This window comes from Avibacterium sp. 20-126, from assembly GCF_044358625.1.
Taxonomy (GTDB): domain Bacteria; phylum Pseudomonadota; class Gammaproteobacteria; order Enterobacterales; family Pasteurellaceae; genus Avibacterium.
Genome location: NZ_CP091457.1, coordinates 784,728 through 842,398 on the forward strand (window position 1 = coordinate 784,728; position 57,671 = coordinate 842,398).

48 protein-coding genes and 2 pseudogenes (2 of these 50 cut by a window edge) are annotated in these 57,671 nt (G+C 40.0%); 31 read left to right on the plus strand and 19 right to left on the minus strand.

Annotated features, from left to right (window positions below):
• On the plus strand, positions 1-304 hold the 3' portion of the coding sequence (locus L4F91_RS03700) for a TIGR01620 family protein (RefSeq protein ID WP_250350556.1). 752 nt of this gene lie to the left of the window's left edge; 304 of the gene's 1,056 nt are visible here — the last part of the coding sequence; its start codon lies beyond the left edge, outside the window; the stop codon is at positions 302-304.
• Between the two features lie 217 nt (positions 305-521).
• Here the strand turns inward: L4F91_RS03700 and L4F91_RS03705 are convergent, their stop codons facing one another.
• From L4F91_RS03705 to L4F91_RS03730, 6 genes are all read right to left on the minus strand, one after another.
• Positions 522-1,832: a nucleobase:cation symporter-2 family protein gene (locus L4F91_RS03705; RefSeq protein WP_250350555.1), complete on the minus strand. Its 1,311-nt coding sequence runs from the start codon at positions 1,830-1,832 to the stop codon at positions 522-524.
• A 173-nt stretch (positions 1,833-2,005) separates the two neighbouring features.
• The gene (locus tag L4F91_RS03710; protein WP_250350554.1) at positions 2,006-3,412 is read right to left on the minus strand and encodes a basic amino acid/polyamine antiporter; all 1,407 of its coding nucleotides are present in this window, start codon (positions 3,410-3,412) and stop codon (positions 2,006-2,008) included.
• Between the two features lie 11 nt (positions 3,413-3,423).
• Complete coding sequence (locus L4F91_RS03715; RefSeq protein ID WP_250350553.1) at positions 3,424-4,317, minus strand: homocysteine S-methyltransferase family protein; 894 nt, start codon at positions 4,315-4,317, stop codon at positions 3,424-3,426.
• Positions 4,318-4,581: 264 nt separating this feature from the next.
• On the minus strand, positions 4,582-5,673 hold the full coding sequence (ychF, locus tag L4F91_RS03720) for a redox-regulated ATPase YchF (protein WP_250350552.1): 1,092 nt from the start codon (positions 5,671-5,673) through the stop codon (positions 4,582-4,584).
• A gap of 16 nt (positions 5,674-5,689) precedes the next feature.
• Positions 5,690-6,280 (minus strand): aminoacyl-tRNA hydrolase, encoded by a 591-nt coding sequence (pth, locus tag L4F91_RS03725; protein WP_250350551.1) that lies wholly within the window; start codon positions 6,278-6,280, stop codon positions 5,690-5,692.
• A gap of 48 nt (positions 6,281-6,328) precedes the next feature.
• Entirely contained in the window at positions 6,329-6,745 is a 417-nt protein-coding gene (locus tag L4F91_RS03730) for an EamA family transporter (protein ID WP_250350550.1), read from the minus strand.
• A 94-nt stretch (positions 6,746-6,839) separates the two neighbouring features.
• Between L4F91_RS03730 and L4F91_RS03735 the strand changes: the two genes are divergently transcribed.
• From L4F91_RS03735 to xseA, 4 genes and pseudogenes are all read left to right on the plus strand, one after another.
• Positions 6,840-7,271 carry a type II toxin-antitoxin system RatA family toxin gene (locus tag L4F91_RS03735; protein ID WP_395897349.1) on the plus strand — a complete coding sequence of 144 codons (432 nt, stop codon included), beginning with the start codon at positions 6,840-6,842 and terminating at the stop codon, positions 7,269-7,271.
• Positions 7,271-7,660: an RnfH family protein gene (locus L4F91_RS03740; protein ID WP_395897351.1), complete on the plus strand. Its 390-nt coding sequence runs from the start codon at positions 7,271-7,273 to the stop codon at positions 7,658-7,660. The genes L4F91_RS03735 and L4F91_RS03740 overlap by 1 nt, the downstream gene beginning before the upstream one ends.
• Positions 7,653-8,849, plus strand: a complete 1,197-nt coding sequence (locus L4F91_RS03745; protein WP_395897353.1) for a JmjC domain-containing protein — start codon at positions 7,653-7,655, stop codon at positions 8,847-8,849. Before L4F91_RS03740 ends, L4F91_RS03745 begins: the two co-directional genes overlap by 8 nt.
• Positions 8,850-8,851: 2 nt before the next feature.
• Positions 8,852-10,345 (plus strand): annotated as a pseudogene (gene xseA, locus L4F91_RS03750) (exodeoxyribonuclease VII large subunit); the annotation flags it as partial.
• 859 nt (positions 10,346-11,204) lie between these two features.
• On the opposite strand, the gene fdhE reads toward xseA, so the two are convergent.
• The 4 genes from fdhE to fdnG all read right to left on the minus strand — a co-directional run bounded on the left by fdhE (position 11,205) and on the right by fdnG (position 16,861).
• Entirely contained in the window at positions 11,205-12,113 is a 909-nt protein-coding gene (fdhE, locus tag L4F91_RS03755) for a formate dehydrogenase accessory protein FdhE (RefSeq protein ID WP_395897355.1), read from the minus strand.
• Between the two features lie 87 nt (positions 12,114-12,200).
• Complete coding sequence (locus L4F91_RS03760; protein WP_250350544.1) at positions 12,201-12,887, minus strand: formate dehydrogenase subunit gamma; 687 nt, start codon at positions 12,885-12,887, stop codon at positions 12,201-12,203.
• Positions 12,880-13,803 carry a formate dehydrogenase subunit beta gene (gene fdxH, locus L4F91_RS03765; protein WP_250350543.1) on the minus strand — a complete coding sequence of 308 codons (924 nt, stop codon included), beginning with the start codon at positions 13,801-13,803 and terminating at the stop codon, positions 12,880-12,882. Before fdxH ends, L4F91_RS03760 begins: the two co-directional genes overlap by 8 nt.
• Before the next feature lies 1 nt (position 13,804).
• Positions 13,805-16,861, minus strand: a complete 3,057-nt coding sequence (gene fdnG / locus L4F91_RS03770; protein ID WP_250350542.1) for a formate dehydrogenase-N subunit alpha — start codon at positions 16,859-16,861, stop codon at positions 13,805-13,807.
• Positions 16,862-17,130: 269 nt separating this feature from the next.
• Here fdnG and fdhD point away from each other — a divergent pair, with 269 nt between their 5' ends.
• The 4 genes from fdhD to L4F91_RS03790 all read left to right on the plus strand — a co-directional run bounded on the left by fdhD (position 17,131) and on the right by L4F91_RS03790 (position 21,106).
• Positions 17,131-17,958: a formate dehydrogenase accessory sulfurtransferase FdhD gene (gene fdhD, locus L4F91_RS03775; RefSeq protein ID WP_395897357.1), complete on the plus strand. Its 828-nt coding sequence runs from the start codon at positions 17,131-17,133 to the stop codon at positions 17,956-17,958.
• A gap of 82 nt (positions 17,959-18,040) precedes the next feature.
• On the plus strand, positions 18,041-18,256 hold the full coding sequence (locus L4F91_RS03780) for a cation transporter (protein WP_265762091.1): 216 nt from the start codon (positions 18,041-18,043) through the stop codon (positions 18,254-18,256).
• 113 nt (positions 18,257-18,369) lie between these two features.
• A complete protein-coding gene (locus tag L4F91_RS03785; protein WP_395897807.1) occupies positions 18,370-20,535 on the plus strand; it encodes a copper-translocating P-type ATPase in 2,166 nt (721 codons plus the stop codon).
• 115 nt (positions 20,536-20,650) lie between these two features.
• Positions 20,651-21,106, plus strand: coding sequence for a DUF441 domain-containing protein (locus tag L4F91_RS03790; RefSeq protein WP_265762540.1), 456 nt, complete (start codon positions 20,651-20,653; stop codon positions 21,104-21,106).
• Between the two features lie 115 nt (positions 21,107-21,221).
• On the opposite strand, the gene smpB is transcribed toward L4F91_RS03790, so the two are convergent.
• A complete protein-coding gene (gene smpB, locus L4F91_RS03795; RefSeq protein WP_250350539.1) occupies positions 21,222-21,704 on the minus strand; it encodes an SsrA-binding protein SmpB in 483 nt (160 codons plus the stop codon).
• 129 nt (positions 21,705-21,833) lie between these two features.
• Here smpB and ubiD point away from each other — a divergent pair, with 129 nt between their 5' ends.
• A complete protein-coding gene (gene ubiD, locus L4F91_RS03800) occupies positions 21,834-23,303 on the plus strand; it encodes a 4-hydroxy-3-polyprenylbenzoate decarboxylase (RefSeq protein ID WP_395897360.1) in 1,470 nt (489 codons plus the stop codon).
• Positions 23,304-23,396: 93 nt separating this feature from the next.
• Here ubiD and mepM read toward each other — a convergent pair whose 3' ends face one another.
• The gene (gene mepM, locus L4F91_RS03805; RefSeq protein WP_395897362.1) at positions 23,397-24,899 is read right to left on the minus strand and encodes a murein DD-endopeptidase MepM; all 1,503 of its coding nucleotides are present in this window, start codon (positions 24,897-24,899) and stop codon (positions 23,397-23,399) included.
• A 187-nt stretch (positions 24,900-25,086) separates the two neighbouring features.
• Here mepM and znuC point away from each other — a divergent pair, with 187 nt between their 5' ends.
• From znuC to hrpA, 8 genes are all read left to right on the plus strand, one after another.
• Positions 25,087-25,884: a zinc ABC transporter ATP-binding protein ZnuC gene (gene znuC / locus L4F91_RS03810; RefSeq protein ID WP_250364551.1), complete on the plus strand. Its 798-nt coding sequence runs from the start codon at positions 25,087-25,089 to the stop codon at positions 25,882-25,884.
• Between the two features lie 9 nt (positions 25,885-25,893).
• The gene (znuB, locus tag L4F91_RS03815; protein WP_395897364.1) at positions 25,894-26,679 is read left to right on the plus strand and encodes a zinc ABC transporter permease subunit ZnuB; all 786 of its coding nucleotides are present in this window, start codon (positions 25,894-25,896) and stop codon (positions 26,677-26,679) included.
• 313 nt (positions 26,680-26,992) lie between these two features.
• Positions 26,993-28,891, plus strand: a complete 1,899-nt coding sequence (gene dnaK / locus L4F91_RS03820) for a molecular chaperone DnaK (RefSeq protein ID WP_250350535.1) — start codon at positions 26,993-26,995, stop codon at positions 28,889-28,891.
• A gap of 68 nt (positions 28,892-28,959) precedes the next feature.
• The gene (gene dnaJ / locus L4F91_RS03825) at positions 28,960-30,099 is read left to right on the plus strand and encodes a molecular chaperone DnaJ (RefSeq protein WP_103853100.1); all 1,140 of its coding nucleotides are present in this window, start codon (positions 28,960-28,962) and stop codon (positions 30,097-30,099) included.
• A gap of 264 nt (positions 30,100-30,363) precedes the next feature.
• Positions 30,364-30,906: a translation initiation factor IF-3 gene (infC, locus tag L4F91_RS03830; protein WP_081637549.1), complete on the plus strand. Its 543-nt coding sequence runs from the start codon at positions 30,364-30,366 to the stop codon at positions 30,904-30,906.
• A 217-nt stretch (positions 30,907-31,123) separates the two neighbouring features.
• Positions 31,124-31,321 (plus strand): 50S ribosomal protein L35, encoded by a 198-nt coding sequence (gene rpmI, locus L4F91_RS03835; protein WP_005596065.1) that lies wholly within the window; start codon positions 31,124-31,126, stop codon positions 31,319-31,321.
• 65 nt (positions 31,322-31,386) lie between these two features.
• Entirely contained in the window at positions 31,387-31,740 is a 354-nt protein-coding gene (gene rplT, locus L4F91_RS03840) for a 50S ribosomal protein L20 (RefSeq protein WP_395897384.1), read from the plus strand.
• A 342-nt stretch (positions 31,741-32,082) separates the two neighbouring features.
• On the plus strand, positions 32,083-35,991 hold the full coding sequence (gene hrpA / locus L4F91_RS03845) for an ATP-dependent RNA helicase HrpA (protein WP_395897386.1): 3,909 nt from the start codon (positions 32,083-32,085) through the stop codon (positions 35,989-35,991).
• Between the two features lie 640 nt (positions 35,992-36,631).
• Here the strand turns inward: hrpA and L4F91_RS03850 are convergent.
• Positions 36,632-37,129: a YbhB/YbcL family Raf kinase inhibitor-like protein gene (locus L4F91_RS03850; RefSeq protein ID WP_250350532.1), complete on the minus strand. Its 498-nt coding sequence runs from the start codon at positions 37,127-37,129 to the stop codon at positions 36,632-36,634.
• Positions 37,130-37,326: 197 nt separating this feature from the next.
• On the opposite strand from L4F91_RS03850, the gene L4F91_RS03855 reads away from it, so the two are divergent.
• Entirely contained in the window at positions 37,327-38,745 is a 1,419-nt protein-coding gene (locus L4F91_RS03855) for an SLC13 family permease (RefSeq protein WP_395897388.1), read from the plus strand.
• Between the two features lie 96 nt (positions 38,746-38,841).
• Here the strand turns inward: L4F91_RS03855 and metE are convergent, their stop codons facing one another.
• Together metE and L4F91_RS03865 are read right to left on the minus strand one after the other, a co-directional pair.
• Positions 38,842-41,118, minus strand: a complete 2,277-nt coding sequence (metE, locus tag L4F91_RS03860; protein ID WP_395897390.1) for a 5-methyltetrahydropteroyltriglutamate--homocysteine S-methyltransferase — start codon at positions 41,116-41,118, stop codon at positions 38,842-38,844.
• A gap of 162 nt (positions 41,119-41,280) precedes the next feature.
• Positions 41,281-42,148, minus strand: a pseudogene (locus tag L4F91_RS03865) (IS30 family transposase).
• 275 nt (positions 42,149-42,423) lie between these two features.
• Between L4F91_RS03865 and L4F91_RS03870 the strand changes: the two are divergent.
• The 5 genes from L4F91_RS03870 (at position 42,424) to L4F91_RS03890 (ending at position 47,501) form a co-directional block, all read left to right on the plus strand.
• Entirely contained in the window at positions 42,424-43,797 is a 1,374-nt protein-coding gene (locus L4F91_RS03870; protein ID WP_265763016.1) for a YdgA family protein, read from the plus strand.
• Positions 43,798-43,968: 171 nt separating this feature from the next.
• Entirely contained in the window at positions 43,969-44,619 is a 651-nt protein-coding gene (pxpB, locus tag L4F91_RS03875; RefSeq protein WP_250350528.1) for a 5-oxoprolinase subunit PxpB, read from the plus strand.
• Entirely contained in the window at positions 44,616-45,548 is a 933-nt protein-coding gene (locus L4F91_RS03880) for a biotin-dependent carboxyltransferase family protein (protein WP_395897393.1), read from the plus strand. The genes pxpB and L4F91_RS03880 overlap by 4 nt, the downstream gene beginning before the upstream one ends.
• A complete protein-coding gene (gene pxpA / locus L4F91_RS03885; RefSeq protein WP_395897395.1) occupies positions 45,535-46,275 on the plus strand; it encodes a 5-oxoprolinase subunit PxpA in 741 nt (246 codons plus the stop codon). Before L4F91_RS03880 ends, pxpA begins: the two co-directional genes overlap by 14 nt.
• Positions 46,276-46,316: 41 nt before the next feature.
• Positions 46,317-47,501, plus strand: a complete 1,185-nt coding sequence (locus L4F91_RS03890) for an NRAMP family divalent metal transporter (protein ID WP_395897397.1) — start codon at positions 46,317-46,319, stop codon at positions 47,499-47,501.
• Between the two features lie 65 nt (positions 47,502-47,566).
• On the opposite strand, the gene L4F91_RS03895 is transcribed toward L4F91_RS03890, so the two are convergent.
• Positions 47,567-48,313 carry a YdcF family protein gene (locus L4F91_RS03895; protein ID WP_265763033.1) on the minus strand — a complete coding sequence of 249 codons (747 nt, stop codon included), beginning with the start codon at positions 48,311-48,313 and terminating at the stop codon, positions 47,567-47,569.
• A 151-nt stretch (positions 48,314-48,464) separates the two neighbouring features.
• Here L4F91_RS03895 and L4F91_RS03900 point away from each other — a divergent pair, with 151 nt between their 5' ends.
• The 7 genes from L4F91_RS03900 to L4F91_RS03930 are packed head-to-tail and all read left to right on the plus strand — an operon-like array spanning position 48,465 to position 55,380.
• Positions 48,465-49,442: a polysaccharide pyruvyl transferase family protein gene (locus tag L4F91_RS03900; protein WP_395897398.1), complete on the plus strand. Its 978-nt coding sequence runs from the start codon at positions 48,465-48,467 to the stop codon at positions 49,440-49,442.
• A complete protein-coding gene (locus tag L4F91_RS03905; protein WP_265763022.1) occupies positions 49,432-50,613 on the plus strand; it encodes a lipopolysaccharide biosynthesis protein in 1,182 nt (393 codons plus the stop codon). Before L4F91_RS03900 ends, L4F91_RS03905 begins: the two co-directional genes overlap by 11 nt.
• Positions 50,614-50,623: 10 nt before the next feature.
• Complete coding sequence (locus tag L4F91_RS03910; protein WP_250363196.1) at positions 50,624-51,397, plus strand: glycosyltransferase family 25 protein; 774 nt, start codon at positions 50,624-50,626, stop codon at positions 51,395-51,397.
• Complete coding sequence (locus L4F91_RS03915) at positions 51,397-52,584, plus strand: hypothetical protein (protein WP_250363195.1); 1,188 nt, start codon at positions 51,397-51,399, stop codon at positions 52,582-52,584. Before L4F91_RS03910 ends, L4F91_RS03915 begins: the two co-directional genes overlap by 1 nt.
• Positions 52,577-53,461, plus strand: coding sequence for a glycosyltransferase family 2 protein (locus L4F91_RS03920; RefSeq protein WP_250363194.1), 885 nt, complete (start codon positions 52,577-52,579; stop codon positions 53,459-53,461). The genes L4F91_RS03915 and L4F91_RS03920 overlap by 8 nt, the downstream gene beginning before the upstream one ends.
• On the plus strand, positions 53,461-54,264 hold the full coding sequence (locus L4F91_RS03925; protein ID WP_395897402.1) for a glycosyltransferase: 804 nt from the start codon (positions 53,461-53,463) through the stop codon (positions 54,262-54,264). The genes L4F91_RS03920 and L4F91_RS03925 overlap by 1 nt, the downstream gene beginning before the upstream one ends.
• Positions 54,265-54,288: 24 nt before the next feature.
• Positions 54,289-55,380, plus strand: coding sequence for a lytic transglycosylase domain-containing protein (locus tag L4F91_RS03930; RefSeq protein ID WP_395897404.1), 1,092 nt, complete (start codon positions 54,289-54,291; stop codon positions 55,378-55,380).
• A gap of 42 nt (positions 55,381-55,422) precedes the next feature.
• Here the strand turns inward: L4F91_RS03930 and L4F91_RS03935 are convergent, their stop codons facing one another.
• From L4F91_RS03935 to xthA, 3 genes are all read right to left on the minus strand, one after another.
• Positions 55,423-56,298, minus strand: a complete 876-nt coding sequence (locus L4F91_RS03935; protein ID WP_395897406.1) for a ferritin-like domain-containing protein — start codon at positions 56,296-56,298, stop codon at positions 55,423-55,425.
• A gap of 8 nt (positions 56,299-56,306) precedes the next feature.
• Entirely contained in the window at positions 56,307-57,170 is an 864-nt protein-coding gene (gene tesB / locus L4F91_RS03940) for an acyl-CoA thioesterase II (RefSeq protein WP_395897408.1), read from the minus strand.
• A gap of 147 nt (positions 57,171-57,317) precedes the next feature.
• On the minus strand, positions 57,318-57,671 hold the end of the coding sequence (gene xthA, locus L4F91_RS03945) for an exodeoxyribonuclease III (RefSeq protein WP_250350514.1). It continues 450 nt past the right edge of the window; 354 of the gene's 804 nt are visible here — the last part of the coding sequence; its start codon lies beyond the right edge, outside the window; its stop codon occupies positions 57,318-57,320.

The following is a 57,671-nucleotide window of genomic DNA, read 5'->3' on the forward strand; positions in this document are numbered from 1 at the left end:
GGGGTATTTTAGCCGTTTGCGTTTATTGCGAATGGTCTTGTTGAATATGGCTTTTGCGGGGGCAACGGAAGTGGTCAAAGAAATTGGAATGGACTGGCTTTCGCAAGATGTGACGGCAAAATTTTCCGCCCGTATCGCACAAGGTGTTGGGGTTGGGCTGCTTACCGCAAGGCTTGGTATTAAAGCGATGGAATTTTGTCGCCCGCTTGCTTTTAAACAGGAGGAACGTCCACGTTTAAAACATATTCAAAAAGACGTATTAGCGCATTTAAAAGCGCTACTCTTGCCAAGTAAAAAAGCTTAATCATTGATAAAAACATTGCCCTAAGCATTAATGTGCGAGGGCAATGTTGATTATTGCCAATGGCTTAATGGTCTGAAAATCCCAAAATCTAGCAAAACTCAGTGAAATGGCTTGAAAAAATTCTCTCCATTCTCCCACAATTTGCCTTATTTTGTGGACAAGGTGGTCTAGTTTTAACCACATTATCCCAATAGCGATCCGCTAATAGAATCGCTGCTTAGCCATTTTCTTTTGAATTTTTATCTTGTGGTAGCACCAAGTTTAAAATCAAAGCTAATAATGATCCCACGGTAATGCCAGAGCCAAGGACTTCTTTAAAAAAGTGTGGGAGTTTTTCGAGCAATTCTGGACGAGTAGTAACGGCTAAGCCGCAACCAATGGAAATCGCGATGATTAATCCGTTGCGTTTGCTGCGTTCAATGCGATCTAACATTTGAATTCCCGCTGCAATAATCATTGCAAACATCATCAAACCCGCGCCACCAAGCACTGGAAGTGGAATGGAAACAATTAATGCACCGAATACAGGGAATAATCCTGCTAGCACTAATAATGCTCCTGTTATGGCGACCACATAACGGCTCGCTACGCCCGTGAGAGAAATCACCCCAATATTTTGTGAGAAAGAGGAAAACGGCGTGGTGGACATTATCGCAGCAAGGGCTGAACCTAAGCCATCACATAACACGCCACCGCGTAAATGTTTACCCGTGATTTCCGTTTTAGTGGCGTTACCTAAAGCTAAGAAGTTACCACTTGATTCCACAATGGTTACCAAATAGGCGATAGACATCCCAATAATGCCGGAGAGTGGGAAGGCTAAACCAAAATGTAACGGTTGCGGTACGGCAAAAATTTGTGCGTGTTTAACCCCATCAAAATTCACCCAACCTAGAGCAAGCGCCACTATATAGCCTGTCATCATTCCAATAACAATGGCGGCAGCGGAAAAAATGCCTTTGCCCCATTGAACTAAAATGACCACAATGACCAACACAAAGCTCGCCATCAGCAGATTTTCTGGTGTGGCATAGTTGGGATCAGTGCGTTGTCCACCGGCAAACCAATCTACGGCAACAGGAATCAGGCTAAGACCAATCATCATCACTACCGTTCCGGTTACCACTGGTGGAAATAATTTACGGATATAGGGCATAAAGAAACTGCCGATGATCATCACCAGCGATCCCACGAGGGAAGCGCCTAAAATCCCTGCAACGCCATCTTCACTAAAGCCAATGGCAAGTGCGGCAGCAACAAAGGTGAAACTTGTTCCCATTACGCTTGGTAAACGAATGCCAATTGGGCCTAAGCCACGGCATTGGATAATGGTAACCACACCGGAGATAAGTAAAGCGGCATTGACTAAGGTGATGGTATCCGCGGTAGGTAGCTTGAGTACATTACCAATCACCAATGGCACAGCGATAATACCACCTAATGCGGCAAGTAAATGTTGAGCGGCTAATAATAGACTTAACCCAAAAGGTGGTTTGTCTTCAACGGAATAGAGTAGATTGTTGTTCATAAGGCTTTCCTAGTCGATAAAAAATAGGGCGAATTATACTGTATATTTTATTTTAAGCAATCGTTTGCTTTTTGGCGGTGAAAACATTGTAAAATGACACCGCAACTTTATTTTGTCCTATTTTTTATTGTGATGAAAAAAAGCAGATCGATATGATCTGCTTTTTAGATAACTTAGAATTCAAAATTTATCAGTACGTTAATTGCCCAAATAAAGAGTAATGCAAAAAGGACAATCAGGGCTTTTTCAGCGTGGTTTAAATTGAATTTGCCTTGCGATTGGTGGCGAGAATATAGGAATAGCGCAATACCGGGTACATATAACGCCACAGAAATCAGCAGATAATCAAGTCCTGCGGCATATAAAATCCATAGCCCATAAAGTGTGGCAATAAATCCCGTGAGTTTAATATACCAAGCACAATGTTGCTGAAAGGCTAATTTTAGCAAGTAAGCGCCAATCAGTAAGTAAGGCACTAAGATCATTGAAGTTGAAATCAGTAGTAATGCTTCATAGGTCTTGCCTGTGAGTAAAACCAAAATAAGGCATAGCTGTACCACAAAGCCGGTAAACCATAAGGAGTTAATCGGCACATCATTGTCATTGAGTTTATTCAGAATTTGTGGAAATGCCCCATTTTTAGCACCTCGATAAGGGACTTCTGCCGAATACATCGTCCAGCTAATGTAAGAAGCGAGTACAGAAATAATTAAGCAGACGGTAATGAGAACTTTGCCACTTTTGCCGATCATTAATTCTAATAGTCCAGCCATAGAAGGATTTGCCATTTGGGCAATAGTTTCTCTTGGTAAAAGACCTAAAGAAAGCACCGTAATTGCAATATAGAGTAATAACGCAATAATGATGCCTAATACGGTTGCAATGCCCACATCGCTGCGTTTTTTTGCGTGAGCGGAGAGTACGGCTGCCCCTTCAACCCCAGTAAAAACCCACAAAGTGATGAGCATTGTATTTTTCACCTGATCACTCACTGTATTATTTAATGCGATTCCTTTTATATCGCTATTAAAGGTTTCTGGAGAGAAAAAGCAAAAGGCGAGCGCAATAAATAAAATAAGCGGAAAGACTTTAACGAGGGTGGCGATTAAATTAACAGAAGCGGCTTCTTTGACCCCTCTTGCAATCAAAAGATGAACAAGCCACACCACCAGTGAAGAACCGATAAAAGAGGCGAGGGTATTGCCTTGCCCAAAAATAACGACATTTTCGCTATCTGTAAAGGTACCAATACCTTCAAAAGCGACAACTAAGTAGCCCACAATCCCGATGGTTGCACAGAGCCAGTAACCCCAAGCGGATAAAAATCCCATTAATTCACCAAAACCTTCGCGTGCGTAAGTATAAATCCCACCGTCTAATTCAGGTTTAAGGCGTGAAATAAAAAAGAAAGATAATCCAAGAAAAATAATCCCAATGCCAGTAATCAGCCAGCCAATCAGTAGGGCTTCTGATCCCGCAACAGCAGCCATATTTTGCGGTAAGCTGAAAATTCCTGAGCCAATCATCGAACTCAGCACGAGGGCGGTAAGAGAAATTAAACCAATTTTTTTATTTGACATCCTGTATTTCCCTATTTTTTGAAATAATCTGAAAGTGCTTGAATATGCTCTAAGCCAATACCACAGCAACCGCCAATAATGCTTGCGCCAGCACGTTGCCATTTTTTCGCCCAAACTAAATAGGCTTGGGGATCAAGATCTTTACGTACTTCGTCTAATCCTTCATTGGCGGTGGCTTCTTTGGTTTGTGGTGCAAAGGCGTTGGCATAAGCCCCTGTGGCAATGTGTTCAGCCTGATGTTTTTGTAGTACCTGTTGGGTTACTTGTAAGGCTTGTTCAATCACTTCTGGCTGACAGCAGTTAAATAAAATGGCACTCACGCCTAATTCAATCATTTTTTCTACCGCACTTTGTACTGATTCCCCTGAACGTAGGCTCGCTGGAAGATGCGGGTTTTCATCTTGCAAGGTAAAGGAAACCCACAGAGGACGATCATCGGGTAATAAAGGTTTGATTGAGACAGGCTCAATAATGGCGCTTTGGGTTTCGCATAACCAAAGATCAACGTAAGGGGCAAGCCCATTGATGAGTGGCAGAGCAATCTCTTTAACACGCTCAGCTTGAAATAAATCAGGTCGATAAGAGCCAAATAAGGGAGGCAGAGAACCCGCAATTTTAATGGATTTTCCGCTATTTTTCACCGCATTTTTAGCCAGACGACCAGCAAGATCGGCAAGCATTTTGCCATCAGCAACAAAACGTTGTTCACCAATGTGAAAAGGCACAACCGCATAACTATTCGTGGTAATCACTTCAGCGCCATGGGCAATAAAGTTCTGATGAACCTGTTCAATAGCTTGCGGTTTTTCATAAAGTGAAAGTGCCGACCATTCTGGTTGGCGAAAGGGTGCGTTTAAACGCATTAATTCACGGCTCATTCCACCGTCAAGAATTGTGATTGTCATTTTTGCTTCCTATAAAGTAAAAAATAAGATGATATTAACCTGTCATTTGATGAGGATATTTTAATCTACACTCATTTAATGAAAAGAACACGTCCGTTTACATTAAAAATAAAACAGTGAACTGATCTTTCTATCATAAAGAGGTAGTAACACCGTATTATTTTAAACTGGAACAACAGTAATTAAAAAAATACCGCACTTTTTCTCAAGTGCGGTAATATTTTTATCTATTTTTTAGATCAAAATAGCATAAGCTAGAATGAATTAGACATTAAAACGGAAATGCATTACATCGCCATCTTGAACGATATAATCTTTCCCTTCTAAACGCCATTTTCCTGCTTCTTTTGCCCCGTTTTCGCCTTTGTACTGAATGAAATCAGCATAAGAAATAACTTCGGCGCGAATAAAACCTTTTTCAAAATCAGTGTGGATGACCGCAGCGGCTTTTGGTGCTGTGGCGCCGACGGAAACTGTCCACGCACGAACTTCTTTAACGCCAGCAGTGAAATAAGTTTGTAAATTTAATAGGGCATAACCTGCACGAATAACACGGTTTAAACCCGGTTCATCAATGCCTAGATCTTGCAGAAACTCCACTTTTTCTTCATCATCCAGTTCCGCAATTTCAGATTCAATTGCCGCACAAACAGGCACAACCACCGCCCCTTCTTTTTCCGCAATTTCACGTACACGATCTAAATAAGGATTATTTTCAAAGCCATCTTCATTCACATTGGCAATATACATTGTTGGTTTTAATGTAAGGAAGTTATAGCTCTTAATGGCGTGTAATTCGTCTTTATCTAATCCGACAGAACGAATCATTCCGGCATTTTCTAACACAGGGAGGATTTTTTCCATAATGGACAATTCAAATTTTGCCTCTTTATCGCCACCTTTGGCACGTTTAGTTAAACGTTGAATGGCGCGCTCACAACTGTCTAAATCAGCGAGGGCAAGTTCTGTGTTAATGGTGTCGATATCTTCAGCGGGATCAATTTTTCCGGCAACGTGAACAATGTCATCATTTTCAAAACAACGTACAACGTGGCCAATCGCATCGGTTTCACGAATATTAGCAAGGAATTTGTTACCTAATCCTTCCCCTTTGCTTGCGCCAGCAACAAGACCGGCGATATCCACAAATTCCATTGTAGTTGGTAAGACGCGTTCAGGTTTAACAATTTCCGCTAACGCGTCTAGACGTGGATCGGGCATTGGCACAACGCCAGTGTTTGGTTCAATGGTACAGAACGGGTAATTTGCCGCTTCAATACCTGCTTTTGTTAATGCGTTAAAAAGGGTGGATTTGCCCACGTTTGGTAAACCTACAATACCACATTTAAATCCCATAATATTTCCTTAATGTTTAATTTGATGCTTTAAAGCTATTGAGTCGATTTGTTGCTTTGTTAATGCCTTCTTTGATGAGAATTTCCACGCACACAGTGGCTTCATCTAAGGCTTTATCAATCAGTTGCCAATCTGTTGGTGAGGGTTTACCTAGCACATAGGCGGAAACCAGATTTTTATCACCCGGGTGTCCAATCCCCACACGCAGGCGATAGAAATTTTTATTATTACCTAGCTGAGCAATGCTATCACGCAAACCGTTATGTCCACCGTGTCCGCCCCCTTGCTTAATTTTGGCAACACCGGGAGGAAGATCAAGCTCATCGTGAATAATCAGCATTTCTTCTGGTTTAATGCGGTAAAAATTGGCTAATGCACTCACCGCTTTACCGCTTAAGTTCATAAAAGTAGTGGGGACGAGAAAACGAATTTCTTCGCCAAAAATCACCGCTCTTGCGGTTTTACCGAAAAATTTACTTTCTTCTTTCAGTTGAAAATTAAATTGACGGGCAAGGCGGTTAATTAACCATTCCCCCGCATTATGGCGGGTTTCGGCATATTTATCCCCCGGGTTAGCCAGCCCAACAATGAGTTTAATTTCTGACATACTTTCTTTAACTGGACAAAAATAGTGGGCTATTGTAGCGAAAAACAGTTATAACGCCAAGACCAATACACCCGCTAAAATTAAAATTGAACCGATAATGAGTTTTAAGCTGATGGCTTCGCCTAATATTACCACCCCTAACACAATGGCGATAACCACGCTAAGTTTATCAATGGGGGCGACCCAAGAGGCGGGGGCAAGTTGTAATGCACGATAATAGCAAAGCCAAGAAAGCCCCGTAGCAACCCCTGATAAAAGCAGGAAAATAAAGGGCTTTGCGGCGATATGTTGGGGGAGTTGCCATTCGTTACGCAACGTAATGATACCACCAGCCACAACCAATACCACAAGGGTGCGAATAAACGTAGCAAGATTGCTATTTATCCCCTCCACGCCAAGTTTGCCCAAAATGGCGGTGAGTCCGGCGAAAAATGCTGATCCAATGGCGAAAATGACCCAATTCATCGTTTTTCCTTATTTTTTCGTGCGTTTATCACCGCACTTTTGTTTGATATTCGCTATAATAGCAAAGTTTTTTTAGAGAAAAATAGAAATAAAAATGCCAAGAGTTAATCAAAGTGCCTTAGTGCCTTACAGTGCCAAACAAATGTATGATTTGGTGAATAATTATGAACGTTATCCGGAATTTGTGCCGGGCTGTGTGGAAAGCCGAACGTTAAGTCGTGAGCAAAATCAGCTTACCGCAGAATTAGTCATCAGCAAAGCGGGCATTCGTCAGCGTTTTACCACACAAAATACAATGGTGGAAAATCAGCGTATTCAAATGCAGTTAGTGGAAGGCCCGTTTAAATTTTTGCAAGGGGAATGGCAGTTTGTGGAAATTGATGAGCAGTGTTGCAAAATTGCCTTAGCACTGGAATTTGAATTTTCCAATCCGATTATTGCAATGGCGTTTGGGCAGATTTTTACTCATTTAACCAGCAAAATGATCGATGCGTTTAAACTGCGTGCCAAGGAGGTTTACGCCTAATGTCTAAATTAAAAATTGAAATTGCTTATGCTTTGCCTGATCGTTATTTTTTGAAAACCTTGCATATGGAACAAGGCACAACCGTGCAAACCGCAATTTTGCAATCAGGTATTTTACATCAGTTTAGCGAAATTGATTTGCGTGAAAATAAAATTGGAATTTTCAGCCGTCCAGCAAAATTAACCGATCTTGTAGAAGACGGGGATCGCATCGAAATTTACCGCCCTTTACTTGCTGATCCTAAAGAGATCCGCCGTAAGCGAGCGGCACAACAGTTACAAGAACAGCAAGCACAAAAGCAAGCAGAAAAAGAAGCAAAAAAACGTGCAAAACAGTTAGCCCAAGATCAACAATCTGCAAACGAGCAAGAGGAACAAGGCGATGATTAAATTTTGTTTACCTGAACACATTAGCCCAGAACAATTTTTACAAGAATATTGGCAAAAGAAACCGTTATTAATTCGCAACGGTCTTCCACAAATTGTGGGACAGTTTGAGCCACAAGATATTATTGAACTGGCGCAAGGTGAAGAGGTTACCGCGCGCCTAATCAAGCAGCATAGCGATGAAAATTGGGAACTTAAGGTTAGCCCATTGATAGAACAAGATTTTGCTGATGTACCCGCACAATGGACGGTACTCGTACAAAATATGGAGCAGTGGTCGCCTGAATTGGGACAATTATGGAATGCGTTTGGTTTTATTCCACAGTGGCAACGAGATGATATTATGGTGTCTTATGCACCGCAAGGTGGCTCGGTAGGGCGACATTATGATGAATATGACGTGTTCCTTGTGCAAGGGTATGGGCATCGTCGTTGGCAACTCGGTAAATGGTGCGATCCTAGCACAGAATTTAAGCCTAACCAGCCGATCCGTATTTTTGATGATATGGGCGAATTGTTACTTGATGAAGTGCTTGGCCCCGGTGATGTGCTTTATGTGCCTTCCCGTTTATCCCATTATGGTGTGGCACAAGATGATTGCCTGACGTTTTCTTTTGGCTTACGTTATCCTAATTTAGCGGATATTTTTGAAAATGTGGTAAAAGCCTTTAATCAACCTAGCTTAGAATTGGATCTCAGTGAATTTTTAATTCCTCTCCGTCTTCACCCTGATCAGCAACCAACAGGGTTATTGGCACAGCAAAATATCACCACAATAAAGCAACAGTTCTTTGCTAGCCTTGCACAAAGCCCACAATTTGATGCCTTATTCAAACAAGCCTTAGCAAGTACAGTGAGTAGCCGACGCTACGAATTATTACCAACGGAAGGGGAGTACGATCCTGAAGAAGTGCGAGCGCTTTTGGAAGAAGGGGGCTTACTTTCACAAGATAATAATTGCAAATTGCTTTATACCGAACAGCCATTGCGTCTTTATGCCAACGGTGAATGGCTAGATGAACTCAACCCGTTAGAAGCCCAAATTTTAAAACGGTTATCTGATGGAGAAAGCCTGGATTTAGCGGATTTACACGAGTTAATGCGTGATATGCAAGACAAAGAAAGTGTAATGGAACTCTTGTTAGACAGCCTATGCAATTGGCTTGATGATGGTTGGGTGTTATTGGATTAAATATGGAAAATAGTGCAATTTATTCTGTTTCGCAACTCAATCAGCAGGCTCGCCAATTATTGGAGGGGCAGCTTGGGCTTGTGTGGCTCACAGGTGAAATTTCTAATTTTACTCAACCGGTTTCGGGGCATTGGTATCTCACCCTGAAAGATGAAAATGCTCAAGTGCGTTGTGCAATGTTCCGAATGAAAAATCTGCGTGTCTCATTTCGCCCACAAAATGGTATGCAAGTCCTCGTTAGGGCAAGTGTCAGCCTATATGAGCCACGAGGGGATTATCAGCTTATTATTGACACAATGCAGCCAGCAGGTGAGGGATTACTGCAACAGCAATTTGAAGCCTTAAAAATGAAATTGGCGGCGGAAGGATTGTTTGCCCAAAATCTGAAAAAAAACCTACCGCACTTTAGTCGCAAAGTGGGCGTGGTTACTTCGCCGACAGGGGCGGCATTACAAGATATTTTGCATATTTTACAACGTAGAGATCCTAGTCTAGCGGTGGTGATTTATCCCACTGCCGTTCAAGGTAAAGACGCCACGGCTGAAATTGTGCAAATGATCGAGCTTGCCAACCGTCGCCAAGAAGTGGACGTATTGATTGTTGGGCGTGGCGGTGGTTCATTAGAAGATTTATGGTGTTTTAATGAAGAAGCCGTGGCGCGAGCAATTTTTAATTCCGTCATTCCTGTGATCAGTGCGGTAGGACACGAAACCGACATAACCATTGCTGATTTTGTTGCAGATGTGCGTGCGCCCACCCCATCGGCGGCGGCAGAATTGGTAAGCCGTGATCAGCAAGAATTATTGCAACAGCTTGGCTATAAACGCCAGCATTTAGAAATGGCGTTAGATCGATGTTTTAATGAAAAACGCCAAGCATTAAATCAGCTCGTGTGGCGTTTGCAAAATCGCCATCCGCAAATTCAGTTTAATCAACAAAAGGCACAGCTAGAACAGCTTGCTTACCGTTTACAGTTTGCAATGCAACGTGAAGTGGAAAAATTGCAACAACAGATTGCCGTGCAACATCAACGTTTGCATTTAGCCATAGCGCGAAACCTTGCTACAAAAAAAGAATATTCACAAAGACTTCGCCAACGCTTGCAACATTGCCATCCACAAACACAGCTCAATCAGCGAAAAGCACACATTCAACAGCTAGGTTATGGCTTAAAACTTGCAATACAAGGTTATTTCACGAAAAAACAACAAAATTTCACTGCACTTAATGAACGGTTGCACAATAATCCATTACCTTATCGTTTGCAAAAGCAGGCTCAACATTTGCAACAATTAAATGTGCGGTTAGCTTTTTCTACGGAAAAACAACTGGCAAACAAACAAGGGTGTTTTTCGACGTTGTGCCAACAATTAGACGGATTAAGCCCATTGAAAATTCTTTCCCGTGGTTATTCCATCTCTGAAAATGAACAAGGCATTGCAATTACCCAAAGTCGCCAAGTGAAAGTGGGCGAGCGTGTGAAAACACAGTTAATGAATGGCATAATTTATAGCCGTGTTGAACAAATAGAAAAATAGTCACTTAATTTTGAAAATAAGATAGCGTTGGTTCGCCTTATTTTTGTACGAGTTATGTTGAACCGTATTGCCTTATTCCAACTTTAAACAGAGATAATTCCTGATATCTAAAAAAGATAACAATAATTTTTCTTTTTGAAGAAAACGCCTTCTTTTTTTGAGATAGATGAAAAAATAAAAATTTTAAAATTTTTCACGATTTTAGTTGCATTTCGTTTTTTTTTTACAATAGGGAGGATTTATCTTGATTTTATTGAGATAAAGCTAAACGAAATATTTTATTCATTTTTGTGGTTAAGGCGACTTAACCACTTTTTTGTTTTTAAAATGGGTGATTGTATTTACTTTCCTCCTTAAAAAAGTGAAGTGCGGTAAAAAATAGTAAAATTTTCTACCGCACTTTATAAATAAGAAAGGTTTTCTATTGCTATCACCTTGATGCCTTACTAGCGAGCCAATGGTGTATTGTTATCTTGCTTTATTTGCAAACATAAAAGAATTTCCCTCACTTTAGGGAAAAAAATAAAAATTTTAAAATTTTTCACGATTTTAGTTGCATTTCGTTTTTTTTTTTACAATAGGGAGAATTTATCTTGATTTTATTGAGATAAATCTAAACGAAATATTTTATTCATCTTTGTGGTTAAGGCGACTTAACCACTTTTTTTTGTTTTTAAAATGGGTGATTGTATTTACTTCTCACTTAAAAAAGTGAAGTGCGGTAAAAAATAGTAAAATTCTCTACCGCACTTTATAAATAAGGAAGGTTTTCTATCGCTATCGCGTTGATAGTTTACTGGCGAGCCAATGGTGGTTTTTACCCTGCTTCATTTGGAAACATAAAAGGATTTAATCCACTACGCGAAAGACCTTTTTCTTCCATTTCAATATCAAGATAGATACTTGCCAAATCATCAGCGATGGCTTCGACATAAGGGTCTTTCTCTTGATACATCATTTTCAGATAGCTATGGCAATCGCCGCAGCTTTCGGCTTTAACGGGGGCTGATTCGCTGTCAATTGACCAATAATCTAGTTTCCCCGTGTGATTACAATTGGTGCATTTGCTACGCACGACATTCCATTCACTTTCACATAGGGAGCAATGTACATAACGTAAACCTTGCTCTGAGCCAAAATGCACCACGCTGGCGGTCGGCGGGGCATTACATACTGGGCAAAGATGAAGGTGTTCACCGCTTTCCATTTTGCTGTTTTGTGGCAACTGCTGAGCAAGCTGAATCCAATAAAGGGAAAGTGCCGCCCAAATAAAGAGGGCTTTGTCGCTACTGACTTCTGAAAATTGTTGCGCGAGTAATTTGTCAGCAAGCTGTTCAAGCTCGTTGTCGGAGGTTTTTTCTAAATTCTCAATGGTAGCTTGAACGTTTTCGGTTCCATTATTTTTCATTTTATTGAGCAACGCGTGAAATAAGGTTCGCCATTGTGGATCGCGCTGCCATTGGGTGAGATTAAGTGGAACGCTTGTTTCTGTATTGATTTCAATTTTTTGCGTAACAGGCTGTTCGTTTAGTAGAGCGAGTTGGCAATCTACAATATTTGCCGCGAAGTTAAGGTAATCCGCCATTGGGTGATTTTTCGCCAGAGAACGTAAGCGTTCAGCTCGCCGTTGGTAAAGATTTTTGGGGTTGGAAAATAAGAGAACAGGGTGATGAAAAGAGCTAGCAGCTTGTACAATTTCATCTTTTGGTAGGATTTTGATACTCATAATTTTTCATCAGCTTTTGTCAATAAAGAAAGTGCGGTGTAAATTTGCAAAATTTTGCAAAAAATCACCGCACTTTGCCATCGTTAATTAGTTAGTGTGCTTTTCTTTCGCTTTTTCTGCGGCTTCTTTTTCAAGTTCAGGCAGAATGTCTTCACGGAACCAGCGTGGGTGATGTTTTTTCGCCCAGCGTACAGTTACCCAACCTTCAACCATTCCTCGAATAGAACCTTTCACCCAAAATGCCATATACATATGCACCATAATGCCGGTAAAGAGCATAAAGGCACTGGCAGAGTGGAGTAAAATTGCAATGCGAATTACCGGAATTGGGAAATTATGGGAGAAATATTGTCGCCACATAATAATCCCTGTTGCCAGTAATGTGAACATTGCTAGAATGAGCGTCCAAAACAGCATTTTTTGCCCTAAATTATATTTTCCGTTGTCTGAAACGGCGTGTTCGTTGCCTTTTAAGACTTCTTTAATATTTTTGAGCCATACCCAGTCATTTTTCTCCGGAATGTTATGACGCCAATAAATCAAGCAAAGATTAATAAACGCTACAAACATCACTAAGCCTGTGAATGGGTGGATAAAACGGGCAATTCTTGGATTACCTAAAATTTCCGTTAGCCAAGCAAAATCAGGGAAGAAAAAGGCAAGCCCTGATAAGCCAGTGGTGAAGAAACAAATCACAAGTAGCCAATGGCTTAAACGCGCAGGAAATTTATGGCGAACAACTCGTTGATCGTTGCTGATCTTAAATTTACTCATTTTCGCCTCCTTTCTGGGTTTGATTGTCTTCTGGTGTGACTTCATCGTGTTCTTCAAGCTCTTCCGTATTTGGCCCTACTGCAAGGTAGTGCGCAATTTCAGAAAGCACTAAGCCGCCCATTGCTACCGCTGCAACTGGTTTCAAGACGTCTTTCCATAATTTCACGCTAACGTCAATGTGTGGATCTTTTGGTAAACCTGAGTAAAGTTCTGGCTTATCCGCGTGATGTAAAACATACATCACGTGTGTGCCACCAACACCTTCAGGATCATAAAGCCCAGCATTTTCATAACCACGGGATTTGAGATCGGCAATACGGGTTTCTGCATAGTGTTTCATTTCTTCTTTTGTACCGAAATGAATTGCCCCTGTTGGGCAGGTTTTAACACAAGCTGGTTCTTGACCCACGGTTACGCGATCTACGCAAAGTGTACATTTGTACACGCGGTTATCTTCAGGGTTCATTCTTGGAATATTGAATGGACAGCCAGCGATACAGTAGCCACAACCGATACATTTATCTGATTGGAAATCTACAATCCCGTTTGCGTATTGAATTATTGCACCCGGTGAAGGGCAGGATTTTAAACAGCCCGGTTCACTACAGTGCATACAGCCATCTTTACGAATTAGCCATTCTAAACGATCATTTTCTTCAACTTCGTTGAATTTCATCACCGTCCACGCTTTGGCATTGAGATCGATTGGGTTATCGTATGAGCCGATACATTTTTCTGGCTCAGCACGAAGATCATTCCATTCGGAACAGGCCACTTGACAGGCTTTACAGCCAATACAAGTGGTAACATCAATCAGTTTTGCCACTTCAAGCTGATGATCCCGTGCGTGAGGTGGTGGTGTTAATCCCGATGTTGCAGAGGCTTTAATAATATCTTGTGATTGAACATTTCCCATATTATGCCCCCACTTTCTCAATATTTACCAACATACATTTTGATTCTGGGGTTTGTGTATTTGCATCACCTGCACGAATCGTCAGGTTGTTAGCAAAGAAGCCTTTTTTGCTTACCCCTGAGAATCCCCAGTGAATTGGAATACCTACGGTATGCACAGGTTTTCCATCGGCCATTAATGGACGGATACGTTTTGTAACTACGGCGACTGCTTTAATATAGCCACGTTTTGAGCTAACTTTAACGTAATCCCCGTTATTAATGCCTTTCTCTTTTGCGAGTGCTTCACCAATTTCAACAAATTGCTCTGGCTGTGCAATCACATTAAGTAGCACATTTTTTGTCCAGAAGTGGAAATGCTCGGTGAGGCGATAAGTGGTGCCGACATAAGGGAATTCCGCAGAAGTACCAATGTCTGCTTTATCACTTTCTAAAATACGCGCCACAGGGTTGGAGACCACATTTGGATGCAATGGGTTTGTGCCAATTGGTGTTTCAATCGGTTCATAATGCTCTGGGAACGGGCCATCAGCCATACGTTCACGAACGAATAAACCACTCACCCCTTCTGGTTGCATAATAAATGGTAGGGTAGGACTGTTCGGTGGAGCTGTGCCAAAGTCAGCCACATCCACATAGTTCCAGTTTTTGCCATTCCATTTAATCAGCTGGCGTTTTGGATTCCAAGGTTTACCGGATAAATCCGCACTTGCACGGTTATAGATAATTCGACGGTTCATCGGCCACGCAAAGCCCCAACCTAGAGTATTACCTAAGTTAGATGGATCTGCGTTATCGCGATTCGCCATTTGGTTCCCTTTTTGTGTCCATTGACCCGTATAAATCCAGCACGCACCAGAGGTGCTACCGTCATCACGCATTTGCGCGAAACTTGATAGCAGATCGCCTTTTTTCAAGATGACATTACCGTTGGCATCAAGCAGATCTTGTAAGGCGTAGCCGTTCATTTCTTTTGCCACTTCTTCTGCTTTTGGCTCAAGTGGGTTGTCATACTGCCAGCTCATTGCCTCAAGACTATCAAGGGATACGCCACCTTCTTTGTGGTAAAGCTCGATTAATGCTGCTCTTAATTCAGAAAGAATCTCGCCATCACTTTTTGCTTCAAATGGTGGTTCAACGGCTTTCCAGTGCCATTGTAACCAGCGCCCTGAGTTAGCAATTGAACCGTGTTCTTCCACGAAACAAGTTGTTGGTAAGCGGAATACTTCGGTTTGAATTTCTTCTGTTTTCACATCATTAAATTCACCGTAGTTTTTCCAGAATTCAGAGGTATCCGTGATTAACGGATCCATAATCACCAAGTATTTTAACTTACTTAAGGCTTTAATGATTTTGCCTGAATTTGGATAAGAGGCAACAGGGTTCATCCCTTGGCAGAAATAACCATTTACGCGCCCTTGATACATTTCTTCAATGTACCGGAACTGATCCATACCGCCTTTCGGTAATTTTGGTAAATAATGATAGCCAAATTCATTTTCTTTGGTTGCTTTTTCACCAAAGAAGGTTTTGAGCATACTTACCATAAATTTCGGCGTATTTTGCCAGTAATTGACCTGATCTTTCATCATTGTTTTCGGCGTAATACGGTTTAGGAAACTTTCTAAACTGGTATCCGCTTCCGTTGGCAATGGAATATAGCCGGGCAACATATGTGGGAATAAACCTAAATCGGTGATGCCTTGTACATTTGAGTGACCACGCAACGCATTCACGCCTCCACCTGAAACGCCGATATTACCGAGTAATAGCTGGATCATCGCCATAGTACGAATATTTTGTGAACCCACCGTATGTTGTGTCCAACCTAATGCGTACATAAAGGTTGCCGCTTTGTCCGGCGCAGAGGTTTTCGCAATTTCTTCACAGAATTGTAAGAAACTTTTTTGTGGTGTCCCGGTGATGCGTTCTACCATCTCAGGCGTATAGCGAGAAACGTGATCTTTTAACAGATTAATTACGCAACGCGGGTGTTGTAAGGTGAGATCACGAATTGGCTGACCTTCCGCATCAAATTGATAACGCCAAGTTGAACGATCATATTTACGCGTTTCAGGATCATAACCTGAGAATAAACCGTCTTCAAAGGTGAAGTTTTCATCAACAAGGAATGCCGCATTCGTATAATGTCTAACGTATTCGTGCTGAATTTGATCTTTTTCTAATAAATAACGAATAACACCAGATAAAAATGCAATATCAGTACCAGAACGGAGTGGCATATAAATATCTGCAACTGAAGCTGTACGGTTAAAGCGTGGATCAACCACCATTAACTTCGCACCATTTTGTTTTTTCGCTTCAATCGCCCAACGGAACCCAACAGGGTGAGCTTCCGCTGCGTTACCGCCCATTACAATGACTAAATCGGAATTTTTAATATCAACCCAGTGGTTGGTCATCGCACCGCGACCAAATGATGGAGCAAGACTTGCTACCGTTGGTCCGTGTCAGATACTCGCTTGGTTGTCGGTATAAATCATCCCGAGTGAACGAACAAATTTTTGCGTTAAGATACCTGTTTCATTGCTACAAGCCGATCCGGCTAAGAAACCCGCGGTCATCCAACGATTAACAGGGGTACCATTTTCATTGTTTAACACAAAGTTAGCATCGCGGTCTGCTTTCATATGTTTAGCGATACGTTCAATGGCTTCTTCCCAAGATATACGTTTCCACTCCGTTGAGCCTGCTTCACGCACTTCAGGGTATTTCACACGACGAGGGCTGTTTACATAATCTAATGCACCAGCCCCTTTAGGACAAAGCGCGCCACGGCTCACTGGATGATCGGGGTCACCTTCAATATGATAAAGTTTACCCACGCTATTTTTTGCGCCATCACCTAAGCTGTATAACAACATACCACAGCCTACGGCACAATAGGTGCAGGTATTACGGGTTTCTTTACCGCGTAATAACTTGTATTCGCGAGGTGCTGCTAAAGCGGTTGCTGGGGCAAAGCCCAACATCGCCGCAGACGTCCCAGCCATACCACCTGCACAGATCTTAAAGAACTTTCTTCTTGTGACCTGCATAGAGATGCTCCTTAACCAACAAAATTGTTGTGTTATTGTGTAGTAGATTTGTTTTTTATAGATATTCGTTTGGGCTAACTGAATTGTTCACATTTTTTATTTACCAAATAAACAACGGTAAGTCGCACATTTTCACCGATGAAATAATTCAGTTACAGTATAGTTTGTTGTCAAATTGTATTACAATTAGCACAACATAATACTGTGGCTAGGATACGCCTTTTCACACCTAAAATCTATAAGTAATCTTGATTAGAAAGGAAAAATTCTTGAGCTGGATCACAAAATCAACAGTTAATTTTTTCAAAAAATTAACAAATAATAAACATTCTCAACACATACCAATTTGGCAAGAAAAAGAAGAAATACTCGCAATAGAAACCCCTGTCGCCTTGGTTTATAACGGCATTAGCCACACAGTAATGATGTGTTCCCCGCAAGATTTAGTGGATTTTGCCCTTGGGTTTTCCTTAACCGAAGGCATTATCGAAAAGCCCGCGGATATTTATGGAATTGATGTTGAAGAAACCTGCAATGGCATTGAAGTACAGATAGAAATTGCTACACGTTGTTTTGTCACACTCAAAGCGCGTCGCCGCACCTTAGCCGGGAGAACGGGCTGTGGCATTTGTGGCACAGAACAGCTTGATCAAATTCATAAAAACTTTCCTATTTTACACCGCACTTATGTTTTGGATATTTATCGCCTTGATGATTGTCTGAAAAAATTACATTTAGCCCAACAGCTTGGGCAACAAACAGGCTCAACGCACGCGGCTGCCTTTTTTGATTTACAAGGTAACTTGCTTGCTATTCGGGAAGATGTTGGTCGTCACGTGGCTTTAGACAAATTGCTAGGTTGGCACGCCAAACAGCCAAAGCAACAAGGTTTTGTCTTAATTTCTAGCCGAGCTAGCTATGAAATGGTGCAGAAAGTTGTGAGTGCAGGCATTGAATGCTTAGTCGCTATCTCAGCCGCAACAGCACTTGCTGTACAACAAGCTCAACAAAGCCACCTGACTTTAATTGGTTTTGCCCGAGAGGGCAGGGCGACCGTTTACACTGGTAAAGAGCGGGTGGATTTTGCAGAGAATTGACTTTTAAAAGGAATGACAGAGCCTTGACTCTAACCCTATGTTAAGGTTTATGCTACAACCAAATTTTTACTAGAAGGACAAAATGATGAAAAAAACTGTTTTAGCATTAAGTGATTTATCCTGCCAGCATTGCGTAAAATCTGTACAAAAAACGTTAGATAATATTGCAGGTGTGCAACGTGCAGAGGTGAGTTTGGATAGCGCCGTTGTAGAGGGAGAGGTTGATCCACAAGTGTTGATTGATGCCATTGTTGAAGCAGGTTATCAAGCACGCCTTGCCGATACGCCAGCAAAGTAAGTTCACTACCCGAATCTTCCACAGACATTTCCCCCCCTGATCCTGTGGTAGTGGGCGAGCATCAGGATCAGGTTACGCTTTTACTTGATGGCTTAAGTTGTGCCGCTTGTGTGATGAAAGTACAAAACGCCTTACAAGCCGTGCCACAGGTTGTGCAAGTGCAAGTCAATTTAGCGGAACAAACCGCCTTAGTCAGGGGGAATGCCACGCCACAGTCTCTCGTTACTGCCGTACAACAAGCAGGTTATGGCGCGGAAGTGGTGAATGATGATGCGGTGCGAGCGGAAAAACAGCAATGTAAAACCACGCAAGAAGTGAACCGGCGTAAATGGCAAGGCATTATCGCCCTTGGTTTAGGGGCGATATTAATGCTTTGGGGATTACTTGGCGGCACAATGAGCGTTAGCCAAAACAATCGTGCCTATTGGTTGGTTGTGGGAGTGCTGGTTTTGCTGATAATGATTGTTACAGGCAAACATTTCTATCAAAAGGCTTGGCAAAATCTCTTTCATCGTACCGCTACAATGGATACTCTTGTAGCATTGGGAACGGGGACGGCTTGGCTTTATTCAATGGTTGTTTGTGTTAAGCCCGATTTTTTCCCGGAGAATGCACGCCATTTATATTTTGAAGCGGCGGCGATGATTATCGGTTTTATCAATTTAGGTAAAATGTTTGAAGCAAAAGCGAAACAACATTCTTCGCAGGCATTGGCACGCTTGCTTGATCTGACGCCTAAAACCGTGCATTTGATGACATCACAAGGCACGCAAGACATTCCCCTTGCGGCGGTGAAAGAAGGAATGTTATTACGCTTACAAACAGGCGAACGTGTTGCCGTGGATGGAACAGTTACCGAAGGGCAAGGCTGGTTTGATGAAAGTATGCTGACTGGCGAACCTCTCTCAGTGCAAAAGCACGTTGGGGATAAAATTAGTGCTGGCACGCTGATTTCAGATGGCACGGTGATTTATCGCGCAGAACAAATTGGTGAGCAAACGACGCTGGCAAATATCATCAAATTAGTGCGTCAAGCACAGAGTAGCAAACCAAAAATAGGGCAACTTGCCGATAAGATTGCCGGTATTTTTGTCCCGATTGTGATTGGCATTGCGTTACTGGCAGGCTTGATTTGGTATGTTCTCGGACCTGCTCCACAATTTTCTTATAGTTTGGTGATCTTTACTACTGTACTTATCATTGCTTGCCCTTGTGCTTTAGGGCTAGCTACGCCAATGTCGATTATTTCAGGGATTGGGCGTGCGGCAGAATTGGGGATTTTAGTGCGTGATGCCGATGCCTTACAAAAAGCCGCCAGCGCCGATACGATTGTGTTTGATAAAACAGGCACGCTGACAAAAGGTTCGCCAAAAATCACCGCACTTTATTGTTTTAATGATTATTCAGAAAAACAAGTTAGCCAGCTTGCAGCAAGTTTAGAGCAAGGATCAAATCACCCGTTAGCAAAAGGCATTGTGCAGTTTAATCAAGAAAAACAAAGTGAGATCAAGCCACTCAATGCCTTTACCACGTTGCAAGGTTTAGGTGTGCGTGGGAAAGTGGAAACATTTGAATTATTACTTGGTAATCAAGCCTTAATGATACAGCAAGGGGTGGATATTCAACCTGCAATGGCGATATGGCAACAGCAAACAGCAAGCGGAGCAACGGTGGTGTTTTTCGCGATAAATCAGCAATTAGCTGGGGTGTTTGTAATAAGCGATCCGCTAAGAGAAGATTCAGTTCAAGCATTACAACGCTTGCATAAACAAGGTTATCATTTGGTGATGCTTACGGGGGATCAAGAGAAAACAGCCCGTTCTTTGGCACAAGGTACAGCGATTGATAAGGTAATCGCTGGCGTTTTGCCTGCTCAAAAAGCCCATATCATCAAAGCATTACAACAAGAAGGGCGTAAGGTTGTAATGGTCGGGGACGGCATTAATGATGCCCCCGCCCTTGCACAGTCAGATGTGAGTATTGCAATGGGAAGCGGCTCAGATATTGCCATTGAAACCGCAGAATTAACCTTAATGCGACATCATATTTCTGCGGTGGCAGATGCACTTTGTCTTTCTAAAGGCATTTTACGCAATATGAAGCAAAATCTGTTTGGGGCATTTATTTACAACCTCTTAGGCATACCCATTGCGGCTGGTTTGTTGTATCCCTTGTTTGGTATTTTGCTTAACCCGATGATCGGTGGGCTTGCTATGGCGTTATCTTCTATTACTGTGGTGAGTAATGCCAACCGTTTACTTACCTTTAAGGTAGAATAAAAACGGCACATAATGAGCTTTATTTTTTGTGAATTAGCCAAAGAAAAAGCGTATAATTCTGCCATCTTAGGCACAGTACAAGTGCGGTGCTTTTTTTTGAATTTTTGAGGCAATGATGACATTACAATTTAACGCAATCGCCTTGCTATTGGTGATTTTGATTTTACTTGGTGTGTTAGGTAACAACAGCTCAATCACCATTTCGGCAACGATTTTGCTATTAATGCAGCAAACCTTTTTAGCCAAATATATCCCCTTTATGGAAAAATATGGTCTAAATATCGGCATTATTATTCTTACTATTGGCGTGCTTAGCCCAATTATTTCAGGCAAAATTCCCTTACCAAGTTTTACTGAACTGTTGAACTGGAAAATGTTTTTAGCCATTGCGGTGGGGGTGCTGGTCGCGTGGTTTGGTGGGCGAGGGGTAAATCTAATGGGCGCACAACCCACCTTGCTCACAGGATTATTGGTTGGCACGATTTTAGGGGTTGCCTTTGTTGGCGGTATTCCGGTGGGACCATTGATCGCAGCGGGGATTTTGTCGTTGCTTTTAGGGAAAACGGGGTGAAGATAACTCGTTAAATAGAAGATAAATCCTTAAATAAAAAAATTAGCCCCTGTTTTCACAAGGGCTAATTCAAAAATTTGCTAATTTCTCACCGCACTTAATTATCGAAGTGACATTAATTTCGCATCGCATTTTTCATAATACGATCTTTCGCCACTTGCCATTCGCGATCTTTAATATCGTTACGTTTATCCACCTGTTTTTTCCCTTTCGCCACGCCGATTTTAATTTTCGCCCAAGGGCCTTTCCAATAAAGAGAAAGGGCAACAATGGTAAACCCATCACGATTTGCTTTGCCGAATAATGACGCTAATTCTCGTTCTTTTAGCAATAATTTACGAGTACGCGTTGGATCGCACACAATATGCGTTGATGCCACACTTAAGGGCTGAATCGTTGCCCCGAATAGATAGGCTTCACCGTCTTTGAAAATAATATAGCTATCGCTAATATTGGCTTTGCCTGCACGCATTGATTTCACTTCCCAGCCTTGCAAGGAAAGCCCCGCTTCGATTTCATCTTCAATAAAATACTCGTGTCTTGCACGTTTATTTAGGGCAATGGTATTTGATGTTTGTTTTGTTTTTTTCTTTGTCATTTTTATACATTTATTCTGATAAAATTGTCGCCCATTCTACCCAATCTAGGGAAAAATCGCAAAAGCACTTGCGTTGCAAAGCAATCTTTATAACAATGATGCCACAATTTTTGCATTGAGTAAGCATTGATGAAATATAAGAATTTACGCGATTTTTTGCAGCTGTTAGAAGAACAAGGTGAATTAAAACGCATTTCGCAAGAAATCGATCCTTATTTGGAAATGACCGAAATTTCCGACCGCACTTTGCGTGCAGGAGGGCCTGCCTTATTATTTGAAAATCCAAAAGGGTTTGCGATGCCCGTATTGTGTAACTTATTCGGTACGGCAAAGCGTGTGGCGCTTGGAATGGGGCAGAATGATGTGTCAGCGTTGCGTGAGGTGGGCAAATTACTTGCTTTCCTTAAAGAACCAGAACCGCCGAAAGGGTTTAAAGATTTATGGGCAACGTTGCCACAATACAAACAAGTGCTAAATATGCCCGCAAAAGTGCTAAATAAAGCCCCTTGTCAGGATATTGTCCTCCGTGGTGATGAAGTCGATTTATATCGTTTACCAATTATGCAATGTTGGAAGGAAGACGTTGCCCCTCTTATCACTTGGGGATTGACTATCACCAAAGGTCCCAACAAAAAACGACAGAATTTGGGAATTTACCGCCAACAGCTTATCGGCAAGAATAAATTGATTATGCGCTGGCTTTCGCATCGTGGTGGTGCATTAGATTTCCAAGAATGGAAAGAACAACATCCTGATAAGCCTTTTCCTGTGTCTGTGGCATTGGGGGCTGACCCTGCGACAATTTTAGCCGCGGTAACCCCTGTGCCAGATAGCCTGTCTGAATATGCCTTTGCGGGATTACTGCGTGGTAATAAAACCGAAGTGGTGAAATCAGTGAGTAATGATCTTGATGTGCCAGCCAGTGCGGAAATTGTCTTGGAAGGTTATATCGAACCGAATGAAACCGCGTTAGAGGGACCATACGGCGATCACACGGGATACTATAACGAGCAAGAATATTTCCCTGTGTTTACTGTTACTCACATTACAATGCGGCAAAACCCGATTTATCATTCCACTTATACAGGACGACCACCTGATGAACCAGCGATTTTAGGCGAGGCATTAAATGAAGTGTTTATCCCTATTTTGCAAAAGCAATTTCCTGAAATTGTGGATTTTTATTTACCTCCCGAAGGCTGCTCCTACCGTCTTGCCGTGGTGACAATGAAAAAGCAATACGCAGGACACGCCAAGCGCGTAATGATGGGGGTTTGGTCTTTCTTACGTCAATTTATGTACACCAAGTTTGTCATCGTGTGTGATGATGATATTAATGCAAGAGATTGGAAAGATGTGATCTGGGCGATTACCACTCGCAGCGATCCAGCACGAGATTGCACCATTGTGGAAAATACCCCAATCGATTATTTAGATTTTGCTTCGCCGATTGCCGGACTAGGCTCTAAAATGGGGATTGATGCCACAAATAAATGGGCAGGCGAAACGGATCGCGAGTGGGGAGTACCAATTAAAAAAGATCCTGAAGTGGTCAAGCGAGTGGACGAAATTTGGCAAAACCTAGGTATTTTCGATTAGTGATTGATTAAGGCTTATTAATTTTTAATAAAACAAAAGTGCGGTGCTTTTTTGAAAAATTTTGTCAAAAAGCACCGCACTTATTTTTCTTTGTTAGATTTTTAATTTACGCTCTGCTTCTTTGGCTTTTATCAAGAATTGCTTGCGTTCCGCCGTGGACATTTGGCTACTTGTGCCGGGTAGTTTCACGGTGAGGGGATTAACAGGGCGACCATTAATGTGAAATTCATAATGTAAATGAGGCCCAGTAGAACGTCCTGTATTGCCCGATAATGCAATACGCTCACCCCGTTTCACACTTTGTCCCGCTCTGACTAATGGACGGCTTAGGTGCATATAAACGGTTTGGTATTCACGTCCGTGGCGAATCATAATATACCGACCCGCACCATTGGCTTGGTAGGCGACTTTTTCCACAACGCCGTCAGCAGGTGCGATAACCGGGGTACCGATAGCCATTGAGAAATCCACACCGTTATGTGGACGAATTCGTCCTGTAACAGGGTGACGTCTAGCTGGATTAAATGGCGAGGAGACGCGTGCTTGGCGTTGCATTGGATAACGCGCAAACCCTTTACCCAGCGTTTCCCCTTGACGGTTATAATAACGTCCATTGCTAGACTGAATGGCATAATAGCTTTTTCCGCCAGAGCTGATATGGATTGCTTCCACATTGCCTTGCCCAGTGAGTTTGTTATCCAAATATTCACGGGAAACCAACACGGCAAATTTATCCCCTTGTTTGAGTTTTTTCATACTAATTTGCCATTGCAACGCGCTACCTAATTGAGCAATTTGTTTTGAATTCAGTCCTTGAGCTTTTAAGCTGCTAGAAAATGAGCCTTTAATTTGACCTTTTAGTACCTCTTTTTTCCATACACTTTTTTTCTGCAAGATTTGGCGTTTAAATTTGCCTTCAGCAGTACGTTCATAAATACGTTCTTCTTTTTCTGAAACCAGCCAGTTGAGGTATTCTAATTCACCGTCTTTATCTAAAATCCAATAGAATTGTTGCCCTGCTTTAAGATTTTTTAGCTCTGGATAAGCCGCAATAAGAGTTTTGCTCGTTTCATCTTCTAACCCTGATTGTTCTAATACATCTTTCAAGGTATCACCTTTTACGACGGTATAGCTAAATTGATCTTTGATACGAATAGCTTGATCAGCAATATCAAGCAAATCATTGACCGCATTTTTAGCATCTTCCGGTAAATCGGCAAATTCATCTTTTTCATCAAGATTGACTTGTTCCACTTCGTCATCTTTACCTTGCAGATCATCGTCATAAGAGGTGGCTTCATCGCTATTCGATTTTTCTGTGTTTGCAGTATCCGGTTCAGCACTTTGCGAATTTTCGGTGAGATTTTCATTAGCTTGAATATCCTTGAATTCGCTATTCGTTTGAGTATCTTGAGTTTCATTGAGCGGCTTGTATTGTACTTCATCAGAAGATACCGCAAGGGGATCGGTTTTTGCATTGTCTTTGACGCTTAATACAATGCCAATGAAAATAGATAATATCGCCAAAAGGAAGACTGCCGCTTTAATTCGCGACTTTCTTTTTCGTCTATCCCTTGCTAGTTTAACGTGTTGCACTATCTATTTCCTTTCATATGTTGATTAAAACTTGCATTCTAGTATGACCCATAAAGTGCCAAAAAATTCCTTAGCACGTGTTGAAAAGGATTTAACTGAATAAATTCTAAGCATCTCAACGAGAAACTTGTTAAATCGAATAAAATGGGCTATTTTAAGCAAATTTTTCATAATGTATAGAGATAAAATGCAGATTCACGCCATTAAACAGCCATTAATTGAGTTAAAACACATTAATGTGCAATTTGAACAACGAAATGTTTTACAAAACATTAACTTATCTCTTTATGCTGATTCTGTTCTTACTATTGTAGGTCCGAACGGGGGAGGTAAATCCACCTTGCTGAAAGTGTTGCTTAAATTAATTAAGCCAAGTTCAGGAAAAGTGATTTATCACAACAATGTGCGTATTGGTTATGTGCCTCAGAAAATTCATCTTGATCATAGTTTGCCCATAACAGTAGAAAAATTTCTTTCTCTTAAACAGGGAACAACCAAGCAAAGTATTCAAGAAACGCTCGATTTACTTTCTATTTCTCATTTACGACAGAACGCGATGCAGAAATTATCTGGTGGCGAAATGCAACGTGTTTTGCTGGCAAGGGCTATTCTAACTAAGCCTAATCTCTTAGTGCTTGATGAACCAACGCAAGGTGTGGACATTTCAGGTCAAGCCGAATTGTATCAATTAATCCATAAAATGCGGCAAAAATTAAATTGTGCGATTTTAATGGTATCGCACGATCTGCATATTGTGATGGCAGATACCAATGAAGTGTTGTGTATTAATCAGCATATCTGCTGTGCGGGAACCCCTGAAATTGTTTCAAACGATCCGACATTTAGGCATTATTTTGGCAACCAATTTTCACAAAATATAGCGCTTTATACACACCACCATAACCATAAGCATAACCTACACGGTGAAGTGTGTTGTGGTAAAAATTTTCAGTTAGCGCAATGCACGCATAAAACGCAGAATTAAGGAACATCAATGCTTGAAATTTTACTTCCAGCTTGGCTAACAGGTATTTTGTTATCTTTTATTACCGCACCATTAGGGGCATTTGTTGTATGGCGCAGAATGGCTTATTTTGGCGATACGCTTTCTCATTCTGCCTTGCTTGGTGTGGCAATTGGTATATTTTTACATCTTGACCCTTATTTAGCCATTTTAATTATCACGTTAATTTTAGCCATCGGAATGGTATGGTTAGAAAGCCGAACTCAATTCTCGGTCGATACCTTGCTTGGGATCATTGCACATAGTTGCCTTTCTCTAGGCGTCGTCACAGTGGGGCTGCTACAAAATGTTAGAGTGGATTTAATGAATTACCTATTCGGAGATCTCCTCGCCATTAGCTATGAAGATCTTTACCTTATCGCTATCGGGGTACTCGTGGTCGTTAGCTGTTTATGCTATTACTGGAAACCGTTACTTTCCACCACCGTTAGCCCAGAACTTGCCCAAGTTGAAGGTATTAACATTCGTAAAATGCGTTTTGTCTTGATGATTCTCACCGCCTTAACTATTGCGTTAAGTATGAAATTTGTTGGTGCTTTAATCATTACTTCACTTTTGATTATTCCAGCCGCCACCGCACGCCGTTTTGCTCGCACCCCAGAGGCAATGGTCGCCATTGGTGTATTTATTAGCATTCTCGCCGTTTCTTTTGGCTTAATGCTCTCCGCTTTCTACAACACCGCCGCAGGTCCTTCAGTGGTCATTAGTGCCACTTTCTTATTTTTGCTTTCTTTATTTAAGAGAGAAAAGGGTTAAAAAACAGACCGCACTTTCGTATTGCTAAAACGGAAGTGTGGTCAAAATCACGTTTATTTGTTCCTTGCAAAGCTAACAGGTCAATAGAGCAAAAAAATTTCCACCTCCCCCCTTGAAATTTATTTTCTTGCCAAAATTTATTAGCCATCAGAACATTGGACTGAAAAGATCAAAAATTTTCACCGCACTTTAATTTGGTTGTGAAGAGAAAAATGCAAAAAAATTAAAATGTGCCACTTGAAATCATCAAAGTAAGCCCAATTTAATCAAGCGTAAACGAATTTAATCGAATTTTATTAGGAGAAAACATATTATGGGAAAAATTATTGGTATTGACTTAGGTACGACAAACTCTTGTGTGGCAGTAATGGAAGGGGATAAACCTCGTGTCATTGAAAATGCAGAAGGTGATCGCACAACCCCGTCAATTATTGCGTATACAAATGATGGTGAAACATTAGTAGGTCAACCAGCAAAACGTCAAGCAGTAACAAATCCAAAAAATACATTATTTGCAATTAAACGTTTAATTGGTCGTCGTTTTGAAGATCAAGAAGTACAACGTGATGTAAGCATTATGCCATTCAGCATTGTGAAAGCGGATAATGGTGATGCGTGGGTGGAAGTAAAAGATGAAAAAATGGCACCACCGCAAATTTCTGCTGAAGTATTGAAAAAAATGAAGAAAACCGCAGAGGATTTCTTAGGTGAGCCAGTAACAGAAGCGGTAATTACTGTACCTGCTTACTTTAACGATGCACAACGCCAAGCAACCAAAGATGCGGGTCGTATTGCAGGTTTAGATGTAAAACGTATTATTAATGAACCAACAGCAGCCGCATTAGCTTACGGTTTAGATAAAGGTAAAGGTAACCACACGATTGCGGTGTATGACTTAGGGGGCGGTACATTCGACTTATCTATTATCGAAATTGATGAAGTTGATGGAGAAAAAACCTTTGAAGTATTAGCAACCAATGGTGATACTCACTTAGGTGGTGAAGACTTCGATAATCGTGTTATTAATTACTTAGTGGATGAATTTAAGAAAGAGCAAGGTGTTGATTTACGCAACGACCCACTTGCAATGCAACGTTTGAAAGAAGCAGCTGAAAAAGCAAAAATTGAGCTTTCTTCTGCACAACAAACTGATGTGAACTTACCTTACATCACAGCAGATGCAACAGGTCCTAAACACTTAAATATTAAATTGACGCGTGCAAAATTAGAAGCATTAGTTGAAGATTTAGTGGCGCGTTCATTAGAACCCGTAAAAGTGGCGCTTAAAGATGCTGGATTAAGCGTATCAGAGGTTGATGATGTCATCTTAGTAGGTGGTCAAACACGTATGCCATTAGTACAACAAAAAGTGGCAGAGTTCTTTGGCAAAGAACCTCGTAAAGATGTCAATCCTGATGAAGCAGTAGCTATTGGTGCGGCGGTGCAAGGTGGTGTATTAGCGGGTGATGTGAAAGATGTCTTGTTATTAGACGTAACCCCTCTTTCACTCGGTATCGAAACAATGGGTGGTGTAATGACGACCCTAATTGAGAAAAACACAACGATTCCAACGAAGAAATCACAAGTGTTCTCAACCGCAGAAGATAACCAAAGTGCAGTAACCATTCACGTGTTACAAGGTGAACGTAAACAAGCTTCTGCAAACAAATCATTAGGTCAATTTAACCTTGAAGGCATTAACCCAGCACCACGTGGTATGCCACAAATTGAAGTAACCTTTGATATTGATGCGGATGGTATTATCCACGTTTCAGCAAAAGATAAAGGTACAGGTAAAGAACAGCAAATTACCATTAAGGCTTCATCTGGTTTAAGTGAAGATGAAATTCAACAAATGGTTCGTGATGCAGAAGCAAATGCAGATGCTGACCGTAAATTTGAAGAGTTAGTGCAAGCTCGTAACCAAGCTGATCACCTAGTTCATAGCACACGCAAACAATTAGGCGAAGTTGGCGATCAATTATCTGCCGATGATAAAGCCCAAATTGAAAACGCTGTGAACGAACTTGAAACGGCAGCGAAAGGTGAAGACAAAGCGGACATTGAAGCGAAAATTCAAGCACTTGTACAAGCTTCACAAAAATTAATGCAAGCGACAGCACAACAAGCACAAGCTGGTGAACAGCCACAGCAAAACAGCAATGATGATGTGGTAGATGCTGAATTTGAAGAAGTGAAAGATAATAAATAATTCACATTCAACAATAATCCAAAGGGCATAGCGATATGCCCTTTTAGCGTATAAAAAATAGGATAAAAATGGCAAAACGAGATTATTATGAAGTACTTGGCGTTGAGCGTGGTGCTGATGAAAAAGCGATTAAAAAAGCCTACAAACGCCTTGCAATGAAATTACACCCCGATCGCAATCAAGGGGATAAAGACGCTGCAGAAAAATTTAAAGAAGTGCAAGAAGCCTATGAAATTTTAGGTGATCAAGAAAAACGTGCCGCTTATGATCAATACGGACATCAAGCCTTTGAACAAGGTGGATTTGGCGGTGCTGGCGGTGGTTTCGGAGGCTTTAGCGGTGCTGATTTCAGTGATATTTTTGGCGATATGTTCGGCGATATTTTCGGTGGCGGACGTGGTCGTCAGCAGCGTGTTGTACGTGGTGAAGATTTACGCTATGACATTGAAATTAGCCTAGAAGAAGCAGTAAAAGGAACGAAGAAAGATATTCGTATCAACACACTTGCAGAATGTGATCACTGTCACGGTACAGGGGCAGAAAAAGATTCTAAAGTGGAAACCTGTCCAACTTGCCACGGTGCTGGACGCGTAAGACGCCAACAAGGATTTTTCGTAACGGAACAAGTATGCCCAACCTGTCATGGTACAGGAAAGAAAATTGAAAAACCTTGTAAAAAATGCCACGGTGAAGGACGTGTTCAGAAACAGAAGAACCTGTCAGTGAATATTCCAGCAGGCGTAGATACAGGAAATCAATTACGTTTAGCCGGTGAAGGCGCAGCAGGCGAATTTGGCGCACCAGCGGGGGATTTATATGTGGTTATCCACGTTAAACCACACCATATTTTTGAACGTGATGGTAATAATTTATACTGTGAAGTGCCAATCAGTTTTACAATGGCGGCCTTAGGTGGAGAAATTGACGTACCAACATTAGATGGACGCTTAAAAGTAAAAATTCCTGCTGAGACACAAACTGGCAAATTATTACGCTTGCGTGGTAAGGGAATTGCTTCGCCACGCAATGGTTATACGGGCGATTTAATTTGCAAAGTTATTGTAGAAACCCCTGTTAAATTGAATGAAGAACAAAAAGAACTATTAAGAAAATTAGAAGCAAGTCTGGAAGGTGGAAAAAAACACCGCCCAAAATCATCTAGTTTCTTAGATGGTGTAAAAAAATTCTTTGATAATTTAGGTAAATAGCTTGTTAAATTCGCTGAGATAGTGAATTAAAACAGGATTATTTGAACTAAACCAGCCTTTAAATTAAAAACGATCGCATTTTATCAAGTGCGGTCGTTTTTTTGTATTTTTTGTGATAACGATCACGATTGTGTTTGAAATGAACTATTGCATAATAACTGTAAATACTATAGAATTTGCCCGTTTTTGCTTTAGATAAAGCAAGTGAAATTTCGTTCTTCTGCATTGCAGAAAATTGTTTTAATTATATAGAGGAATAAGATTATTAAAACCGTAAAAAAAGCACCAACAACAAATCGCCCAAATCGCATTAATGAAGAAATTCGGGCGAAGGAAGTTCGCTTGATTGACCAAGATGGTGAGCAAGCAGGAATTGTCAGTCTGCAAGAGGCTTTAAATAAAGCGGAAGAAGTAAATCTCGATCTCGTGGAAATCAGCCCAAATGCTGAGCCACCCGTTTGCCGTATTATGAATTACGGTAAATTCCTTTATGAAAAAGGTAAAGCAGCGAAAGAGCAGAAGAAAAAGCAAAAAGTTGTACAAGTGAAGGAAATTAAATTCCGTCCGGGTACTGATGAAGGGGATTACCAAGTTAAATTACGCAGTATCTTACGTTTCTTAGAAGATGGTGATAAAGTAAAAATTACAGTGCGTTTCCGCGGTCGTGAAATGGCTCACCAAGATATTGGATTAAATGTGCTAGAGCGTGTTAAACAAGATACCTCAGAAATTGCAATGATTGAGTCAGCTCCGGGGAAACTAGAAGGTCGCCAAGCTGTAATGGTAATTGCACCGAAGAAAAAATAATTTTATTTCTTGCCTAAAACGGATGGATCTTATAGAATTCATCCGTTTTTCTTTGCGGAAAAACAAAGTGATAATCAGGTAAACTACGCAACCTGATTTCCTTATGTAGGATAGCCCTCGGCTAACTAAATCGAAATGATGAGTGCTTTACAAGTAATAAAATTTTTATTCGCCTGATCATTAAATTTAACTTAAACAATGCGGAGTTATTTAAACAATGCCTAAAATTAAAACAGTACGTGGTGCTGCGAAGCGTTTCAAAAAAACAGCTTCTGGCGGTTTCAAACGTAAACAATCTCACTTACGTCATATTTTGACTAAGAAAACCACTAAACGTAAACGTCATCTACGTCATAAATCAATGGTTGCGAAAGCAGACCAAGTTTTAGTTGTAGCCTGCTTGCCATACGCATAAGCGTAAACAAGTAAAGCGTACGTCAAGTGAATTTTAGTTAATAATATTGTATAGGAGATTAAATAATGGCTCGTGTAAAACGTGGTGTTATTGCAAGAGCTCGCCATAAGAAAATTCTTAAGGCAGCTAAAGGTTATTATGGTGCGCGTTCACGTGTTTATCGCGTTGCGTTCCAAGCTGTAATTAAAGCAGGTCAATATGCTTATCGCGACCGTCGTCAGCGTAAACGTCAATTCCGTCAATTATGGATTGCACGTATTAATGCTGCGGCTCGTCAAAATGGCTTATCTTACAGCAAATTTATCAACGGCTTGAAAAAAGCTTCTGTTGAAATCGATCGTAAGATCCTTGCTGATATTGCAGTATTCGACAAAGTTGCATTTGCAGCATTAGTTGAAAAAGCAAAATCTGTGCTTTAATTTTTAAAGACTGATTGTTAAGGGACGCTATCTAGCGTCCTTTTTCTTATAAGCTCATTTTGCCAAAATAAGCATAAGAATGATTTATCAAGATTTTTTATCCGATTAAAGTACGGTGAAATTTCAGCTATTTTTATCTTACTAAAAGGCAAGCGGTAGGGACGGACCTATGTGTCCGTCCGTATAAAATCAAAAACAAAGTGCGGTGCAAATTTTATTTATTTTTTGATTGTTTTTAGTAAACTTGCCCACAAATACATAACAAGAAAACCTTGAAAATCATTCACGCTATTGATTATTTTACGCTTGATAAAAGCTAGCGTGATCTCAGATATAAAACTAATGAAAAATACAAAACACAAACAACCATTTAACCCAGTACAAAAAGCCTTATTCACTCAATTAAGCGCGATAATGAACGTGGATTATCGCCGTTTGAAAGGGCGAATTAAAGGGTTACATCAAATCAAAAATGCCCAAACGCAAGAAAAAGTGGCGGCAGAAATCCAACTACAAATTCAGCAAGCACAGGCACGTTTACAGCAACGTCAAGAAGCGGTTGGGAAAATAGAATTTCCTCAAAATTTACCAGTCAGTCAGCGCAAAGATGAAATTTTAAATGCTATTAAGCAAAATCAAGTGGTGATTATTGCGGGGGAAACGGGATCAGGAAAAACCACACAATTACCTAAAATGTGTCTTGACTTAGGTTTGGGCAAAAAAGGGCTAATTGGGCATACCCAGCCCCGTCGTATTGCTGCTCGCAGTGTTGCAACGCGTATTGCAGAAGAATTACACTGTGAATTAGGCTCATTGGTGGGATATAAAGTGCGCTTTAATGATCAAATTAGCGATGAGACTCAAATTAAATTGATGACTGATGGGATCTTATTAGCCGAAATCCAAAGTGATCCTTTTTTAAATCAATATGATACCTTGATTATTGATGAAGCGCACGAACGCAGTCTGAACAATGATTTTATTCTTGGCTATCTGAAACAGCTATTACCAAAACGCCCTGATTTAAAAGTTATTATCACCTCAGCAACCATTGATGTAGAACGTTTTTCTCGCCATTTTAATAATGCCCCCATTATTGAAGTTTCAGGGCGAACTTACCCTGTTGAAGTGCGTTATCGTCCTGTGATTGAAACGGAAGAACAAGATCAAATTCAAGCTATTCTCAATGCGGTTGATGAACTGCAAGCAGAGGGGCGGGGCGATATTTTGATTTTCTTGAACGGTGAACGTGAAATTCGCGATACCGCTGACGCATTAGAAAAGCAGCAACTAAAACATACTGAAATCTTACCGCTCTTTGCGCGTTTATCGGCACAAGAACAAAATAAAATTTTTCACCCAAGTGGCTTAAATCGTATTGTATTGGCAACGAATGTCGCTGAAACTTCACTGACCGTGCCGGGCATTAAATATGTGATTGATCCGGGAACCGCACGCATTTCTCGTTATAGCTATCGTACAAAGGTACAACGTCTTCCGATAGAACCTATTTCACAAGCCTCGGCTAATCAACGTAAAGGACGTTGTGGACGTGTATCAGAAGGGATTTGTATCCGCCTTTATTCAGAGGAGGATTTTAACCAACGTCCAGAATTTACTGATCCTGAAATTTTACGCACAAATTTAGCCTCGGTGATTTTGCAAATGACGGCACTCGGGCTAGATGATATTAGCGCATTTCCTTTTGTAGATGCTCCCGATAAACGCCATATTCAAGATGGCATTAAATTATTGGAAGAATTACAAGCCTTTCAAATGGTGAAAACTAAACAAGGCGAAAAACGCCAGCTCACCCAAATTGGGCGACAGCTTGCGCAACTTCCTGTTGATCCACGCTTGGGAAAAATGTTGCTCAGTGCAGTAAATAGTAATGCCTTACACGAGGTAATGATCATTGTAGCCGCACTCTCTATTCAAGATCCTAGAGAGCGCCCGCAAGAAAAACAACAAGCAGCTGATGAAAAACATCGCCGTTTTGCGGATAAAAAATCTGATTTTCTGGCTTTCTTAAATTTATGGAATTATTTGCAAGAACAGCAAAAGGCACTGAGTAAAAATCAATTCCGCCGTTTATGTCAGAAAGATTATTTGAACTATATCCGTGTACGTGAATGGCAGGATATTTATCATCAAATCCGTTTAACCGTGCGTGAAATAGGTTTGCCGATTAATTCGCAAACAGCAGAATATACTCAAATTCACACCGCACTGTTGGCTGGCTTACTTTCTCATATTGGTATGAAAGAAGCGGAGAAGCAACAATATTTAGGTGCAAGAAATGCCCATTTTGCTATTTTTCCGAATTCTGTGCTATTTAAAAAACAGCCCAAATGGTGTATTGCCGCAGAATTAGTGGAAACCTCAAAACTATGGGGGAGAATGGTGGCAGAGATTGATCCTGAATGGATTGAGCCTTTAGCTCAACATTTAGTGAAAAAATCTTATGCTGAGCCACGTTGGTCAAAAGCTAAAGGGGCAGTGATTGCCAATGAAAAAGTAACCCTTTATGGCGTGCCAATTGTGGCGAGTCGTCCAGTCAATTATGGACGAATAGCTCCGATTGTCAGCCGAGAAATCTTTATTCAATCAGCATTAGTTGAAGGAAATTGGCACACTAAACACGCCTTTTTCTTACAAAATCAACAGCTTATCCGCGAAGTGGAAGAATTGGAACATAAAAGCCGTCGTCGAGATATTTTAGTTGATGAACGCACATTATTTGACTTTTATGATCAACGCATTGGCACGGAAGTGGTGTCGCAAAAGCATTTTGATACTTGGTGGAAAAAAGCTCGCCAACAAGATCCAGAATTGCTTAATTTTGAAAAAGCCTTTCTTACCAATGACAATGCGAATGTCAGTGAGTTAGATTTTCCGAATTTCTGGCATCAGGGTAACGTAAAATTAAAACTGAGCTATCAATTTGAGCCGGGTATGGAAGCCGATGGAGTAACTGTGCATATTCCCTTGCCATTGCTGAATCAAGTAGAAATGCAAGGTTTTGACTGGCAAATTCCGGGGCTACGCAAAGAGCTGATTATTGCGCTGATTAAATCCCTGCCAAAAACCTTACGCCGCCATTTTGTGCCTGCGCCGAATTATGCGGAAGCCTTTCTTGGGCGGGTGAATGATTTAGATAAACCGTTGTTAGAAACCCTTTCTGCGGAATTGCGTAAAATAACAGGCGTTTATGTTGCCCCTGATGAATGGAATTTAAGCCAAATTTCACCGCACTTAACAATGACGTTTCGTGTCGTCAATGAGAAAGGGAAAAAAATTACTGAAAGTAAAAATTTAGATGAATTAAAAGTCCATTTAAAAGAGCAAGTGCAAGAAACGTTGTCAGCAGTTGCAGATGAAGGTATTGAACAAACTGGTATTCATTTATGGAATTTCGATCAGTTACCGCAATATTATGAACAGAAAAAACAAGGCTTTACCATCAAAGCCTATCCTGCCATTGTGGATGAAAAAGAGTCTGTGGGAATTAAATTGTTTGAAACAGAATTTGAACAAGCAGTGGCAATGGAACAGGGGTTACGCCGTTTATTATTACTCAATGTTCCATCACCAATAAAATATTTACACGAAAAACTGCCGAATAAATCAAAATTGGGACTCTATTTCACGCCCTTTGGTAAAGTACTGGAATTAATTGACGATTGTATTGCTTGTGCAGTGGATAAATTAGTGCAAGATTTTGGCGGTTTTGTGTGGAATGAGCAGGATTTCGAGCGCTTAAAAGAGCATATTCGTGCAAATTTAAATGAAACCACGGTGGAAATTGCCAAACAAGTTGAAGAAATATTGACACGGGTCTTTGAAATCAATAAACGTTTAAAAGGCAAAATGGATTTCACCTTAGCTTTTGCACTTTCAGATATTAAAGCGCAAATTAATCATCTGATTTATCCAAATTTTGTACAGAAAATAGGCTGTCAACGTTTACCCGATTTATTGCGTTATTTGCAAGCTATTGATAAACGTATGGATAAATTACTGCAAGATCCTAATCGTGATCGCGCCGCAATGCTAAGAGTAGAAAACGTACAAAACGCGTATCAGCAGCTTTTGCTAAAACTGCCAAAATCGAAGCCAATCCCAGCAGAAGTGGCGGAAATTCCTTATATGATAGAAGAATTAAGAGTAAGTTTATTTGCTCAACAATTAGGGACGAAATATCCTATTTCAGATAAGCGGATTTTGAGTGCGATTAATACATTGGGGTAACGGTAAATTGCTAGAATAGAAATAATGACTTTTTTCTATCTCTTTTCGCTCTTTGAGCAACTAACTTTCTTTTGCTTACCCAAAAGAAAGTTAGCAAAGAAAAGGGAACCCCGATCAAACCGCTTTTTCCTCATTCCAATAAAATTTTCTTAACGAAAAGTAAGCCTGATGTTCGCTTCGCTCTCGCTCGGCGTGACTTTTCTAAAAATTTTATTTCCATTCGGGCGGTTTGGACGGGGAATGTGGTTGGCTTAAATTTAAAGTGCGGTGGGAGTTTTGGATTTTTTAAAATTTATTGAAAAATCACCGCACTTTATTTATTACTTTTTTCTTTGGTATAGCTAACTGGTTTCGATCTTTGAGCGACTAACTTTCTTTTGCTTACCCAAAAGAAAGTTAGCAAAGAAAAGGGAACCCCGATCAAACCGCTTTTTCCTCATTCCAATAAAATTTTCTTAACGAAAAGTAAGCCTGATGTTCGCTTCGCTCTCGCTCGGCATTACTTTTCTAAAAATTTTATTTCCATTCGGGCGGTTTGGACGGGGAGTGAGGTTAGCTTAAATTTAAAGTGCGGTGGAATTTCTAAGATTTTAAAAATCTCAAAAAATAATACCGCACTTTTGTTTTTTAGGATTTACCTCTAAACATCATAAGTTCCCATTACACTGGCTTGAGCCAGAATGTGATTTTGCATAGCAAAGTGTAAATCATTAAATCTAAAACCTGCGTTAAGATCGAGTTCCGTATCTAAGGCATAAACGATTAATTCATAACGGTGGGGGCAATTTGGGGGCGCCATTCCGCCATAGAACGAGGCTTCTGCGATGTCAAATTTGCCTAACACACTTGCCCAACTGTTTGCCCCTTGTACATAATCCGTGGCGCTTTGGCTTTCATTTTCTTGTACGGAGGTACGCGTTAAATTAGCAATAAGCCAATGTATCCACACAAAACCACTCGCGGTAATCGCATCTTTGTCTTCTAACACCACAGCGAAGGATTTTGTGCCTTCAGGTGCATTTTCAATCTCAAAAGGAATCGAGTAAGTTGGCATTCCATTTGGGCTGAATTGTGTACCGCGTTTTCCATATTTATCCAAAAATACGCCTTGTTCAATGGCTTGACTGGTTATTTTCATTCTGTTCTCCTTAATCAAAATTGTCGATAACAAGAAATTAAAAATAGTTAAAAAAGTTAGTCATAATTTTAACTTTTCATTAATAATTTAGCGGAAAAAATAAATCAAAGAAGTCATTTATTTGAATGGGATCACAACAAATTCTAAGTAAATTCTTTATATTAAACAAGCGGTAATCAAACAGTTTGAGGTTTTATATGGGAATTAAACAATATTGGCAAGGAATGCAAACCTTAAATAATAAAAAATTTTTTTGCTTTCTTTTTTCTATTATTTTTGCCTTATTGCTTACCTTGCTTGCTTCTGATGCAAGTTTTACAAAAATTCAAAATTATGTGCTATTTCTACTCTTTTTTTCCATTAGTTTATGGGTAACAGAGGCCATTCCGCCTTTTTCCGTCAGTATTTTGATTGTAGGGTTTCTTGTACTGATAATGGGAAAAAGTGAGGCCTATGATGCAATGAAATATTTGCAGACGTGGTCAGATAGTGTGATTTGGCTATTTTTAGGCGGATTTTTCCTTGCGGAAGCAATGAAGAAAACCAAACTTGATGTAATGTTGTTAAAAGCTGTGCTACCAAAATTTGGCACAAATCCCCTTTATGTGCTGTGGGGGCTAATGCTCGTTACCGCGGTGATGTCAATGGTGATGAGTAACACCGCAACCACGGCAATGATGATCGCCACAATCAGCCCATTATTCTCGCGTTTATCTGAACGGGGGCATTTATCTAAAGCGTTACTATTAGGCATTCCTGCGGCAGCCTCGGTGGGGGGAATGGGGACAATTATCGGCTCTGCACCGAATGCTATTGCCGTGGGAGCATTAGAAAAATTGGGTTATCCTATTTCCTTTTTAGAGTGGATGATGGTCGGCGCGCCTTTAGCATTTTTATTGCTCTTTATTTTCTGGCGGGTGTTAATTTATAAATACAAATTAAAACATCAGGCACCTTTGCGTTTTGATTTTTTAACCCAAGATGAAGAAGACACAACCAACCAAGAAAGATTACATAAAACGATCGTACTAATTATTTTAGCGATCACGCTATTTTGTTGGCTGACTTCTAAATGGATAGGCATTCCTGTTGCCGCAGCTTCCGGCATTCCCATCGTTGGATTAACAATGACAGGCGTGCTAGAGGCAAAAGATGTTCGCCGTTTACCTTGGGATACCTTAATGCTCGTTGCAGGTGGATTGGCGTTAGGGCTTGCGATTGAAGAACAGCAAATCGCCACACATTTTGTTGAGAAAATTAGCCATATTCAAGTGAGTTTTGTCTTATTGCTGATTTTATTTGGTTTTATCACGGTGTTATTGTCGAATTTTATGAGTAATACCGCCGCAACAACGATTCTTATTCCGATGGGGGTATCACTACTTGCAATGGTAGGGGGGGAAGGTGCGCCCCCAACGATTTTGCCTTTAGTGATCGGGTTAAGTGCGTCTTGCGCTTTATTTTTACCCGTTTCCACTCCGCCAAATGCCATTGCATTTAGTACGGGGTTGATTAAACAATCTGAATTTCGTTTAGGCGGGGTAATCATTGGTTTACTGGGGCCTGCACTGACAATTGTGTGGATAATGTTATTGGCAACAGTTCATTTGGTTTAGAGAAAGGCAACGCTAAGATCGTTATGCTTTTTCGTGCGAAAAACCACAATAAAAAACCACCGCACTTTTAAAGTGCGGTGGTTTTTTCTCTATTTTTTATTGAGCGAGTTCAGCGCGTAATTTCTTCGTCACATCAACCATCACTTCTAATTGTTGTAAAGTTTCTGTCCAACCACGAGTTTTTAAACCGCAATCTGGATTCACCCATAAACGCTCTTTTGGTACAACATTCAACGCTTTACGTAGCAGATGCTCAATTTCTTCTGCTTTTGGTACGCGTGGGCTGTGAATATCGTACACACCCGGGCCAATATCATTTGGATATTTGAAATCGGCGAAAGCGTTTAGCAATTCCATATCTGAACGTGAGGTTTCAATGGTAATCACGTCGGCATCAAGTGCGGCGATAGCCGGTAAAATATCGTTAAATTCGGAATAACACATATGTGTGTGAATTTGCGTATCATCTTGCACGCCCATTGAGCTTAAACGGAATGCCTCGCCTGCCCATTGAAGATAGGCGTCCCAATCCGCACGTTTAAGCGGTAAACCTTCACGGATAGCAGGCTCGTCAATTTGGATCACTTTAATGCCTGCTTTTTCTAAATCTAACACTTCGTCAGACAGGGCGACACCAATCTGTTTACACACTGTTGCGCGTGGAATATCGTTACGTACGAAAGACCATTGTAAAATGGTAACAGGGCCGGTGAGCATTCCTTTCATCACTTTGTTGGTGAGACTTTGGGCATATTGCGACCAGCGAACCGTCATTGGCACTGGGCGAACTACATCACCATAAATAATAGGTGGCTTAACGCAACGTGAACCGTAGCTTTGCACCCAACCAAATTTGGTAAATGCGAAACCGTCTAATAATTCACCAAAATATTCCACCATATCGTTACGCTCTGCTTCACCGTGTACCAACACATCTAAGTCCAGACGCTCTTGCTCACGCACGACCAGCTCAATTTCTTTTTTCATTGCGGCTTCGTAGTCTTCAAGGCTTAATGTGCCTTTCTTAAATTGTGCACGGGCTTGACGAATCTCACTGGTCTGTGGGAATGAACCGATATTAGTGGTTGGTAATAAAGGTAAATTTAACCACGCATTTTGTTTGGCAATACGTTCAGCAAATGGCGATTTACGTTGATCCGCCCCTTCTGGCAAATTGGCTAAACGTTCAGCGACTTCTGGGCGATGAATTTCTGTGCTGTTGGCTCGCGTATCAGCAGCAGCTTGACTGGCATCTAATTCTGCTTGAACGGCTGCACGACCTTGTTCAAGTGCGGTTTTAATGACCGATAATTCTTGTACTTTTTGTAACGTGAAAGCAAGCCAGCTATAAAGCGCAGGTTTGTTTTCTTCTAGTTGCACTTCCACAGATAAATCATAAGGGCTATGCAATAAAGAGCAGCTCGGGGCAATCCATAAACGTTCGCCTAATTGTGCTTTTAATGGCTCAAGCACATCTAATACTTGATTTAAATTAGCACGCCACACATTGCGTCCGTCGATTACGCCAGCGGATAGTACCTTATCATAATCGCTAAAGGCGGCAAGCTGCTCAGGCGCACGCACTAAATCAATATGTAAACCGTCCACGGGGAGTGATTTCAATAAGTTTGCGTGTTCAGCCACCGAACCAAAATAGGTGGCTAAAAGTAATTTTGCGTTTACTTTTTCGCTTAATTCAGCATAAACAGCCTGATAAGCAGCTACCCATTGTGCGGGTAAATCTACCGCAAGCGCAGGTTCATCAATTTGGATCCATTCCACGCCTTCTGCGGCTAAGGAATTTAGGATTTCCACATAAACAGGCACGAGTTTATTTAAGAGTGTAAAGCGATCAAATGCGTCGCCTTTTTCTTTACCTAAATGTAAGAACGTTAATGGACCAACAATGGTTGGTTTCACCGTTAAACCAAGGGCTTTTGCTTCACGAATTTGTTGTACATAATGAGCTGGATTGGCTTTAAATTCGGTATTTTTGTGGAATTCTGGCACTAAATAGTGGTAGTTAGTGTCGAACCATTTTGTCATCTCAATGGCGAATTGCTCTTTGTTACCGCGCGCTAGTTGGAAATATTGATCAAGCGTTAATTGTTGGCTATCAAAACCGAAACGCGCAGGAATTGCCCCTGTTGCCACTTGTAGATCCAAAATATGATCGTAAAAGGTGAAATCTGCCACTGCCACATAATCTGCCTTTGCTGCCGCTTGGTGTTTCCAGTTAATTTCGCGTAGCGCTTTGGCGATATCCAATAAATCTTGCTCCGCAATCTCGCCACGCCAATAACGCTCTTGGGCAAATTTAAGCTCACGTTTTGCCCCAACACGAGGAAAACCTAAAAGATGAAATGTTGTCATAATCAAACTCCTGTCTTTATTATTAATCAAATAGACGTCTAAACGTCTTTCTTGCGTTTAATAATGCCGAAAGGTTTCATATTATGCAATATCATAATTTTCACAGTTTGTATGAATTAAATTAATGTGGGTGTTTATGTTGGAAAATTTACTCGTAAATTGTCAAACTAACTGTAACACTTTATCAAAATAAACTTCATAAGGTGTTTTCCAGTTTAAACATTTGCGTGGTCGGTGATTTCATTTATCGACCACGGTTTGTATTTGTGCTTCTGAAAAGGGCGTAATGTCTCGACCTTTCGGAAAATACTCCCTTAGTAAACCGTTCGTGTTTTCATTTGTTCCTCTTTGCCAAGGTTGGTGGGGCAATGGAAAGTAAAATTCAACCTGAAGTCTTTCCGTTACCTGCTGATGTTTTGCAAATTCTTTCCCTCTATCTAGAGTAATGCTCTCTAAAGGCTCATTGTGCAAGGCTTCACTCATTGCCTTAGCAACGCTTTCTGCTTGCTTTGCAGGCAATTTTCTGACGATGGAAAAACGGCTTTTTCTATCAGTCAAGGTCAATAAACAGGCTTTGCCTGTTACGCCCAACACCGTATCCGCTTCCCAATCGCCTAAACGGCTTCGCGCCTCGGCTTCGCTTGGTCGTTCGGTTAAATGATGACTAATAGGGATTTTCCCGCCTTTTCCCGCTATGACGGAGTTTCCGAATCGCCCCTCTTGCCCCGCGCGATAACCCTTTCTCATCAAACCACCCTGTATAAATCCCTCGGTAAATACTGGCAAAGCTAATAGAAAGCGCACTTTGTTCATATTTCAAACGAGCGGCAATTTACTCTGGCGACCAATTCTCTTGTAAGAACTTTTGCTTAACAAAATCAAACAATTTCGGGGCGGCTAACTTTCGCTTGGGTTTGCATTCTACCCATTGTTGATAGTGTTCTTGAGCCGATAGTGCCGTATATTCGCCCTGACAGCGCTTCAATTCTCGTGAAATGGTCGATTTATGTGGCTGTAATCGCTGAGCAATCTAGGTTATTGTTTTACCTAATGCGTGAAAAACCATTATCTTTTCGCGTTCACAAAGGGTAAGATGTTTGTAGGTGTTCATAAGTTCTCATCAGTGATTTTGTCTTGTGCTAAAGTTGATTTCCTTATGAACATTTTTTTATTTGCTGCAGTTAGATTTTAAATTCAAGGATATAAAATTCTCTTAAAAAGCACCGCACTTTATTTTTATACGATTTTTGCGATTTATGGCTAATTGTGTTATTTTTCTGCAAATTTTATTTAAAAGGAAAAGTAATGAAAAAATCAGTTTTATCCGTAGGATTGCTTGCTATTCTTGGTGGTGCTTGGTGCGGTGGTGCGTGGTACACAGGAAAAATCACCGAACAAAAATATATCGACTATATTCAATTTAGTAATCAACGTTTACAGCAATCTTTTGCTGACACAGGCTATTCTGTGCAAATTAAAGATGCCGTTTTAGATCGTGGCTTTTTTAGTTCAAATGTTCATTATCAGCTAGAAATAAAAGACGAAACCTTCAATGAAGTCATTCCTTTTGTGGGAAAAATTTATCACGGCCCTATCACCTTAAATGATTTTTCTTTTGCATTATTTTCTGCGGATACAGAAGTAGAAAAAACGCCAGAGACACAGGCTTATTTTGCAGATAATGGAAAAAATCCATTGAGAACAGTTGTAAGAATGAGTTATGGCCAAGCATTAAAAGGAAAAATTGACTCTGATGTTGTTTATAAGCTGGAAGAGAATGGCGAGATTAGTTGGAATATAACAGGTAAATTTAATTTAAATCAGGAAGGATATGGAAAATCTGAAATCAATGCAAGTAAGTTTTCTTTTCTTGATCCTAAAGGAGTACGCATTATTGCGGAAAATGTAGAGACTGAAGGCGACTTTTTACCAACACAATGGAAAAATATTTATCAAGGAAAATCCAAAGTTACTATTAAAAAAATTGCTGTAAATAAAGCCTCAGAAAAAGAAGAAATCACTTTTGATAACATTAACGCTGAAGGGAATGTTAAAGTTAAAGAGAATTTCTTAGATATGGACTTTGATTATGATGTTAAAAATATTTCCATAAATAATAAACCAATTACAGGATTGAAACTGGCGGGGGAAATCAACCATATTTCTGCTGACGCATTGAATCGGTTAAATGAGCTGAATGAAGATAATCGTGCTAATACTCAACTTTTTGAGCAAGTTCAAACAGAAATTTTGGCAAATCAGCCTGTGTTGAATATTACAAAACTTGAACTTTTTAATGATAAAGGTAAAGCATTAGACGGAAATCTAGAAATGGCTTTGAATAAAGATGCGCCGTCATTAATTGAAAGCAGTAAACTTTTCAAGGCATTTAATAAGTTTCAAATTAATGCCAAGTTAGAGAAAAAAGGTGTCGTTCAATTGGCTACAAACTTATCTGAGGTGTATGGTCATATTGAACCAGAGCAAGAAATTGAAAATACTATCCAGCATTATTTTTCTGATGCCGAACAGCATAATCTGCTAGTGATAAAAGAGAATAACGCCACGTTTAACCTCTTTTTGGATAAAGAAAAACAAAAACTCATTTTTAATCATCAAGAGCTCTCAGAGAAAGAAGTTGTTATGGCATTCTTCTTACTAATGATGAATATGCGTTAATTTAATGATAAAAGCCACTTGGGAAATGAAGTGGCTTTTTATTTTTCAATAAAAATAACTTATCAAATTTGAATAAATTCTATCTTAAGTAAAATTCTGCATTTTTCCCTTGACAGTATGTTGAAAGAACGTTAGAAAAATAACATCTTATTAACAAGTTAGGGGTGTTTTATGCTAACTTTTTCTTTAACCAGCGAACGTTCTCTTCTTTGTTCTTTACCGCCACCTGCGGAGCTAAAAAAACAACAACGTATTTGGCTTGTTGCGGAGCAAATGCGTCAGCATCCAGATATACAAGAAGTGGTGGTGGGAATGAATAACTTCACCTTGTTTTATCATTTTGACATAAATCCAACCGCACTTGAGCAACAAGTTTTGCACTATTGGCAACAAAGCGAGCAGCAAATTCAAGTCCGAGAAAGTCGATTAATTGAAATTCCTGTGCATTATGGTGGGGAATTTGGCGAAGATTTATTTGATGTTGCAAAATTTCATCACACCACACCAGAAGACATTATTCAACGCCACACAGCACCCACTTATACGGTTTTTATGATGGGCTTTCAACCGGGATTTCCCTATTTAGGTGGCTTGCCTGAAAATCTTCATACGCCAAGACGCGATCAACCTAGAACCAAAGTTCCCGCTGGTTCAGTAGGTATTGGTGGTAGCCAAACAGGGGTTTATCCCTTTACTTCACCGGGAGGATGGCAATTACTTGGGCGAACAGAAATGCCATTATTTGATATTCGGCAAGATCCGCCCGTGTTATTAATGGCCGGGGATAACGTAAAATTTGTAGTGGAGAGTATAACGCTATGATTTACATTGAAACGATGTATGGATTTGCCCATATTCAAGATCTAGGGCGTTTTGGTTTTCGTAATTTTGGCATTGGACACGCAGGTGCAATGGACGCATTGGCATTGCAGGCGGGTAATCTTTTACTGAAAAATGAGCCTAATAGTGCCGCCATTGAAGTAACCTTAGGTGGTTTTAGTCTTACTTTTGATTGCGATACGCCTTTTTGTTTAACGGGAGCGTTGTGCGAAGCCTTTCTTGATGACCAGCCGATTTATTCTTATTGGCGATACACAGCAAAAACACGTCAGCGTTTAACGGTCAAACGGCTCACAATGGGGAACTATCTTTATCTTTGTGTCGCTGGTGGTTTTAATGTGCCAAAAGTGCTAGGCGCTTACAGCACGGATCTCAAAGCAGGATTTGGTGGCTATCAAGGGCGCTTACTGCGTGCGGGAGATCACTTAGCAACAGCAAAACGTGATACTTTCCTTTCTTCCATCAGTATTGAACCGATTGATTTCACAAATAGCATTCATCTTGTTGCTTCATCAGAATTTACGGCGTTCACGGCTCAAAGTCAGCAAGATTTGCAACATCAACCTTGGCGATTAGAAAAAAATAGCAGTCGAATGGGGTACCGATTTCGTGGTGAGCAAAAACTCAATCTCACCCAACCGTTGGAAATGCTTTCTTACGCCGCACCAATGGGAACAGTGCAAGTGCCACCAGATGGAATGCCGATTATTTTAATGGCGGACACCCAAACTACGGGCGGTTATCCTAAAATTGCTTGTGTAATCGAGGCAGATTTGGGGCGTTTAGCGCAAACACCATTAGAAAGTGCGGTGCATTTTTCCGTCATTTCTCATCAAGAGGCACGGGAACGTTATCAACAAAATCAAGATTATTTAGCCCAAATAAGGAGAAAAGTAAATGAAACACGTTGATTTAAATGTGGATTTAGCAGAGGGCTGTGGTAATGATCAACGCTTATTACAGCTTGTAACATCAGCCAATGTCGCTTGCGGTTTACACGCAGGGGATTTTAACGAAATGCGAAAAGCGATTCGTTGGGCGAAAGAAAATCAAGTACAAGTCGGCGCACATCCAAGTTTTCCTGATCGAGACAATTTCGGTCGCACGAATATGCAGCTGCCTGATGAAGTATTGAAAGCCTGTTTGCTGTATCAACTTGGCGCAATTAAAGCGCTTTGCGAAGCGGAAGATGTGCCACTGGCTTATGTTAAACCGCACGGTGCCTTGTATAACCAAGCAGCCAAAGACGAAGCACTGGCGACGTTGATTGCGCAAACCTTAAAAGCTTTTGATCCTAAACTTAAATTAATGGGTTTATCGGGAAGTTTAATGTTGAATGTAGCAGCGCAACAAGGCTTAGGCATTATTTCAGAAGTGTTTGCCGATCGTCATTATCTTGCTGATGGTTCATTAGTACCTCGTACTCGCCCAGATGCAATGGTAGAAAGTGATGATGAGGCGATTAGCCAAGTGCTACAAATGGTGCTACAAGGTACCGTGCCTAGTGTTGAAGGAGTAGCCGTGCCAATCAAAGCGGATAGTATTTGTTTGCACGGAGACGGTGAACACGCCATTTCTTTTGCCGAAAAAATTCGTCAGGCTTTAACAAAACACAACATTCAACTGAAATCAAATTAAACCTAAAACAAACGAATAACAACAATATACAGGAGTATTTTATGATAAAAAACCGCAGTGCATTATTAGGTGCCGCTTTTCTGATGGCAACTTCTGCGATTGGACCCGGCTTTTTAACTCAAACCGCAACTTTCACCCAAACTTTATTCGCGAGCTTCGGATTTGTGATTTTACTCTCTATTCTGCTTGATATTGGGGCGCAATTAAATATTTGGCGTATCGTTGCCGTCTCGGAGAAGAAAGCACAAGACATTGCTAATGCGGTCTTACCGGGTGCAGGCTATTTCTTAGCAGTATTAATTGTAATGGGTGGCTTAGCATTTAATATTGGTAATGTCGGTGGCGCTGGCTTGGGGTTAAATATCCTGACTGGCTTGCCTGCGGAAAGTGGCGCGATTATCAGTGGAGCAATTGCGGTTGGTATTTTTCTTTTTAAAGAAGCAGGAAAAATAATGGATCGTTTTGCGCAAGTGATGGGCTTTGTGATGATCGCTCTGACAATCTATGTTGCGCTTAATGCCCAACCACCGATTGCTGAGGCTGCGGTTCATACCTTTATGCCAGAAAAACTTGATGTGATTGCAATTGTCACCTTAGTTGGGGGAACGGTTGGTGGATATATCACTTTTGCTGGCGCGCATCGTTTACTTGATGCAGGGATAACGGGGAAAGACGCCTTAAAAGAAGTCAGTAAAAGTTCTGTTTCTGCCATTTTGATCGCATCAATTATGCGCGTGGTGTTATTCCTTGCTGTGTTAGGCGTGGTCTCGCAAGGTGTAAAACTTGATCCAGCTAACCCCGCCGCAACGCCTTTTTCTCACGTGGCAGGTAATCTGGGTTTAATTATTTTTGGTATCGTGATTTGGGCAGCGTCGATTACTTCTGTCATTGGGGCGGCTTACACCTCCGTTTCTTTCTTAACCACTTTCTCTCCATTTATTGCTAAGCATAGAAATTGCTGGATTATTGTCTTTATCGTCATTTCTACCGCCGTGCTTGCAACTATCGGGAAACCAGCACAAGTGCTTGTTTTTGTTGGAACGTTAAATGGTTTAATTCTACCAATCTCACTCGGATTAATTTTACTCGCAGCACATCGTAGTAAAATTGTCGGAGACTACAAACACCCTGTTTGGATGACGGCAGCAGGCGCATTAGTGGTGATTTTGATGGCTGTATTAAGTGTAATGACCTTATCAAAATACATTGGCAATCTTATGGCGTGATGGCGACTTGAGCATACAAAAAGTGCGGTGAAAAATCACCGCACTTTTTTTGGGCGTGATCGCGTTTAAAATTTTGCTTTCCAATAACCGAGCCACTCTTTTAGGGCTTGCATATTCGCAGGCATTGCGCTGGCTTGGGGAATAAAGTGCATCAGGGTTAAGCCATAACTTTCAGGAGTAATGCCATTGCCTACGCTTGCAGGAAGAACACGAAATCCTTGTTTTTCAAATAAGAATTTTGCACGTTGCATATGCCATTGATTTGTTACCAAAATAATACGTTGAATATGCGCTTTTTCTAATAAAGTCCGCGTAAATTGTGCGTTTTGAATGGTTGTTTGTGCTTTTTCTTCCAGCCATTGCGTTGGGGTATGGAAAAAATCTTGTAGCTCTTTTGCCATAATTTTAGCCTCCGAATTACCATTTGGACTTGCACCAGTAATCAAAATAGGCAATTGCGTTTGTTGATGTAAATAAGCAGCATAACGTAAGCGTTCAAGAGGAATGGCAGGCACAGCAAGCGGACCAAATAATTCGTTACTATCTCGTAAACCGCCACCTAGCACGACGATTGCTTGTGCTGTTTTGTAATCGGCAAGGCTGAGAGGGGGGGCTTTAACTAGGCTATCTTGCAATTTTTGTGCGGTATAAGGAATACTGAACACATACAAAATTGTAATGCCTAAAACAGCGCAAATAAGGCTCAGTTTTTTGTATTGTTTTCTCGCAAAAAGTAAAGAAAAAATCCATAAAATCAAAACATTAAATGGCGGAAGAATGAGGGCTGTAATAAGTTTGGTGAGTAAATACATAAATAATGTTGAGTTGAACAATTTGCTGTTTAGCATAAAGGGCTTGTAATCTTTTGTAAAGATACTCAATCCTTTTGGAACTCTGGCGGATTCTGTTTTAAAATAGCCACTTTACGCTGATAAGCAGCTTTATAGGAAAGATGGTTAAACAATGAACGAGATTTTAGTTTCTCTGAAACAAGATTTAAAGCAAATCCTTGATGTGATCGTGGATAAAAATGATGTGTTGTATTTTGATTATCCGCTGCATCTAAATGTGGGGGATTTGCTCATTTATGCGGGAACAGAGGCGTTTTTTCAGGATTATCAAATTCATATTCGATTAAGACGTTGTTTACAAAGCTTCGATCTTGATGAAGTAAAAAAATATGTCAAGCCGACGACGACCTTAGTGTGCCACGGCGGTGGTAATTTTGGTGATCTTTACCCCGCAATTCAGGCAATGCGTGAGGCGTTGGTGCAAGCCTTTCCGAATAATCGCATTATTGTTATGCCACAAACCGCCTATTTTTCTCACCCGCAAGCAAAAGAAAAATCAGCAGCCATTTTTTCTGCGCATAAAGATTGTTATTTATTTGCACGTGATCAAGCCACTTATCAATTAATGAAAGTACAGTTTTCTGATAAGGTGTTTTTATCGCCTGATATGGCACATCAACTTTATGGTTCAACATTGTTGCAAAAGCAACGTGCGGTGCAAAAATCGGCAGAAAAAACCTTATATTTTTTGCGTAAAGATATTGAAGCAAGCCATTTGGAAAAAAATATCCAAGCCGCATTGCCTACAAGTGCGGAAATAAAAGATTGGGAAGATATTCTTACCACTCAAGATAAGTATTATGAACGTATTTATAGCGGATTGGCGAAAATAGCCAATAAATATCATCAACCTTGGTTAAAAAATGTTGTTAATAATTTATGGTATCGCCATAGCTTGGCGGTAATTGAACGTTGCAAGGAGATTTTTCAAGGCTATGATTTAGTGGTAACAAGCCGATTACACGGGCATATTTTTTCTTGTTTGTTAGAACTCCCTAATGAAGTTTGTGATAATTCTTATGGTAAAAATTTAGGCTATTATCATCAATGGACGCAAGATATTGATTTTGTGAAAGTTTATGAAGAATAAATCCTTTACAAAACTGCTGATTACCACCTTCTTAACCACGGGACTCACAATGGTGAGTTCCTTTTTACTGGCTCGTTTGCTTGCAGTGGAAGAACGTGGTGCATTGCAGCTTTTTATTACTTCTGTTACCTATGTGGTTACAATTTCTACGGGGGGAGTAGGGTTTTCTCTTGCACTTTGTATGCGTAATAACCAATATCATCATTGGCGTTATTATTTTGCGGCTTTTTTATTATTTTCACTATTTGTATCCAGCCTTGCGCTTTTATTTTTTAATATTACATCATTTCATTATTTATTTATTTTAAATGTTGTTTTTACCGCTATTTTTACGATTACCCTAGAAAAAAGTAAAATTGATGCTAATTTATCTCTTTATCGCTTACTTTCTTTGCAACAGCCTATTTTAGCCGTAGGCCTATATGGCGGGTATTATTTTCTTTTTGGTCAGCAACATTTAGAAAAAGTGGTTCAACTCTTAACAATTTTAACATCAATACAGGCTTTATTTGCACTTTATGCCCTAAATAAAATAGAAAAGCAAGTTAAGCAAAAAACGGAAATACAAAAGATTATTCCAACTAATTTCTTTAAAAATTGGTTAAAACAAAATTTACTACAAGTTTTTGGTGCGACAACAGTGAATTTAGATCGATTTCTAATTGTCGCGTTAATGGGCAATTATACCCTAGGTTTATATACTGTTTGCATTGCTTTTGATGCTTTGCTAACTCGTATTATCAATATGATGGTGGATTATTATTATTCAGGTTTACTTAATAACCTAAATCGTATTCGTGCCGTGTTAGGGCTTATCATATTAATGGGAATTAGTGCAGTGATTATTGTGCCATTTTTAGCAGAGCCAATTATTCATTTATTTTTTGGTAATGCCTATGTTGAAGTTGCGCCTGTGTTATTATGGTTTATTATTAATTCATTATTAGCGGGGCTTTCTTGGCTGTTATCACAAAATATGCTAATTTTAGGTAAGCAAGTCTTATTATTTACCCGCCAAATTATTTCTATCCTTGTGTTAATTGGCTTATTTTTTATTTTCAAAGAGCAAGGGGTATATGGAGTGGCTTACGCGTTAATTGGCGCGAGTTTAGTGAGATTGATGATTTCACTGATTTACTATTATAAGTTCCCAATAAAAGTAATTAATTAAGTTGGATAAAATGAAAAAATTTCTTATTTCTTTAGATAAAGATCATCAACGCCGAGAACTGTTTTTTTCTCAGCCTGATACACAAGATTTTACGGTGTTTAGTGCCATTAATACGATGCAAGAAACGCCAGAAAATCTCACCGCACTTTATGATCAAGAAAAATTTTTACAACGCTATGGAAGAAACGTAACCAAAGGGGAAATTGGTTGTACATTAAGCCACTTGGCGGTATATGCTTTAATTGCCAAGGATACAAGCATTCAAGAAGATGAATATTGTTTAATTTGTGAAGATGATGCGTTGTTTAATCAAGATTTTCAATGTCATTTAACGGCATTGCTTAAAGAAAATATTCAGGCAGATATTATACTTATTGGACAATCAAAAATTGATCATTTCAATCATTCAGAATTAGAAATTAATTATCCAACCACCTTTTCCTTTTTACGTCATCGTATTTCTGGTACTGGGTTTTCTTATTCATATCCTTACCGTAATTATTTTGCCGGTACGGTCGCTTATTTAATTAAAAAATCTGCAGTAAAACCTTTCTTAGCAGAAGAAAAACCCTATTGGTTAGCCGATGATTATATTTTATTTGAAAATAAATTTTTTTTAGATACACAAGTTATTCGCCCTTTATTAGCCATTGAAAATCCAACATTAATGAGTAATTTAGAAGCGGTGCGTGGCAGTGCCAAACATTATTTTTGGCAAAAATTAATGAAATATCCATTGAAAAAATTACTTGCCATTAAGCGTAATCTAATAGGTGGAAAATAATGTCTGCGCTAGCTAATTTATTTTATCTTTATGATCCTTGGCTATTTCATTTTTTCCGAATGGCATTTTTTGTTGGCAGCATTACGCTTTTTTACTTGGCTTATCAGGTGTTAAAAAAGCAACGTTCACAAGGCATTTTTATTCCTTTAGATAGTTTAATCGCAATTATTACGTTAATTGCGTTAAGTGCAATTCCAATGTGGCTACACCAAACGAAAGATTATTCTGTTTTATTACAATACAGCAAAACCCTTATTTTGTTTATTTTTGCTATTGGAATTTATAATGTTTTTTATTTTAATAAGCAGGGGAAAGGCTTGCTTATTCGGGATTTAAAAATTGGTATTATTATTCAATGGATTGTTGGCATTACAGCATTAATAGGAATTGGGTTTATGGTAGAGTTGGCGATTTCAAGCCATATCCTACTGCCACGTTTTTATGGTTCAGAACAAGAATATCGTTTATATAATCTGACTTCATCGGCGTTCTTCCAATTAAGTGCTTTTTATCTATTTTTGTTACATTTCTTACTGGCTTACAACAAAGTGCAGAATAAATTAAGTGCGGTGTATTTATTTTTAATTTTATGTATTGGGCTTATTTCAGGAAGAACATTTTTATTGCTTTCAATGGTAAGCATTGCCATTTATTTTAAATGGAAATATCTTCCTGCTGTACTCTTATTTGGATTGCTCTGTTTAGGGTTGGCATTCTATTGCCCTGAAAATCCTTATGTCGCTCACGCATTAGAACCGTTAATTAATTTACTAAATCATCAAGGGCTGACTAGTTCATCAACAGATACATTAATGAAGCGCCATTTATTTATTCCCGAATTAAACCAATTTCTATGGGGTGATGGACAATATATTATGCCAAATGGAAAATATTATGGTCTGACAGACAGTGGTTTTTTACGCCAATTACTTTATGGTGGAATAGGGTATTTAGCCATTTGTTTTTTATTTACCGCCTATTTTGTGCGTAAAGTTGCATTAAATTGGTTTAATGGGAGCTGGCTATTTAGTTTATCTACATTATTGATATTTTCCGTATTAAATATTAAAGCGGATACTTATGCTTTCCCGGGAATAATGTTAGTGCTACTAATGTTCTTATCTTTATTTGGACAGCAAGGGAAAAATCTCTTCTTATTTAGAAAAGAAGGAAAACAAAATGTTTAGTATTATCGTGCCATCTTATAATCGGCAAGAGGAAATTCCAGCCTTATTAGAACATTTAATTCAGCAAACCGTGCATAATTTTGAGGTCATTATTGTTGATGATTGTTCTAAAGAAAAGGTGATTATCAAGAAAGATTATCCTTTTAAGGTAACCGTTATTCGTAATGAGCAAAATCAAGGGGCAGCAGAAAGCCGTAATATTGGGGCAAAAAATGCAACGCAAGATTGGCTATTATTTTTAGATGATGATGACCGTTTTGAAAAGCATAAATGTGAAATCTTAGGAAAAAAAATTGCAGAAAATCCAGTGATGAATTTTATTTATCATCCTGCAAAATGCGTAATGGTTAATGAAAAGTTTAGCTATGTTACGCATCCTTTGACACAGCAAAAAGATCTCAGTTTAGAAAATATGTTATTAGCCAATAAAATCGGTGGAATGCCGATGATAGGGATTAAAAAATCTTTCTTTTTCGCTTTAGATGGGCTTTCAACCCAATTAAAATCGTTGGAAGATTATGAATTTGTATTAAAAGTGATTTCATCACCCGAATTAAAACCGTGCTATGTCGATCACGCTTTAACTGAATGTACATTTCATACTCAACGTGCGAGCGTTTCAACGAATTTAATCAATACGGAACAAGCGATTGCATTTATTCAGAAAAATTATGTGAAAACGCCTATTCAGCAACAACGCTTTGCAATAAATTCACTTTATATGCTTGCTTATCCTTATATTATGAATTTATCACGCAAGGCGAGTATTTATTATTGGAAAATGTTTAAATTAAGCAAGAATATCAAACCATTGATTATTGCAATCATTATTTTTATTTCACCGAAATTAGCCATTCATTTGAAAAGGTTTATCTAATGAAATTTTCAGTTTTAATGTCCTTATATATAAAGGAAAACCCACAATACTTGCGTGAATGCTTAGAAAGTTTGCGCGCACAAACCTTGCCCGCAGACGAAATTGTTTTAGTGTTTGATGGCGCAGTCACGCCTGAGCTAGAAAGTGCGGTGCAAAAATTTGTGAATTTTTTACCGTTAAAATTAGTTAAATTACCTGTAAATCAAGGGTTAGGTAAAGCATTAAATGAGGGGTTACGGCATTGTACCAATGAATGGGTGTTGCGTATGGATACGGATGATATTTGTGATCCCCAGCGTTTTGAAAAACAAATCAATTTTATTAAGCAACATCCTGAAACCATTATTTTTGGAGGGCAAATTGCTGAATTTGGTACGGATATTCAAGACATTGTAAGCTATCGTAATGTCCCCACTGAGGCGAAAGAGATTGTTGATTTCACGAAAATGCGTAGCCCCTTTAACCATATGACCGTGGCCTACCAAAAAGCAGCGGTATTGGCTGAGGGAGGCTACCAAGATATTCAGGAAGATTATTATTTATGGATTAATTTGGTGGCGAAATATCCGCAAAATGTCGCTAACTTGCCTGATATTTTAGTTTATGCGCGTGTAGGGAATGGAATGGTGTCTCGTCGCCGAGGCTTAGCTCAAGCGAAATGTGAATGGAATTTATTTAAATTAAAACGGAAAGTTCAATTGCAATCGCTTATTTCGGGATTTATCGTTTTTTTATTACGAGTTTTACCACGTTTATTACCTGTTTCATTATTGAAATTGGTATATAAATTTTTACGTAAATAATGTTTTATTTTGTAAGGAAAGCCAATGTTTAGCAAAAAGTTAATAGTGACTTCATTATTTTCAGCCGTTTTATTATCAGCCTGCTCAAGTAATGATTCCATTAAACCCGTGGGGGAAAATGCGCAATATAATAAGCCTCGTACATTAAATAATTTTGATGATTATGTACAGTTTTTAAAAGCCAAAGCCGCAGGGCAAGGAATTTCAAGTGTGGTGCTAAATGCACAACAAAATATTCAATATATTCCTAAAGCAGTGGCATTGGATAAACAACAAGCGGGGAAAGTAAAAAAACGTGATCCTAGTGCGCCAAAAGTGGTTAATCCTAATGGGGTAACGAATTATCTTAACCGCGTACTGACCACAAATAAAGTGAACATTGCGGAAGAACGTTATTGGCAACAGTTACCACAATTAGAAAGTGCGAGTAAAAAATTTGGCGTACAAAAAGAATATTTAATGGCACTGTGGGGAATGGAAAGTAGTTTCGGTTATTATCAAGGCTATTATGATGTGCTTTCCGTATTAGCAACCCTTGCTTTTGATGGACGCCGTGAGCCATTATTCAGTAAAGAATTTATTGCGGCAATGAAAATGTTAGAACGTGATCATATTCAACGTCACAAAATGAAAGGCTCGTGGGCAGGCGCAATGGGACAAACGCAGTTTATGCCAAGTTCTTACCTTAGCTATGCCGCAGATGGCAATGGTGATGGTGAAAAAGATATCTGGAAAAACCATTATGATGTCTTTGCTTCTATCGCCCGTTATTTACATACGGTGGGCTGGGACGACAAATTGCCTTGGGGCGTGGAAGTACGCTTAAATCAGTATATTAGCCCGAATTTAACAGGCATTGAAACGCACAAAGCGCGTTCATTACAAGATTGGCAAGCTCAAGGCGTTGAACTCAAATCCTTCAATTTAGAAAGTACGCAAAATCTCACCGCACTTTCTCATACAACCTTATGGCTGGTGCAACCAGATGGTGAAAATGGACGTGCTTTCTTAGTTTCAAACAATTTCCGCACCTTGCTTGACTGGAATCGCTCTAATTATTTTGCGGTAAGTATAGGAATGTTTGCCGATCGTATTCGGGCGAAAGTGGGGGGATAAGGTCAGTATTTTCCCTTCTTTTTCTAAGAAGGGAAAATTTTATCATTTCATTACCTTAATATGCGATTTTAAAGTCTGCTCAATTTCATAAATCCAATCTAATTCAAATTGGGTGAAACCTGCTTGAATACGGGCATCTGTGTTGATTGCACCTTTAAAAATCACAATACGATATTTACGCAATAAATCGCTGAAACATTGCATTGCATCCAGTCCTCGTTTGGCAGAAAGGGCGTGATACCAATGGTTACCAATAGCAACGTGACCAATTTCATCACGCAAAATAACGTCAAGAATTTTCACCGCATCAAAATCTTTGCGTTGTGCGATTTTTTCTTGCATCACTGGTGTGGCGTCTAAGCCTCTTGCTTCCAAAACACGCGGTACTAATGCCATTCGTTCCCAAATATCGTGTGCGGTAGCCTGTGCCATTTCCCATAATCCAGCGTGTGCTTCAAAATCGCCATATTCATAACCTAAGGTTTTTAAGTGATTGTTTACTAAAGTAAAATGCGTGCTTTCTTCATAAGCAACGCGTAACCAATCACGCGTAAAAGCCAACCCTTCGCCTAATTCTTTTTCCGCTTCACGGGCAAATCGCCACGCCGCATCTAAGCCTAAATTAATCGCATTAAATTCAATATGTGCAATAGCGTGTAATGTCGCTGCATAGCCTTCTTGTGTGGCAAAAGAACGTTTTGGCACAGCGTGTGGTGCAACCAATTTGGGTTTATCCGGAAACGTAGCCATTTCTTGATCTTTTTTTACCACGGGGAAATCCTCCAATTCCGCTTGTTCAATGCGAGATAGCAGTTCGTTATATAAGGCGTTTACTTGTTCACATTTTTTCGCAGGATCTTTTTCTTGCAAGGCTTGTGTAACCTGTTCCCAAAGTTGTGTGATTAAAAGTGCGGTCATTTTTTTCCTTATTTTTCGCTAAATCGAATTAAACCTTCTTGTTGAGTGGTGGCAATTAAACGCCCTTGGCGATCGAAAATTTGCCCACGAGATAAGCCTCTTGCGCCAAAGGCGTTAGGGCTTTCAATGGCATAAAGTAGCCAATCATTAAGATCACCGGCACGATGAAACCAAATAGAATGATCAATGGTTGCCAATTTCATTCCTGCTTCTAAAAAGCCTTTTTGATGTGGGTGAAGGGCAGTGAGCAATGGATGAAAATCAGAGAAATACGCCAATAAGCATTGCTGAATAGCGCGATCTTGTGGGACTTCACCATTTGCTTTCACCCAAACATATTGTTCGGGTGGCAACACCTTGCCTTGAAAAGGATTATTGATGTATTTGCTACGAATATCAAAAGGCCGGTCGGCAGTAAATTTCTCACGAATTGGCTCAGGAATATATTGTGCCAGTTTTTGCAACGCCACATTTTCAGCAAGAAAGCTATCTGGCTCACTCACATTTGGCATTGTCGTTTGATGATCAAAGCCATTTTCCTCCATTTGGAATGAGGCAGTAATATGGCAAATCGCTTGATTATGCTGAACGGCCTTCACTCGCATTGCTGTGAAATGATGCCCTTCGCGTAGTACTTCCACATCGTAAATGATTGGGTAGAGGCTATCCCCGGGCGCGAGGAAATAAGCGTGGCAAGAATGTAATAGACGATCTTTTGGTGCAACTTGAATTGCCGCAGAAAGTGCTTGTGCTACCACCTGCCCACCAAATACTTGACGGAAACCTAAATCTTGGCTTTGTCCACGGAAGAGAAAATCATCAAATCGCTCCAATTTGAGCAAGTCAATAAGTTGGTTGAGTACCACAGACATTTTATTCACCTTTTTATAAAAAATAGTGCGGTGTATTTTACGGGAATTTTGAATTGTAAGCTAATTTGGGATAGGAAACTAAATTGTTAAGAGTTCTGTATAGCAAGCGCGGTAAAAATTTTTAAAATTTTTACCGCACTTTTTATTTTATTCAAACACTGCCCAAATCGGTGCGTGATCAGACGGTTTTTCCATTGCACGAATATCTAAAGCGATGCCTGTATCGGTACAGCTGTCGATCAAATTATTACTTGCTAAAATATGATCAATACGTAAGCCACGGTTATCATCAAAGCCTTTGGAACGATAATCAAACCACGAGAATTTATCATTTGTCGTTGGGTTTAGGTGGCGGAAAGTGTCTGTTAAGCCATAGGCATATAAACGGTTATACCATTCTCTTTCTTCTGGTAAGAATGAACATTTTCCTGTGCGTAACCAGCGTTTGCGGTTTTCTTCACCAATACCAATATCTAAATCACTTGGGCTGATATTCATATC

Coding starts and splice junctions, on each gene's coding strand:
- L4F91_RS03705 (WP_250350555.1), bottom strand. CDS start 1,832: ATGAACAACAATCTACTCTATTCCGTTGAAGACAAACCACCTTTTGGG.
- L4F91_RS03710 (WP_250350554.1), bottom strand. CDS start 3,412: ATGTCAAATAAAAAAATTGGTTTAATTTCTCTTACCGCCCTCGTGCTG.
- L4F91_RS03715 (WP_250350553.1), bottom strand. CDS start 4,317: ATGACAATCACAATTCTTGACGGTGGAATGAGCCGTGAATTAATGCGT.
- ychF (WP_250350552.1), bottom strand. CDS start 5,673: ATGGGATTTAAATGTGGTATTGTAGGTTTACCAAACGTGGGCAAATCC.
- pth (WP_250350551.1), bottom strand. CDS start 6,280: ATGTCAGAAATTAAACTCATTGTTGGGCTGGCTAACCCGGGGGATAAA.
- L4F91_RS03730 (WP_250350550.1), bottom strand. CDS start 6,745: ATGAATTGGGTCATTTTCGCCATTGGATCAGCATTTTTCGCCGGACTC.
- L4F91_RS03735 (WP_395897349.1), top strand. CDS start 6,840: ATGCCAAGAGTTAATCAAAGTGCCTTAGTGCCTTACAGTGCCAAACAA.
- L4F91_RS03740 (WP_395897351.1), top strand. CDS start 7,271: ATGTCTAAATTAAAAATTGAAATTGCTTATGCTTTGCCTGATCGTTAT.
- L4F91_RS03745 (WP_395897353.1), top strand. CDS start 7,653: ATGATTAAATTTTGTTTACCTGAACACATTAGCCCAGAACAATTTTTA.
- fdhE (WP_395897355.1), bottom strand. CDS start 12,113: ATGAGTATCAAAATCCTACCAAAAGATGAAATTGTACAAGCTGCTAGC.
- L4F91_RS03760 (WP_250350544.1), bottom strand. CDS start 12,887: ATGAGTAAATTTAAGATCAGCAACGATCAACGAGTTGTTCGCCATAAA.
- fdxH (WP_250350543.1), bottom strand. CDS start 13,803: ATGGGAAATGTTCAATCACAAGATATTATTAAAGCCTCTGCAACATCG.
- L4F91_RS03780 (WP_265762091.1), top strand. CDS start 18,041: ATGATGAAAAAAACTGTTTTAGCATTAAGTGATTTATCCTGCCAGCAT.
- L4F91_RS03785 (WP_395897807.1), top strand. CDS start 18,370: ATGAAAGTACAAAACGCCTTACAAGCCGTGCCACAGGTTGTGCAAGTG.
- L4F91_RS03790 (WP_265762540.1), top strand. CDS start 20,651: ATGACATTACAATTTAACGCAATCGCCTTGCTATTGGTGATTTTGATT.
- smpB (WP_250350539.1), bottom strand. CDS start 21,704: ATGACAAAGAAAAAAACAAAACAAACATCAAATACCATTGCCCTAAAT.
- ubiD (WP_395897360.1), top strand. CDS start 21,834: ATGAAATATAAGAATTTACGCGATTTTTTGCAGCTGTTAGAAGAACAA.
- znuC (WP_250364551.1), top strand. CDS start 25,087: ATGCAGATTCACGCCATTAAACAGCCATTAATTGAGTTAAAACACATT.
- znuB (WP_395897364.1), top strand. CDS start 25,894: ATGCTTGAAATTTTACTTCCAGCTTGGCTAACAGGTATTTTGTTATCT.
- dnaK (WP_250350535.1), top strand. CDS start 26,993: ATGGGAAAAATTATTGGTATTGACTTAGGTACGACAAACTCTTGTGTG.
- dnaJ (WP_103853100.1), top strand. CDS start 28,960: ATGGCAAAACGAGATTATTATGAAGTACTTGGCGTTGAGCGTGGTGCT.
- rpmI (WP_005596065.1), top strand. CDS start 31,124: ATGCCTAAAATTAAAACAGTACGTGGTGCTGCGAAGCGTTTCAAAAAA.
- rplT (WP_395897384.1), top strand. CDS start 31,387: ATGGCTCGTGTAAAACGTGGTGTTATTGCAAGAGCTCGCCATAAGAAA.
- hrpA (WP_395897386.1), top strand. CDS start 32,083: ATGAAAAATACAAAACACAAACAACCATTTAACCCAGTACAAAAAGCC.
- L4F91_RS03850 (WP_250350532.1), bottom strand. CDS start 37,129: ATGAAAATAACCAGTCAAGCCATTGAACAAGGCGTATTTTTGGATAAA.
- L4F91_RS03855 (WP_395897388.1), top strand. CDS start 37,327: ATGGGAATTAAACAATATTGGCAAGGAATGCAAACCTTAAATAATAAA.
- metE (WP_395897390.1), bottom strand. CDS start 41,118: ATGACAACATTTCATCTTTTAGGTTTTCCTCGTGTTGGGGCAAAACGT.
- L4F91_RS03870 (WP_265763016.1), top strand. CDS start 42,424: ATGAAAAAATCAGTTTTATCCGTAGGATTGCTTGCTATTCTTGGTGGT.
- pxpB (WP_250350528.1), top strand. CDS start 43,969: ATGCTAACTTTTTCTTTAACCAGCGAACGTTCTCTTCTTTGTTCTTTA.
- L4F91_RS03880 (WP_395897393.1), top strand. CDS start 44,616: ATGATTTACATTGAAACGATGTATGGATTTGCCCATATTCAAGATCTA.
- pxpA (WP_395897395.1), top strand. CDS start 45,535: ATGAAACACGTTGATTTAAATGTGGATTTAGCAGAGGGCTGTGGTAAT.
- L4F91_RS03890 (WP_395897397.1), top strand. CDS start 46,317: ATGATAAAAAACCGCAGTGCATTATTAGGTGCCGCTTTTCTGATGGCA.
- L4F91_RS03895 (WP_265763033.1), bottom strand. CDS start 48,313: ATGTATTTACTCACCAAACTTATTACAGCCCTCATTCTTCCGCCATTT.
- L4F91_RS03900 (WP_395897398.1), top strand. CDS start 48,465: ATGAACGAGATTTTAGTTTCTCTGAAACAAGATTTAAAGCAAATCCTT.
- L4F91_RS03905 (WP_265763022.1), top strand. CDS start 49,432: ATGAAGAATAAATCCTTTACAAAACTGCTGATTACCACCTTCTTAACC.
- L4F91_RS03910 (WP_250363196.1), top strand. CDS start 50,624: ATGAAAAAATTTCTTATTTCTTTAGATAAAGATCATCAACGCCGAGAA.
- L4F91_RS03915 (WP_250363195.1), top strand. CDS start 51,397: ATGTCTGCGCTAGCTAATTTATTTTATCTTTATGATCCTTGGCTATTT.
- L4F91_RS03920 (WP_250363194.1), top strand. CDS start 52,577: ATGTTTAGTATTATCGTGCCATCTTATAATCGGCAAGAGGAAATTCCA.
- L4F91_RS03925 (WP_395897402.1), top strand. CDS start 53,461: ATGAAATTTTCAGTTTTAATGTCCTTATATATAAAGGAAAACCCACAA.
- L4F91_RS03930 (WP_395897404.1), top strand. CDS start 54,289: ATGTTTAGCAAAAAGTTAATAGTGACTTCATTATTTTCAGCCGTTTTA.
- L4F91_RS03935 (WP_395897406.1), bottom strand. CDS start 56,298: ATGACCGCACTTTTAATCACACAACTTTGGGAACAGGTTACACAAGCC.
- tesB (WP_395897408.1), bottom strand. CDS start 57,170: ATGTCTGTGGTACTCAACCAACTTATTGACTTGCTCAAATTGGAGCGA.